Here is a 56,261-nt window from a genome sequence, read left to right on the forward strand (position 1 = left end):
TTAATTAGGTAAAGGTTTTTTAAAATGACTGAAACAAATTTAACGGGATACGGAGCAGAAAGTATAAAAGTCTTAGAAGGTCTTTCAGCTGTACGTAAAAGACCTGCGATGTATATTGGTTCAACCGGTCCAATGGGTTTACACCATCTCGTATATGAAGTAGTTGACAATTCAATTGATGAAGCTCTTGCTGGTTATTGTGATGAGGTTGTCATCACAATTCATCTCGATGGATCGGTCACGGTGGAAGATAATGGTCGGGGTATTCCAGTCGATATGCATCCAACCCAGAAAAAAACCGCCGCTGAGGTAGTTATGACTGTACTTCATGCCGGGGGAAAGTTTGATAATGACACTTATAAAGTATCGGGTGGACTTCATGGCGTTGGTGTATCCGTTGTAAACGCTCTTTCTGAAAAACTCGATCTTGAAATTCGTCGAAACAATAGAATTTACAGACAAAGTTATCTAAGAGGGGTTCCCAGTGCCCCTTTGTCTGAGCACGGGGAAACAAAAAAAAGAGGAACTAAAATTACATTCTGGCCAGATGGTGAAATTTTCGAAACAACGGATTTTTCATTCGAAATACTCTCACAGCGTTTGAGGGAACTGGCTTTTCTTAATGCCGGCGTGAAAATAAACATCAGTGATGAAAGAAACGAAAAGAGTCATGAGTTTCATTATGAAGGAGGTATAGCCTCGTTTGTCGAATATCTGAATAGGGCCAAGACCCCGCTTCATCCGACGCCTATTTATTTTCACGGCCAAAAAGAGGGTGTCGATCTCGAGGTGGCTATCCAGTACAACGACGGCTACGATGAAAAAATATTTACATTTGCCAATAATATCAATACCCATGAAGGGGGTACCCATCTTATAGGGTTTAAAGCTGCCTTGACCCGTACAATGAATTCCTACGCTACGGCCAACAACCTGCTTAAAAATATCAAAACTGCCATTTCCGGTGACGATTTACGGGAAGGGATGGCAGCCGTTATTTCTGTTAAACTTTCCAATCCTCAGTTTGAGGGACAGACCAAAACCAAACTCGGTAATTCCGAGATTAAAGGTTTTGTCGAAACCATGATGAATGACAAACTAGCGATTTTCCTTGAAGAAAATCCTCAGATCGCCAAAAAAATATTGGAAAAGGGTATTGAGGCTGCCCGGGCCAGGGAGGCGGCCAGAAAAGCCAGAGACCTGACTCGACGCAAGGGTGCTCTAGACGGTTTGGCGCTGCCAGGCAAACTGGCTGACTGTCAGGAAAAAGATCCGGCACTCTGTGAAATTTATCTTGTCGAGGGCGACAGTGCCGGTGGGAGTGCCAAACAAGGTCGTGATCGTCGCTTTCAGGCCATTTTGCCGCTGAAAGGAAAAATTCTTAACGTCGAAAAATCCCGGTTTGATAAAATGCTCACCTCCAATGAGATCCGTACGTTGATTACGGCCATGGGAACGGGTATCGGCAAGGAGGATTTTGACATTTCCAAAATGCGTTATCATCGCATTATCATCATGACCGATGCGGACGTCGACGGTTCCCACATCAGAACCTTGCTTTTAACCTTCTTTTTCAGGCAGATGCCAGCCATGATTGAGAAGGGTTACCTTTATATTGCTCAGCCTCCTCTTTTTAAGGTGAAGAGGGGTAAAAAAGAAATTTACCTCAAGGATGAAATGTCTCTCCAGGAATACCTTCTCGATGAAGGAACCGAAGGGATGACAATTCAGATGGAAAAGAGTGGAAAAGCTATTAGGGGTAAACAGATTATCCCGACCCTTAAAAACATTATCGACTACAATACACTCTTTGAAAAAATGGTCCGAAAAGGGGTCAATAGGGAACTGCTGCGTATTTTTGTCCATGGAAAAGTGCAAAATGGGTTCTCCGATATGGAAGATCTTTCTCCGTTGGCCGACAGGTTAAAGACCTTGGAGCCACGTGCGGATTTTGAACCCATTAACGATCCGCCCCGGATACTGTTCACTCTCGGTAGTATCAGAGCCCGGATAGATCAGAACATTCTTGAAATTCTCTCCTCCCACGAGTATACGCTGCTCCTGCAGGCGTATCGGAAAATCGAGGACATTTGCCGGGACGAAAAAGCTTTTGTCTCTTCGGAAGGCAAAGAGGAGGCCAAAATAGACACCGTCCAGGATCTGCTGACCTTCTTTATGGATCGCGCTAAAAAAGGACAATACATTCAGCGCTATAAAGGCTTGGGAGAAATGAACCCCGAACAATTGTGGGAGACGACCATGGATCCCGATAAACGGGTTCTGCTTCAGGTGAAAGTTGAAGACGCCGTGGAAGCGGATGAAATATTTACCGTTCTGATGGGGGACCAGGTAGAGCCAAGAAGAGAATTCATCGAAAATAACGCTTTGAATGTATCGAACCTCGACATCTGATCCTTGGTGCACTAGGGTCTTTCCGGAGGAAAAATGTTATCTGAACAGAATAAAGTCACCATAAACATAGAAGATGAAATGCGTAAGTCCTATATGGACTACGCGATGAGCGTCATTATCGGCCGGGCGCTGCCCGATGTTCGCGATGGTCTAAAGCCCGTTCACAGGCGTGTTCTTTTCGCCATGAACGACCTGGGTAATGACTACAACAAACCCTATAAGAAATCGGCTCGTGTGGTCGGGGATGTCATCGGTAAATATCACCCTCATGGGGATACGGCTGTTTATGACACAATTGTCCGCCTCGCCCAGGATTTTTCCATGCGGCACCCGCTGGTCGACGGTCAGGGGAATTTCGGCTCAATCGATGGCGACTCGGCGGCCGCCATGCGCTACACCGAGATCCGCATGGACCGTCTGGCCCATGAACTCCTGGCGGATATCGATAAGGAAACGGTCGATTTTGGTCCTAACTACGATGATTCGCTGGTTGAGCCATTGGTTCTGCCAGCCAAGTTCCCCAATCTTCTGGTGAACGGCTCCGAGGGTATTGCGGTTGGCATGGCCACCAAAATTCCACCTCACAATCTGGGTGAAGTTATAGACGGCCTGGTAGCGATTATCGACGATCCCCGTCTCGATACGGATGACCTCATGCGTCATATTCCGGGTCCTGATTTTCCAACGGCCGGTTTTATTTTCGGGCTGGAGGGTATCCGTGAGGCCTATCGCACGGGGCGCGGCATTATCAAAATGCGCGCCAGGGCGCTGGTGGAAAAGGACAAGCGGACGGGAAGAGAAGCGATCATCGTTACCGAAATCCCCTATCAGGTCAACAAGGCCAGACTGATCGAAAAAATCGCCGAATTGGTCAAGGATAAAAAACTGGAGGGGATTTCCGACCTGCGCGACGAGTCTGACCGCGATGGCATGCGCATCGTCATCGAGCTGAAGAAAGACGTGATTCCCACCATCATTCTGAATCAGCTCTACAAGATGACCGCCATGCAGTCTTCCTTTGGTATCATCATGCTGGCCATCGTCGGTGGCCAGCCCCGCATTCTGGCCTTGCGGGATGTTCTGGATTACTTCCTCGATCACCGCAAAGAGGTCGTCACCCGTCGTTGCATTTTTGAGCTCAAAAAAGCCGAGGCCAGAGCCCATATTTTGGAAGGTTTCAAGATCGCCCTCGATAATCTTGACGAGGTGATCGAGATCATCAAGACCTCGATGAATTCACCGGAAGCCAAAGAGAGGCTGATGGCACGGTTTGGTTTTTCGGATATCCAGGCCCAAGCCATCCTTGATATGCGCCTGCATCGCCTGACCGGCCTGGAGCGAGAAAAGATTCTGGAAGAGTACCGCAATATTCTGGCCCTGATCGCCCGACTCAAAGAGATCCTGGCCAGTGAGGTGGAGATTTTCAAGATTATTCGGGAAGAACTTCTGGAACTCAAAGAGAAATTCGCCAACCCACGAAGAACCGAGATTGTGCCGATGACCGGCGACCTCTCCCTGGAAGACCTGATCGTCGAAGAGGACATGGTTGTCACCGTCACCCACTCAGGCTATATCAAGCGAAATGCGGTTTCTCTCTACCGGGCTCAGCGCCGCGGGGGCAAGGGGAAAACCGGCATTAAACCAAAGGATGAGGATTTTGTCGAACGGCTGTTTATCGCCTCGACCCACTCCTATGTCCTGGTCTTTACCGATCAGGGGAAGGTGTACTGGCTCAAGGTCCATGAAATTCCGCAGGGCGGCAGAGCCTCTCGCGGCAAGGCGATCGTCAACCTTTTGCAGCTTTCGCCGGAAGAGCAGGTGACGTCCATTCTGCCCGTCAAGGAATTTACCGAAGGCAAATACATCATCACCGCAACGCGGCACGGCATCGTGAAGAAAACGGACCTGATGTCCTACTCCAATCCGCGTTCGGGCGGCATTATCGCCTTGACCATCGATGAAGGGGACCGTCTGGTTTCGACCCGTCTGACCGATGGGAGCATGGATATTCTTCTGGCCAGCCGTAACGGTAAAGCCATACGTTTCCCCGAGTCCGGCGTACGTTCCATGGGGCGCTCGGCTCGCGGTGTCCGTGGCATGATGCTCGAAGAGGACGATCATATCATCGGCATGGAGGTGGTGACGGACACAACTGCTTCTACTCTGGTGACCGTGACGGAAAATGGATATGGGAAGAGGACCGATCTGGACGAATACCGTATTCAGAGCCGCGGCGGCAAAGGGATTATTACCATCAAAACGTCTCAGCGAAACGGGAAGGTGGTGGATATTAAACTGGTGACGGATGATGTGGATCTTATGTTCATCACCGACCGAGGCAAGGTCCTGCGGACCAGTGTTGCCGCCCTGTCGGTGATTGGACGCAACACGCAAGGGGTTCGTCTGATGGTACTTGAACCTGAAGAAAGGATCGTCGCTGTCGCCAAACTTGCGGAGAAGGACGAGGAAAATGGAGATACAGAAGCTGAAGAAGCAGCTTTTGAAGGAGGAGATCAGGAGGCAGAGGAGGAACTCTAGGTTCTCTCCTCGCCTGATCTCGGGTGTTTTTCTCTTCCTCACTCTTCTGATTGCCGCAGGCTGGTACTATGTCGGACTGGATGGCAGGCAGGAGCGGCTTTTTGATAAAGCTGAGGAATTTTTTCAGAGTGGCCAGTATGAAAAAGCGGTGCATTCATTCCATCGCCTTTATGAAAAACACCCGGAAAACGAAAAGGCGGCGGAGGCCCTTTATCGGTCCGGGGATATCCTCAATCTTTATCTGAATAAATACCATGAAGCGATACTGGCCTTTCTACTGGTAGCGCGGGACTACGATGACCAGACCTGGGCTCAAAAAGCCCAGTTTCAGGTGGCGGATATATACAAAAACCGGCTCAGGGATTATCCGAAGGCCATCGTGGCCTACCAGAAACTACTCGATCGCGGCGTCGCGGATTCCGACCGTATCCAGTATGAAATAGGAGATGCCTACTTTCGTCTCAACAATTATGAACAGGCTCGTATCGAGTTTGAAGGTCTTGTAAAAAGCTATCCGGAAAGTAATCTTGTTCCTGAGGTGAAGTACCGGATAGCCTTGGCCCAGTCGCTGGAGGGGCAGCTTAAAAAGGCGGAAAAAACTTTCAGGGAGGTCATCGAAGCCTACCCGGGTGACCCTTTTGCGTTGGAAGCACGTTTCGGTTTGGCGACCGTTCTCGAAGAACAGGAACGACTGCGTGAGTCGCTGATCGAGCTTCAGAAGCTAAAAGGCGTCTACCCCAAGGAAGATGCCCTCACGAAAAGAATCAATCAGGTCGAGGAGCGCATCCGCAAGAAGAAAAAAGCCATTTGAACGGGGAAAAACCATGAAAATTGGAGTCATTGGAGCGGGAAGCTGGGGAACGACCCTGGCGAATCTCCTGGCCAAAAAAGGGTACGCCGTATCTCTCTGGGCTTACGAAAAAGATCTGGTAGAAAGGATGCAGAAAACGCGGATCAACGATCTGTACCTTCCCGACTTTTCCTTATCCTCGAATTTGAGTTTCTCCGCGGAGCTAGTCGAGGTATCCGCGGGCAAAGACCTTCTTCTGCTGGTGCCGCCATCGCAGGTCATGCGACGTGTCATGCAGGAGGCCGCCAAGGTTATTGATCCCGAAACCCTGATTGTATCGGCTTCCAAGGGAATCGAAAACGACACACTCCAAATTATGTCGGAAGTATTGGCCGAGGTGCTTCCGGCGACCTCCAGAACGGCCTATCTTTCCGGCCCATCTTTTGCCAAGGAAGTCGCGGCGGAAATGCCGACCGCTGTCACCGTCGCCGCCGAAAATCCAGCCATCGCCAAAAAAGTGCAGGAAATTTTCAGTACGGACTATTTCAGGGTCTATACCAACGCGGATGTCGTCGGGGTGGAACTGGGGGGGGCGCTGAAAAACGTCATGGCCTTGGCCGCCGGCGTTTCCGATGGTCTGGGGTTCGGTTACAATACCAGAGCCGCGTTGATCACGCGTGGGTTGGCTGAAATGAACCGGCTTGGCGCCGCCATGGGCGCCGATCCAGCTACCTTTGCCGGTCTGGCTGGCATGGGAGATCTCGTCCTGACCTGCACGGGGGATCTGTCGCGAAACCGCTCAGTGGGTTACGCCCTTGGCCAGGGTCGTACCCTTCAGGACATCCTGCAGGAGATGACCATGGTCGCCGAAGGGGTTAAAACGACCCTTTCAACCTATCAACTGGCCCAAAAGCTTCAGGTTGAAGCTCCCATAACCGAGCAGATGTACCTGATCCTGTATGAAAACAAGAACCCCAGACAGGCAGTCATCGACCTGATGCAGAGAGAACTCAAATCCGAAGCCTATTGAAGGGAAGGGATGACCGATGAAAAGTCTTCTTGTAAGCCTGCTCACGCTGCTTCTCGCCGCCACAACGGGTGTGGCAGCGCCTCTGGTACTGATCGAGACAAATCGTGGTTCAATCAAGGTGGAACTCGCACCCGACCAGGCTCCGGCCACCGTGAAGAATTTTCTCGGCTACGTGGAAAGTGGGTTCTATAACGGAACCATTTTTCATCGGGTCATCCCCGGCTTCATGATTCAGGGGGGAGGCTTTGACGAGGGTCTAGAACAGAAGGTCACCAGGTCGCCCATTAAAAACGAAGCAGACAATGGTCTGTCGAACCTTCGGGGAACGATTGCCATGGCCAGAACCCAGGTCGTCGACAGTGCCACCAGTCAGTTTTTCATCAATCTCAAGGACAATGCCTTTCTGGATCATCGCGGTAAGATGCCGTCAACCTATGGGTACGCCGTATTTGGCAAAGTGACGGAGGGGATGGAGGTGGTGGATGCGATCGCCGCCGAAAAGACCACGGCGACGGGGGCCAGGTTTCAGAATCTCCCGGTAAAAACGGTGAAAATTCTGTCGATCAACAAGATATCCGCAGACTGAGAGCTTGATCCGGCCTTGCTCGTCCCGGTGTAGCTCAGGGAAATAGGCGCAGGAAGTCCATGACCACTGTACGGATCATGACGTACAACATCCGGAAAGCCACGGGAACCGATGGCCGCCAAGATCCGGGAAGAATTGCCGAGGTCATAGCCGAGGCGGCACCGGATATTGTGGCTCTGCAGGATCTCGACCGGGACGAGAACAGGGATCAGCTGAAATATCTTTCTTCCCGCCTCGGCATGGAAGCCTATGGTGACCTTCGTTGCAGCAGTTGCGCCTTTTTATCCTACTATCCGCTAAAAGGGGTTTCCGCCTACGGGCTGGGAGAGGGCGGTTGCTGTACCAAGGCCGATGCCACACTTTCCGGCAAGAGGCTCCACCTTTTTAATGTCCAGCTGTCTGCCGACTCGGTCCGCCGCCGATTTCAGGTAGCGGGGCTGTTGGGCCCGGATCTTCTTGGAGGCTGCCATCTTTGCTGCCCCACGCTTATTCTCGGCGATTTCGCTGACTTCTGGCTGGGGGCTGGAAATATGGCCCTTAACCTCGAGCTGCAAAGGGCCAGACGACCATGGTGGAACTCAACCTATCCTTCACGGCTGCCGCTTTTTGGTCGGGACCGTGCGTACCTGCGCGGCGATCTGCGCGTACTCGAGTCGGTCGTCTCACGCACCCCCCTGGCCAGACAGGCCTCCTCCCATCTTCCCATGACCTACACGCTGCAGGTCGTGGATCCTCGGCAATATCTTCATCTCAAGAAATTGAAAAGAAACGGCATGGAAGTCGCCCCCGGGTAGAAGCTGGCGGCACTCCGGCTTCCAAAAAGGCATGGCTGGCTGGAGCACTCTGAAAAGCGAGTAAACCGCGAGGTCTTTCGTACGATGTCGAAGAAAAGGAAAAATGCTGAGGTACTGGCCACCCTGGCGATCCTTGAAAATTTATATCCCGAGGCCCATTGCGCCCTTAATTATCGGAACCCCTGGGAACTTCTGGTGGCGACCATTCTGTCGGCCCAGTGCACGGATGTAAGGGTTAATGAGGTCACCCGGACTCTTTTCCAGAGATTTCCAGAGATGAAAGACTTTGCTGCCGCTGATCTGTGTGACCTGGAAGAGGCGGTGCGGTCTACCGGATTTTTCCGGAACAAAGCCAAAGGAATTCAGGGTTCCGCCCAAGTATTGCTGGAAAAGCATGGGGGCGTTGTGCCTCGGACCCTGGATGAGCTGGTGGCCTTGCCCGGCGTAGGAAGAAAAACGGCCAACGTGGTGCTGGGAAATGCCTTCAACATCCCAGGCATGGTGGTCGATACCCATGTGGGTCGGGTCTCGCGGCGTCTTGGCTGGACAACCGCCACAACACCGGAGGCCGTTGAGCGGGAGCTGTGTGAGCTGTTGCCCCCGGAAAAATGGGCTAAGACCAGTCATATCCTTATTTTTCATGGCAGGCGATTCTGTAAGGCACCCACGGCACTATGTTCCACCTGTCCCCTGTTGGATCGGTGCCCGCGACATGGTGTGACGCGATCCCGCTGATGCCCCTTCTGTCGCTTTAGACCAAAAAAGGGCTGCCTTGCGGGCAGCCCTTTTCGCGTTTCCTCTACCGCGGCAATTTTAGCGGAGGTCCTCGAGGTCCAGCTTGAAGAAATCCTGGGCGGAGGGTTTCTTTTCGTCGAGTGCGTAGCGTGTCGGGGCTGTGCCGGGCGCAAAGGCCTCGATGGTAACATTGACGCTGTCTTCGACGGCCAGCAAACCTGTTTTAGGGTCGATAGCCCGGAATTCAATCGCGTCGGGAACGGGAAAGTCTTGTGGTGGATAGTCCGTCACCGCCTGCTTCATGAATTCAACCCAGGCAGGAGCCGCAGCGCGGGAGCCGGTCTCATTCTTGCCCAGTGGCTTTTCCTGGTCGTAGCCAACCCAAGAGACGGCAACCAGTTGGGGGACATAGCCGACAAACCAGGCATCTTTAAGGTTGTTGGTCGTGCCGGTTTTGCCGGCGACCGGACGGCCCAGCGCTTTGGCCCGGAAACCGGTGCCGTTTTGGACCACACTTTCCATCATGTTGGTAATCAGGTAAGCCGTTTCGGGAGAAATAACCCGTTCGGGGGACTGCTGAATAAGGCGCTGATCCTCATTAGGCCCACCAGGAAAATCAGCGGGATCGATGGATTCCAGGACATAGCCATCACGGTCGACCACTTTAGTAATGTAGGTGGGGCGGACTCTGACGCCGCCATTGGCCAAAACGGTATAGGCACTGGCCAGTTCAAAGGGGGTCAGGGCGGATGATCCCAAGGCCAGCGTCAGGTCACGGGTGATGGGAGAGGTGATGCCGAGCTTGCTCACGTAGTTGCTGGCGTAGCGAATGCCGATGTCCTCGAGGATTTTGATGGTGATGACGTTATAGGAATGGGTCAAGGCATCCCTGACACGGACGGCACCGTAAAATTTTTCACTGTAATTTTTGGGGCGCCAAGACGTCTCTTCCCCGGATTCGGCTGTTTCCTTGTAGATGATGGGGGTGTCGTAGACGATGGTGGCCGGAGTGTACCCCTTGTCCAGCGCGGCGGCATAAATAAGGGGCTTGATAGCCGAACCGGGCAGTCGTTTGGCCTGCAGGACCCGATTGAACTGGCTCTGGTAAAAATCGTAGCCGCCGACCATGGCCTTGACATAGCCGTTATGCGGATCCATGGCTACGATGGCGCCCTGGGTTTCCGGGGTCTGTTGCAGCGAAAAACGCGGCGTGCCGTCCACACGGGATTCGAGTCGAAGTTCAAGCAAAGAGCCCTTGGGAAGTTTGGTGCGGGAGCCGTCTTGATTGCCTGTTGCTGGTGTGTCCCGGCTGACGACCTGTATGGGACCGGCCCAATCGGCGGATTTGAGCTCAACAAAGCCTTCTTCGCCGCCGATCCGAACCAGCAGGGCATCCTGGCTTGAACCGGTCAGAACACCTTCGGTGTAGTCGCCGACTTTGAGTGGATGTTCGGAAAATCGGCCAGCCTGCTCGCTGAGAAAACTATCCTCCTCACTCTCAGCCAGAACACGCTGGGGCCCACGGTAGCCTCTTCTCTTGTCATGAGCGCGCAGATTTTCCCGCACGGCGGTCTGGGCAGCTTGCTGCATGCGAAGATTCATAGTGGTATGAACCTTCAAGCCGGCGGTATAGAGAACATCCTTGCCGTAGGTCTCCTCCAGGTAGCGGCGAACCTGTTCGGTAAAGTAGGCGGCATCGGCAATAAAAGAGTTGACCCGGGGCTTGATGGTGATGGCTTCACTCTGCGCCGCCTCCGCCTCTTCGGGGGTAATATACCCTTCTTCGATCATACGCTTGAGAACATATTTCTGCCGCTCTTTGGCCCGGTCGAAGTTTCGATAGGGGGAGTAGCGGCTGGGAGCCTGCGGCAGACCCGCCAGCAGGCTGCACTCAGCCAGGGTCAGATCCTCGACATTTTTGTCAAAATAGTTTTCCGCCGCCGCCTGTACGCCATAGGCGCCGTGTCCCAGGTAAATCTGGTTGAGATAGAGATAGAGGATTTCCTCTTTGGAGAGCTTTTTTTCCATACGCCAGGCTAGAATCGCCTCTTTGAATTTGCGCTCGAACTTCTTTTCCGGGGTGAGCAGCAGACTCTTGGCCACCTGTTGGGTAATGGTACTGCCCCCTTGAACGATGCCGCCCGCTTTGAGGTTTTTGAGCGCGGCTCGCAGGATGGACATAAGGTCAATGCCCTGATGTTCGAAGAAATGGCTGTCTTCGGCAGAGACAAAGGCTTCGATCAGGCGTTGCGGCAGGAGGTCAACGGGGACGATAATGCGTCTCTCCTTGAAAAACTCCGCGATGGTTTCACCGCCCTCACTATAAACCGAACTGACGATGGGGGGCTGGTAATCAGAGAGGGTGTCCACTTTGGGCAGAGAGCCCGATACGTACAGATAGGCTCCGGCCACAGCCAGGATGCCGCCAAGAAAGAGGCCGCCGGTCCCGTAGAGAAGCCAAAGGAAAAAGCGTCGAATTGTCATGATGTTAATGGTGCCTCCTTAGATGACCAAAGAGAGATTTATAGCACAGGAGCCGGATAGCCGGCAAACCTTTTGCCGTTTGCCTGACAGACCGGGTGTGTTATAGTTTCGAGGTTCTCAAGAACTTCGGAGGCCCCATGAAAATAAAGAGACATCTTCTGCTTCTGCTCCTGGTGGCGCTGACTGCCAGCGGCTGCAACATGTTCCGCTCCTGGAAATCCATTCCGCCACCGGGCGGCTGTTCCGAGTGCCACACGACCGAGATCTCGGCGGACTGGCAGGTCGCCTATCAGCCGGTCATGCTCAATGATGAGACGGATCGCTTTTCATGGCAGACGCCGGAATCGATGGAGCGTCCGAAAGATTCCCCCCTCGATCAGAAAAAGATCACCGAGCAGCGCTGTTTCCGGTGTCACAAGGGACCCAACAAAGCCCATACGGAATATAAAGGGCGCTATCACCACTAGGGACAAGGGTTCTGGTTTTTCGAGGACTCCCGCCTCGCCGGCAGGAGTCCTTTTCTCGTAGCTGTGAGCTAACACGTTGGTGGAGAGAATTTGATGTTTCGCCGAACCAAGATCGTCGCAACGGTAGGACCTTCCTGCGAGACGGAAGAAGGTCTTTTGGCGCTGATGGAAGCGGGGGCTGATGTGTTCCGCTTGAATTTTTCCCACGGCGGACATGCCGAAAAGGCCGTCATTATCAAGAGAATCCGCAAACTGTCCAAACGCCGGCAGCGGGCCGTGGCTATCCTAGGAGACCTGCAGGGACCGAAAATCCGCACCGGTCTGCTTCAGGGCGGTGCCATAGAGCTGATCTCCGGCCGCGAAGTCGTGCTGACCACGCGAAGCGTCGAGGGTGCCGACGGCGTTATCCCAACGGAATACCAGGGCCTGCCCGGGGATGTGGCGGCCGGTGACCGCATCCTGTTGGACGATGGCTTGCTTGAGCTGGCCGTGCTGCAGAAAGACGAAACCGATGTGCGCTGCCGCGTGGTCGTGGGCGGCACCCTCAAGAATCGCAAGGGCATCAATCTGCCGGGTGTGGCGGTTTCGACGCCGGCTTTGACGGGAAAAGACCGGGAGGATCTGGCCTTCTGCCTTCGCGAAGGGGTCGACTATCTGGCCCTCTCCTTTGTGCGCAAGGCCAGTGATGTGCTGGACCTCAAAGACCTGCTGTACCGGGACAAGGTGACGCTGCCCATTATCGCCAAAATCGAGAAACCCGAGGCGGTCGCCGACTTTGATGCGATTCTGGAGGCGGCCGACGGCATCATGGTGGCCCGGGGGGATCTCGGCGTAGAGATGAGTCCCGAAAAAGTGCCTCTCATCCAGAAGCAGATCATCCGCAAGTGCAACCAGGCCGGCAAGCCGGTCATCACCGCCACCCAGATGCTGGAGAGCATGGTCAGCAACCCCCGCCCGACCCGGGCAGAGACTTCCGATGTGGCCAATGCCATTCTTGATGGCACCGACGCCATCATGCTGTCGGCAGAGACCGCCTCCGGTCGCTATCCTGTCGAGGCCGTCGCTCTCATGGTCCGGGTCGCCAAGGATGTGGAGGGCGATCCGGAACTGAAGGATCAGGTCTTTCACCCGCTTGACGAAATTCTTGGGTACCGCCGCCTGCCGGAAGCCATCGGCCAGGCTGCCGTTCGTGTGGCCGAGACCATCGGCGCCGGCGCCATTCTCGCGTTTACGCAGACGGGAAGTACCGCCGCCCTGGTCGCCAAGTACCGGCCCAATCTGCCCATTTACGCGGTAACGCCTTCGCCCCAGGTACGTCGTCGTTTGGCCCTCTATGCCGGGGTGCGTTCCATTCGGGTCGACATCGAGGGGGATACGGAAGCTCAGATCCGCTCGGTGGAGCAGGCCGTGCTGACCTCGGGCGTCATGCAGGTGGGCGATGTCGTCGTCATCACCATGGGCAGCCCGGTGTCGGCGCCGGGAACGACCAATCTCCTCAAGGTGCACCGGCTGGGCACGGGGCCCTTCTACGAGGTCCATTAAGCAGGGCGTGCCCTGCCTTTTACTTCAGTCACAGACGGGATAGTTTTTCATGAAAAAGAAAGCCGTGGTTCTTTACAGCGGGGGGCTGGATTCCACCACCTGCCTGGCGATTGCCCGGGCGGAAGGGTTCGCTCCCTACGCCATCAGCTTTGCCTATGGCCAGCGACATAGCGTCGAGTTGAGCAAAGCCATGAAATACGCCAAAGAGGCCGGGGCTGAAGACCATCATCTGGTCGAGTTCGATCTGCGCCGCATTGGCGGCAGCGCCCTTACGGCCGATATGGAGGTGCCCAAGGAAGGGGTGGAGGAGGGGAGCATTCCCGTCACCTATGTGCCAGCGCGCAACACCATCTTTCTCTCCTTTGCCCTGGGGTGGGCCGAAGTTCTCGGCGCCTTCGACATCTACATCGGTGTCAACTCCCTCGATTATTCGGGTTATCCCGACTGCCGCCCGGAATATATCGCCGCTTTTGAGACCCTGGCCAATCTCGCTACCCGGGAAGGCGTGGAGGGGCGGGGCCGTTACCGGATTCACGCCCCGCTGATGACCCTGACCAAGGGGGAAATCATTCGGCGCGGCCTGGAACTGGGCGTTGACTACGGGCTGACCCACTCCTGCTATGATCCCACGCCGGAGGGCCTCTCCTGCGGCGCCTGCGACTCCTGCCGGCTGCGCCTGAAGGGGTTTGCCGAAGTCGGGGTAAAAGACCCCATCGACTACGTCCGCCAGCAAGGATGATGACCCAGTCTGGCGCCTGAGAAATGACGCCATATCGATAAGGACAAAGTGAAGAAACGATGAAGGACAGCAACAAAAAACCAAACGGTGCAGCGCCGGAGTCCATGCCAGACATGCAGAAGGAGAGAGACACGCGCAACATTGCCATCGACAAGGTGGGGGTGAAGGATATCCGCTATCCTATCGTGGTGCTGGATAAAAGCCGCGAAAGCCAGCATACCGTGGCGCGGATCAACATGTATGTCGACCTGCCGCATCACTTCAAGGGAACCCACATGAGCCGTTTTGTGGAGATTCTCAACCAGTATCGCGGTGAGATCAGTATCGAGAGTCTCGACACCATTCTGCAGGACATGAAGGATCGCCTCGACGCCTCCTGCGCCCACATGGAACTGGAATTTCCCTATTTCATCGAAAAGGAGGCCCCGGCCTCCGGCGCCAAAGGGTTGATGGAATATCAGTGCCAGATGATCGGCACCCTCGGCCATGAGGCCGACTTTATTCTCGGCGCCACCGTGCCGGTTACCTCTCTCTGTCCCTGCTCCCGTGAGATCAGTGCCCGTGGCGCTCACAACCAGCGCAGCGCTATCCATGTGCAGATCCGCTACCGGGGCCATGTCTGGCTGGAAGACCTTATTGCCTGGGTGGAGGCCTGCGGCAGCGCGCCTGTCTACGCCCTGCTCAAGCGCGAAGACGAAAAGGCCGTCACCGAGCAGGCCTATGACAACCCCATGTTTGTCGAGGACATCGTGCGGGCCGTCACCCAAAAGCTCAAGGCGGTCGACGAGATTCTCTGGTTCCGGGTCGAATGCGAAAACTTTGAGTCGATCCACAATCATTCCGCCTATGCCCTCGTCGAGTGGACCCGCTGAGTCCCCGACTTGTGGATAAGCCTGTGGAAAGTGTGAATAAGGAAGGCATTCCCGGTGGGGCATTTCCCCTAGACCCCTTGAGGCATCATCTGGGCATATTCGCCAAGGAACCGATTTCGGGCCAGGTAAAGACGCGGCTGAGCCCACCTTTGACCGCGGCGGAGGCCGCTCGATTCTATGAGGTCTGCCTGCAGGAAACGGTAGAGCGCCTGCGCCAAACGGGTGTGGCCCTTACCCTCTTCTATGCTGGTTCTGAAGACTATTTCCGCCGCACTTTTCCCGATATTCCGCTCCAACCCCAAGAAGGAAACGACCTCGGCGAGCGCCTGGACGGAGCTCTGCGCTTCCTGTTCAGGCAGGGGGCGGCCGGAGCCGCTCTGGTCGGTTCGGACAGCCCGGATATTCCACTGGCCCCGGTGAAGGAGGCGTTTCAGCTCCTGGAGGAAGTGACTGCCCTCACCATTCCCGCCCGGGATGGCGGCTATGTCCTCGTGGGCGAGCGGGGCCATCATCCCGGCCTCTTCCGGGATATTCCCTGGAGTACGGCCCAGGTCCTGTCGGAAACGCGGCGCCGGGTCGCTGAATTGAGCCTGAACTATCGGGAGCTGGCCCCTTGGGATGATGTCGATGACCTTCCCTCGCTGGGGCGACTGCTCGAACGTTCTCCCACGAGCGAGGCGGCCTGTTTCGTGCGAACTCATCTGGGGAAATATCTGAGTTTAATTGAAGGGTTAAAAAGTCAAAGGGGTTGATTTTGCGGGTTTTTCCAGCCGATAGACATTGACAGGCGCCGGAGGATGACCGATAATTCACCCCTTGTACGGACGCGCACCACCTAAAAGGAGGCCTTATTTTGGATCTCATCCTGAACGCCGGACCGGTCGTCAAACTGGTCATGTTAATACTGGCCTATTTTTCTATCGTCAGTTGGGCCATCATTTTTTTCAAGTTTCGTGAAATCCATCGGGCCACTAAGGATTCCTCAGGTTTTCTCGATTTTTTCTGGAGCAAGAAACGTCTGGACGTCATCGGTCAGGGACTCAAGGATTTCCGCCATTCCCCCCTGACCGTCCTCTTCCGCGAAGCCTATCAGGAGCTGCTCAAAGATCAGCGCCGCCGGGATCCCGACGAAGAGCCGGCCTTCTCCGCCGACCTCGGGCGGGCTGAGAGTGTGGCCCGCGCCCTGCGTAGGGCCACCACCCAGGAGACGCAGCGCCTGGAAAAGTTCCTCACCTTTCTGGCCACCACCGGTTCGACGGCCCCTTTTATCGGCCTGTTCGGCACCGTCTGGGGCATCATGGATTCCTTCCGTGGCATCGGTCAGACCGGCAGCGCCTCCTTGGCCGTCGTCGCGCCGGGGATATCCGAAGCCCTGGTGGCCACGGCCATCGGCCTGGTGGCGGCCATCCCCGCCGTGGTGGGCTACAACCATTTTGTCAACAAAGTCAATGTGCTCACGGGCGAGATGGATAATTTCAGTCAGGAATTCCTCAACATCGTCGAGCGCATGGGACGGAGAGGCTGAAGATGGAAGTCGGTCGGCGTGACAGCAGCAGTCGCAGAGCCCTGTCCCAGATCAACGTCACCCCCTTTGTCGATGTCATGCTGGTGCTGCTCATCATCTTCATGGTGACGGCGCCGATGATGGATCAGGGCGTCGAGGTCAACCTGCCGGAGGTCGCCGAGGCTCCGACCCTGGAGGCGGCCAACGAGCCGCTCATCCTCACCGTTGACAAGAAGGGCGTCATTTCCATCGGGCGTTCCCGGGTGGACAATGCGGACAAGCTCGTCCCCGTCCTGGAGCAGATGCTCAGCACGCGCAAGGAGAAGGAAGTTTTTCTGCAGGCGGACCGGGATGTCCCCTACGGCAAGGTCGTGCAGGTCCTGGCGGCCGTTCGCAAGGCCGGCGTCAGCAAGATGGGGATGGTGTCGCAGCCCCCGGAGCCCTGAAATGAGGCTGCGGATGCGGGCACGGATAACCTGATATGAAGACAGTCAAGCAGACAGCTCCGAGCGGGCCTCGATCCACGCCGGCTTCCGGCCTGGGACGCATGCTGGTCTTCTCGCTGGCGGCCCACCTGGCCGTGGTCCTGTCCTTTACCGTCGGCCTCATTCCCCTGCGGCAGACGCCGCCACGGGAAGTCTATCATGTCGACCTGGTGAATCTGCCGGTGAAAGACCCGCAAGCCGGACGGCCCGACGCCCGGCCGACGGAAACCACAAAACCGGCGGCGCCCCAGCCGGCCCCACCGCCGGCTCAGCCCAAGCCGGCGCCGCCCGCCCCCAAGGTCGAAGCGAAACCTGCGCCTAAACCCGCTCCCAAGCCAGCCCCGAAACCGGCAGTTCCTGTCAAGCCGGCGGCAAAGCCAGCCGAGAAAAAGGCCGCCGCCCCGGCGGCGCAGTCAGACCCCCTGCAGGCTATCGAGGAGATGCGGCGGCGGCAGGAGCTGGAAGAGCTGAAACAGAAGCTGGCCCGGCTGAGCCAGAGCGACACCCGCAGCCCGTCGACCAGCCAGGCCCCCGTAGGTATGCCCACCGGTAAGGGGACCGAAGCAGGGGTCTCCTATGACGCCTGGATTCACGATTACCTCAAAGCGGCCTGGAGTCTGTCCAAATACCAGGTGGGGCGTCTTGATCTCGAGGCGAAGGTGCGTCTGCAGTTCGACGCCCGCGGGAATCTGCGTAATTACGAGTTCACCAAGGAATCGGGGGACAGCCGTTTTGACGACTCGGTCCGTCGGGCCATCCTGCAGCTTAAGGAGTTACCGAATGAACCAGGGCGCCCCCTCGACCTGAACGTGACATTCAACCTCAAAGATCTGCTGGAGTAATCCATGATACGTACCTGTTGGCTGCTGCTGTTACTGCTGTTGTCCTCAAGCCTGCCTGCCGCCGCCCAGATCGTCATAAGCGCCCCGGGCAAGCAGGCCATTCCCTTGGCGGTGACCGAATTTCTGCCCTTGCCGGGCCAGAGCGCCCGCCCGGAGGTGGCTCGCGAGCTGGACGAGTTGCTGCGAGGCGATTTTGACCTCTCTGGCCTCTTCGCCCTGCTGCCGCGGGAATCGTACCTCAGCGATGCCTCCCGAATGACCCTGAACAGCGCCGAAGTGAACTTTGAGCAGTGGCGCCTGCTCGGCGCCCAGTCCCTCGTCAAGGGCGGTTATGCCGTGCAGGGGGACGAATTGGTCATCGAGGCCCGGTTGTTCGATGTGGGCAGTCGCCGCATGCTGACCGGGCGGCGCTATCAGGGCAAGCTGGCCGATCTGCGCCGCATGGGGCATACCTTTGCCGATCAGGTGCTCAAAGGACTCACCGGGGAGCTGGGTCCTTTCAATACCCGCATCGCTTTTGTCGGTTCGCACAGCGGTCACAAAGAACTGTATCTGATGGATGTAGACGGTCGCAACGTCAAGCGCATCACCGACCATCGCTCCATCGTCCTCAATCCCGATTTTTCCCCTATCGGCAAGGAAATTCTGTTCACCTCCTACAAGGGTGGCAACCCCGATCTCTACCGTAAGGAGATCTATTCCGGGCGCGAAGCGCGTTTTTCCTATCGGCGGGGTCTGAATATCTCCGGCCGCTATCGGTCAGACGGCAAGGAGGTCGCCGCCACCCTGTCGCGGGACGGCAACGCCGAAATATACCTTCTGGGCATGAACAGCGCCATTCACAAACGACTGACCAACAGCTGGGGAATCGATGTCGACCCCACCTGGAGTCCCCGTGGCGACGAGATCGCCTTCGTCTCCGACCGGCTGGGCAATCCGCATATTTTTATTGTCGATGTCATCAAGGGCGAAGTCAGACGACTGACTCGGGACGGGAAATACAATGCCACCCCGGCCTGGAGCCCCAAGGGGGACCGCCTTGTCTTCAGCCGTCTGGAAGGGGGCGTTTTTGACATCTTCACCATTCGCCCCGATGGCAGCGATGAGCGCCGCCTGACCTTCGGGCCCGGCAGCAAGGAACATCCCCGCTGGAGCCCCGACGGACGATTTATCGTCTATTCCTCCGACGAAAAGGGCGAAAAAGCCATTTACATCATGCGGGCTGACGGCAGCGGCTCCCGTCAGATATCGCCGTCAGGGGGGGAAAGCCGGCATCCGGCCTGGTCCTCTTCCTGGTAAATAGGTTGTTTTTTCTCCGCGGTTACGTATATGATTTCCATGCTTTTTGCATCGCAAGCCGTCCATATTCGAAGTTCTCTATAATGCTGTATTTCTGAAAGGAGTCTAGGATCATGAACGTACGTCAGTTTGGAAAAGGGATTTTTCTGGGGATATTGGTAGCGCTGCTGGCGACCGGCTGCGCCAAAAAACCGGCTCCGAGTGACACTTTGGAGTCGGATCAGGCAGGCTTCACCCAGGAGACCGTTCCGTCCGATGGCGGCGGCTTCCAGGAGCAGTCTTTCGACGAACAGGCCTTTACTGAGTCACCCGGGCTGGTCGACGCCGACGTGATCACTGGCCTTGAGCGGGTCTTCTTTGAGTTCGACCAATACACGCTGAACGAGCAGTCCCGGGAAGTGCTGGCCAACAACGCCCAGTACCTGAAAAACAACCCTGGCGTCAAAGTGGTCATTGAGGGGCACTGCGACGAGCGAGGTTCCGACGAGTACAACCTGGCTTTGGGTGAGCGCCGGGCGGCCGCGGCCAAAAACTATGTCGTTTCTCTCGGCGTGGCAGAAGATCGCATGACGATCATCTCCTATGGCGAGGAAATTCCTCTTGACCCCCGTACCTCAGAAGAGGCCTGGGCCAAGAACCGGCGAGCTGAATTCAAGGCCGTTCGCTGATAGTCGCTGTTAAGGGGCTGTGCTGCAGAAGCACAGCCCCCGTTTTGCCGCTGAAGGAGAAGAATGGTGAAAGGGTGGAAAGTAATCGTGCTGATGGGGTTGCTGGCGGTCATGACGGCTGGCTGCATACCGACCCAGCGAGACCTGCGCATGGAACGGGATCTCGAGGAGATGAAGCGCCGGCTGGCCTCCTTTGAACGCAATGCGGCCCTGCAGCGTCAGGCCGCGCCGGGCGAAAGGCGCCTGGACGAGGTCGGCCGCCAGGTCGCTGATCTCCAGGCGGCGGTGGATACCTTGCGCGTGGATGTCCAGGCTGTCAGTGGCCGTTTGGAAGACCTCAACCGCCAGCGTGAGGAAACCCGTCAGGAAATGGCCCTGATCCGCGATGATCTGAGCCTGAAGGTTTCTTCCCTCGAAGACAGGATGGCTGGCCTGACAGCAGGAGCGATCCCGGCAGCCGGCAATGCCGTGCCGGCCTCGTCCCCCGAAGCGCTTTACGAGGAAGGTCTGGCGCTGATTCGCCAGCAGGGCAACTTTGTTGAAGGGCGAAAAAAGATGAGTGATTTCGTGCAGGATCATGCAGCTCATCCGCTCGCCGTCAACGCCATGTACTGGATCGGCGAGGCCTACTATGGCGAGAAGAAGTTCGAAAACGCCATTTTGCAGTTTCAGGACGTGATTCAAAAATATCCGGACAACCCCAAGGCGCCGGCCGCCATGTTGAAGCAGGGCCTGGCCTTTCACGCCCTGGGCGACGTCAAGAACGCCAAGGTTATCATGCAGAAGGTGATGGAGACCTACCCCAAGTCGGCGGAAGCCGAGAAAGCCCGCGAACGCCTGGCCACCTGGTAGCCAGGAGCCCATCATCTCGACAGTTCAGACAGCAAAGGCGGCCGCAGGCCGCCTTTGCTGTTTTAAGCGAAAGATATCTGAATGAGCTATTTGACAATCAGCCAGGAGCCGTCCGGCTGCCGGCAGGCCGTGCCGTAGGCCAACTGCTGCTGCCCGCCGATGATGACCGTTTGCTGGTATTCCCGGCAATACTGGTTTTCGGCGGCCTGATAAGTGCGTACGGGGGTGAAGGTGCCCGAGTTGCCGCTGTCGGGGTTGATCCAGTTGGTCGTCTGATTGGTCCGGGTGTATTCCAGGGCATACTGGGCGTTTTGTTCCATGGCCAGGCGGTCGGCACGGTCGAGGGAACGTCCGATCTCCTGCCCGAGCAGAGCGCCGGCCAAAGTCCCGACCGCGACGGCGACCAGACGGCCCCGCCCCGAACCAACCTGGGCGCCGAGCAGAGCGCCGCCGGTGGCGCCCAGGAGCGTACCGGTCTCTTCTTTGGGGCCAGCAGTCGGCGCACAGCTGGTCAGCAGCATGATGAACAGGGTCAGCAGGGCTAAGGCTTTTTTCATCGCAGTGTTCCCCTCAAAAAGATGAATTTGGTCATCCCGGCATAAAATAGGTAAATTCGAGTATAGCGGTGCTCCGCAGGCTGTCAAGGCGAGGACCTGGAAAGCGTTTGATCGGTTTTATCCGGACGGAGGATTGCCCCTGCCGAGGAAGGTGGTAGCCTTAGGGAGTAGGAAAGGTATTTAAGCCGGGGAGGTGGAGCATGAATAAATCTGAAAACGCCTGTTTAACTTTTGACGGGGCCTGCGACGCCGCCATCGACGTGGAGGGCCGCATATACCAGCATTTTCTGCAGGCGATTCGCCTGGTCAGGGATGAGGCGGCCGTAGCCATACTGCGAGACGCGGCGATCGACCGCTTGCAGATCAAACACAAGCTGGAAGGGGCGGCGCTCAAGGGGGAAATCGACCAGCAGTCCGTACAGGGCCGTGTACCGACCATGGAACTGTTGCTGAACTGTTGTGATCCCAGTCAGATCGACGCCAAGGCCGATAATCGCAAGGCGTTGGCCTTCGCCATCCAGTTGTCCAAGGACGCGCTTAAATTCTACCGCGACATGGCGGAAGAGTGCAGCGGCGCCCCGATGTCCGAGCTCTTCACGGTCCTGGGCGACGATCAGACCCGCATCCTGCAGCAACTTGAGTACACCTATGAAGAGCACTTTCTGCCCGAGAATTGAGGCGGAATCCATCCCTCTGTTCTGACTCGCTAGGCGCTGCTCATCAGAGAGGAGATGCGTGTCATGTCCGATGAAAACAGGAGAGCCCCGATAAGGTCAGGGCGGATGGCCTTCTACCTGTTCCTTGCTGCCGTGGCCCTGGGCCTGGCCATTTACGTTCTGGCCAGGGAGCCGGATCCCGGCTTCCCGATCAATATGATTCATCTGCTGTTCAGGGATTGAGTTCCGGTCCAAGTCCTCGTCAGTCGGGCGGTCTTCGACGGGGCGGTTTCCTTTTTCCGTTTTATGGGATAAAAAAGGGGGGATATTCCGGCCTCGCTGACTGGTCGGGTGCTTTTTCCCCTTTTTATCGACGGACCCGAGACGATCATGGAACATCCCTCCGCCACGGACCAGCAACGCCGGCGCCTGGTGCCGCTGCTGTGCTTTATCGTTTTTTTCTCCGTTCTGAACGGCACCATGTTCAATGTAGCGGTTCCCGACATCGCCGCCGAGTTCAGCCTCTCCCCCGGCGAGGTCAGCTGGGTGATCACCATCTATATCGTCGCCTTCGCCCTGGCGGCCGTCACCTACGGCAAACTGGCCGATCTTTTCCCCGTACGCAACCTCATTACCATCGGCCTCCTTTTTTTCAACGTCGGCGCCCTGATGGGCACCGTCGCCGACTGGTATCCCCTGTTGATCGGCGCCCGCTTTATTCAGGCGGTCGGCGGCGGCTCCATCCCGGCCATGGGCATGCTGGTGGCGACGCGCTACTTTCCGCCGGAGATGCGGGGGCGGGTGCTGGGGGCCGTTGCCTCCACCGTCGCCTTTGCCTCGGGCGTGGGCCCGCTGGTTGGCGGCCTGCTGGCCGGGAGTTTCGACTGGCGTACCCTTTTCCTCCTCTCGCACATGACCCTGGCGGCTATCCCCCTGTTTTGGCGATTTCTGACGGCCGAAGCCGGGTCTCGCGGGGAGTTCGACCGCCTCGGCGCCGGCTATCTGGCTACGGCCGTGGTGCTGCTGTTGCTCTTTGTGGCCCAGGGGGAAGCCTGGGCGTTGCCCTTGGGGGCGCTGGCCCTGCTGGTCTTTGTCCGCCACATCCGCCGCCATCCGGCGCCCTTTGTGCCGGTCTCTCTTTTTGTCAATTCCCGTTACAGCCTGGGATTGTTGACTGTCTTTCTGGCCGTGGGGACGGTCTTCGGCATGTTTTTTCTCATCCCCCTGCTTCTGCGGCAGATCCATCAGCTCGACACCCTCAAGATCGGTCTGGCCCTGTTCCCCGGTGCTATGGCGGCTGCCATTCTGGGTAACATCGGCGGTCGCCTGGCGGATCGGGTCGGTAGCACGGTGGTGGTGCGCAGCGGTCTGGTTCTGCTCAGTGTCGGGTTTCTGTCGTTGGCCGCGATGGCCGGCCATTCGGCCTATGCTGTCGCCCTCGTGCTGATGGTCTGTTATGTCGGTTTTTCGCTCATTCACGCGGCTTTGGCCAAGACTATATCCCTGACCCTCCCGCACGCGCAGACCGGCATTGGCATGGGTTTCTACAATCTCGTCTTCTTTACTGCCGGCGCTTTCGGTGCCGCCGTGGCCGCCCGGTTGCTGGAAATGGCCCCCGGCCTCGGTGCGCAAGCCTTGTCGGCGACTCCTTATCGGCTGGTCTTTCTGTTGTCGGCAGGTACCGATTTGCTGGCCCTGGCCCTTTTTTACTATCGCTTCAGGAGGAGTGAGGAGACAAGCCCTTGAGGAGGAGAGGATGTCCGTTTACCTGAAAAGAGCCTATGAGCCGCTCCAGGCGCAGGATGGCTATCGCGTGCTGGTCGATGGCCTGTGGCCGCGGGGCCTGTCCAAGGACGCACTGCAGGTACAAGAATGGTTGAAGGAGATCGCGCCCAGCCGTGAGCTGCGGCGGTGGTTCGGGCATGATCCGGACCGGTGGGAAGAATTCAGGCGCCGCTACTTCGAGGAACTGGAGGCGAAGGGGGAGGCGCTGACAGAACTGCAGGAGCGGGCCAGGCAGGGGACCCTGACTCTGGTCTACGCCGCCCGCGACGAGGAGCACAACAACGCCGTGGCGCTGCGGGACTACCTGCTCCGTCGGAAGTGAGGGGCAGGCCCGCCAACAGACGAGCCTGCCCTCAAGGGGGGTGGCCTAGTGCTGATGAGCGCTCGGCGCCGCGGGCTGGCCGTGATGGGGTGCCTCATGCACGGCTTTGGCGATGCCCTCGATATAATGTACGTAGGTAACATAGGCCTCGACGAACTCGCGTCCGGCCGCCACGCTACTGTCGGCCTGCTGCCGGGCCTCATGGGCAAGCTGGAAATAGTCACGCACACCTTCTTCCGCGTGGGCGGCAATGGCTTTGGCCAGGTCGTCGACGGAGCCCTGCTGCAGGGCCCGATCAGCGCGGGCTACAACCGGAGCGATGGCGCCGGCAGGCTTGAGGCCGGTGTAGGGTGCCCCTTCGCCGGCCCGGTGAATACGCACCAGGGTTTCAAAGAAGTAGTGATCGGCCAACTCTTGGGCGGCTGGGGAGAGCTGCCGCACGGCGACAGTCTGGGCGAAGGCGTCGCGTATGGCCTCTTCATCGGCGGCTCTTACCCACTTAAGAACGGGGGCCACGTCCTGCCTTTCCAGGGCAGCCCTGGCCTCGACCACCACCGGCCCGTCGAGGGCATCGCAGTGGGCGGCGGCCAGCCCCGGCAGCAGCAAGCCCACCACCAGCAGGAAAAAAGTTGCCCGTCTCAACAGCGCCTGTCGTCCCATTTCTTTCATCGCAAACTCCTTTCAATCTTGAATCCCGACAGCCTCATGCCGCCGGCAACAGTTTGGCCGCTTTGGGGAAGAGGATATTATTCTCCAGATGCACGTGCTTGTGGAGGTCATCCTCAAATTCCTTGAGCAGGCGATAGGTAACCGCGAAGGTGTTGCAGACATCGGCAGGGATTGTGTAGTCGCCAGCCAGACGACGGATTTCGTGGGTCGCCTCGCCAATGGCCTCATGGTCGCGATGGAGGGTTTCCAGAGTCCGTCGCAAGAGACTGGCATCTTCCATAGACGGTGCGGTGCCGGCCTGGTGGGCGGCTTCGATGCGCTTGATGGCGGGAAAGAAGACCTCTTCCTCTTCGCGCAGGTGCTCTACCATGTCGGCAGCGATGCCGTCGAAAAGGGTGGCGATGCGAATCACCTCGGGGTGGTGTTCGCCATGGACCTCGGCGATCTTGTGGGCGTAGGCGGCGATCTGACCCAGATGGTCGTTGAGCCAGGAATGGTGGGTATTGACGATATAATCGGCCAAAAAGGCCAGATCCCAGGCGGTGTAGTTTTCGTGCCCGCCAGTCGCCGTTTCTTTGGCTGCCTTGAGTTCACGAAGGAGGTCGTCGGGGTCAAGGCCCTTGTCGCGGGCGGCGTTGCCCAGGGTCACCTGACCGCCGCAGCAGAAGTCGATACCGTGTTTCTCAAAGATGGCCGCGTTTCGGTAATCCTCAGCGACCAGGTCGCCCACGGTCTGTTCCAAATGGTTTGGTTTCGGTGTTGTGGTCTTGGTTGTCATAGGTCACCTCTACTTTCTGAAAAAACGCCAGAGTGCGTGTTCGTGAAAAAAGGCGCTGTTGAGAAAAATTTAACACAAAGACCCGGGCCAAAAATTGACCCGGGTCAAAGAGGAGCAGGTTTCTTTATCGTTTTGCCAGGAAATGGGCTAGTCGTCGCCGTCCCGGGTCGGTGTTGGATTCTTGTCCAGGCCGCGACCGCGCCAGAGGAAGAAGATGACGGGGTAGACCAGCATCTCCAGAACCAGGGAGGTGACCGAGCCGCCGACCATGGGGGCGGCGATACGCTTCATGACGTCGGCGCCGGCGCCGGTGCTCCACATGATGGGGAAGAGGCCGGCGATGATGGTGACCACGGTCATCACCTTGGGGCGGATCCGTTTGACGGCGCCGTGGTGGATGGCCTGCTTGAGGTCGCCTACGGTGAGCATGCGGCCTTCCTCCGTCCATTTTTTGTGGGCGAGGTCGAGATAGAGGAGCATGACCACGCCCGTTTCGGCGTCGAGGCCGGCGAGGGCGATGAGGCCGACCCAGACGCCGATGGACATATTGTAGTCGAGCAGATAGAGCAGCCAGAAGGCGCCGACCAGCGAAAAGGGGACGGCCATGAAGACGATCGCCGTTTTAACGGCCGAATGGGTGCTCATGTAGATGATGACGAAGATGATCAGCAGGGTCAGCGGGATAATAACCAGCAGGCGGGCCCGGGTCGACTCGATGTACTCGTACTGACCGCTCCAGACGATGTTGTAGCCAGGGGGCAGACTGATGTTGTCAGCCACGGCCTTTTGGGCATTCTCCACGTAGGTGCCGAGATCGATACCCTTGATATCGACATAGACCCAGGCCGTGCGCCTGGAGTTCTCCGTTTTGATGCTGTCGGGGTCATTGCGCACGGTGATGGTCGCCAGTTGCTCCAGGGGGATGTGGGCCCCCGTCGGCGAAGGAACGAGGAGCTGCCTGAGGGCGGGAATATCGCTGCGGAAGTCCCGGTCGTACCGTAGGCTGATGGGGTAGCGCTCCAGCCCTTCGACGGTCTGGGTGATAGTCATGCCGCCCAGAGCCGACTGGATGACGGTCTGGATGTCCCCCACCTGGATACCGTAGCGGGCCGCGGCGAGGCGGTCGATGTCGAAATCGAGAAAGAAGCCGCCGACGGTGCGTTCGGAGATGGCCGAAAGGGTGCCCTTGAGGGGGCGCACCACCGCTTCGACTTCCTCGCCCAGACGATTCAACACTTCCAGGTCGGGCCCCATGATCTTGATGCCGACGGGAGTCTTGATGCCGGTGGAGAGCATGTCGATGCGGGTCTTGATGGGCATGGTCCAGGCGTTGGTCAGGCCGGGAAACTGTACGGCGTTGTTGAGCTGCTCCGTCAGCTCGGCCACGGAGATCTTGCGTTTTTCCGGCAGCAGCCAGCGCAGGGGAATCTTGAGGGGCTCGCTCCATTGCGGCCAATTGCTGTAAAAGCGGTGGTCAGGGACGTCGCGCCAGTCCGCTTCGTCCTTGAGCATGATGGTCGTCTCAATCATCATCATGGGCGCCGGATCGGTAGCGGTCTCCGCCCGGCCGATCTTGCCGAAGACCGTCTCTACTTCCGGGAACTGGCGGATGATGCGGTCGGTCTGCTGCAAGAGTTCCTTGGCCTTAGTCACCGACAAGCCCGGCAGGGTGGTGGGCATGTAGAGCAGGTCCCCCTCGTAAAGGGGAGGCATGAACTCCGTCCCCATCTTGGTCAGGGGGTAGCTGATGGAAACGACCAGCAGCAGGGCCACCAGCAGCGTCGTCTTGCGCCAGCGCAGCACCAGGTCGACCACGGGGTGGTAGAGGGCGATAAGCAGGCGGTTGATGGGGTTGCGCTCTTCCGAACGGATCTTGCCGCGGATGAGCCAGAGCATGAGGACGGGGACAATGGTGATGGAGAGGAGCGCCGCCGCCGCCATGGAGTAGGTCTTGGTAAAGGCCAGGGGCTTGAACATGCGGCCCGCCTGCTCTTGCAGGGTGAAGACCGGTGCGAAGGAGACGGTGATGACCAGCAGGGCGAAGAAGATGGTGGGGCCAACCTCCTTGGCTGCCTCGATGATCGCCTCCCGCCGCGACCGTCCCCCTTTCTCCAAATGCTTGTGGGCGTTCTCCACCATGATGATGGCCGAGTCGACCATGGTGCCGATGGCGATGGCGATCCCGCCCAGGCTCATGATGTTCACGTTGATCCCCTGGGCGTACATGATGATGAAAGCCATGAGAATGGCCACGGGCAGGGCCAGGATGACCACGATGGCGCTTGGCAGATGAAAGAGGAAGAGGATGATGACCAGGCCGACGACCAGGCTCTCCTCCAGCAGCTTCTCCTTGAGGTTGGAGGTCGCCCGCTGGATCAGCCCGGAACGGTCGTAAACGGGGATGACCTCCACCCCTTCGGGCAGGCCGGCCTTGAGCTCTTCCAACTTGCGTTTGACGTTGTCGATGGTCTTGAGGGCGTTCTCGCCGTAGCGCATGACGATAATGCCGCCGACGGTCTCCCCTTCGCCGTCGAGGTCGGCGACGCCTCGCCGCATCTCGGGGCCGAGACGCACGTCGGCGATATCTCGCAGCAGCACGGGCGTACCGCGCTCCGTCGTCATGATGACGACGTTCTGCAAGTCCTGCAGGTTCTGGATATAGCCGCGGCTGCGGATCATGAACTCCGTCTCGGCCATTTCGATAGCGCCGCCGCCGACATCGAGATTGCTGTTCTTGATGGCCATCTCGACCATGGGCAGCGTGATATCGAAGGCGCGCAGGCGATTGGGATCGACGGCCACCTGATACTGTTTGACGAAGCCGCCGAGGCTGGCAACCTCGGCCACGCCTTCCACCGAGGTCAGCTCATAGCGCAGGAACCAGTCCTGGATGGAGCGCAGCTCCTGCAGGTTGTGGCGATCGCTGACCAGGGCGTATTCGTAGACCCAGCCGACCCCGGTGGCATCGGGACCCAAAGTTGGTGTCACCCCCTCGGGGAGCCGTCCGGAGACGTAGTTGAGATATTCAAGGACGCGGGAACGAGCCCAATAGATGTCGGTGCCGTCCTCAAAGATGATGTAGACGAAGGAATAGCCGAAGAAGGAATAGCCGCGCACGACCTTGGCCCCGGGAACGGCCAGCATCTGGGTGGTCAACGGGTAGGTGACCTGGTCCTCCACCACCTGCGGGGCCTGGCCGGGATAGTCGGTAAAGATGATCACCTGCACATCCGAGAGGTCCGGAATGGCGTCGATGGGGATGTTGCGCAGGGAGTAAATCCCGCCGACGACAAGGAAGACGGTGGCCAGAACCACCACGAAGGTATTGCGTATCGACCATTCGATTATTTTTTCAAGCATCGCTCTATCCTGACAGCGTTGAAAGTGAGGGGTGAGGCCTGGGGGAATATGTACCCCAGGCCTGGCCGCACAGAGGTTGCTGGTTCGCTAGAACAGGTCCTCCAGGTCTTCCTCAGGGTGCTCGGTGGGCKGCGCCGCCGGGCTGGCGGGGGCCTTGGGGGCCATCATCTTCTGGATGGCCTCGCGCAGCTTGCTCTCCGAGTCGAGCATGAACTGGGCCGAGGTGACGACCTGCTCTCCCTGCTGGAGGCCGGTGAGAATCTGCACCTGGCCGTCTTCCCCCTGGATTCCCGTCTGCACCTCGCGCGGCTCGAAGCGGCCCTCGCCGAGGGCGACGAAGACATGCTGCCGGGTGCCGGAGGTGAGGATGGCATCGACGGGGATGAGGAGGACGTCCTTGGAGGCCTGGGTGTGCAGGCGCACGTTGACAAACATTTCCGGCTTCAGCTCCAGGCCGGGGTTGGGCAGCTCGATGCGTACCTGTACGGTGCGGCTCTTGGGATCGACGGTGGGGTAGATGTAGGCAATCTGGCCAGTCAGCGTGCGGTTACCGGCGTGAGGGACCTCCACCGTGACCGTCTGCCCCTCTTTCACCCAGGGGAGCTGGTACTCGTAGAGGTCGGCCAATACCCAGATGCGGCTCAAGTCGGTTAGCTGCATCAGCTCCATCCCCGGCTTCAGGCTCATCCCTTCGACGGCTTTCTTGTCGCTGACAATGCCGCTGACCGGCGCATACAGCGTCAGGGTCTTACGGATCTCGCCGCTCATTTCCAGCTGCTCGATCTGGCGGGCACTGATGTCCCAGTAGCTTAGCCGCTGACGGGCGGCGCGCAGCAGGCGGTCGCCGCCAGCGCCGAGGTCGGCGACAGGGCTTTTTGCCAGCTCGGCCTGGTGGCGTAGGGCCAGCAGGTACTCCTGCTGGGCGGCGACCAGCTCGGGGCTGTAAATCTCGAGGAGCGGCTGTCCCTTTTGTACCAGCTGTCCCGTCTGGTTGACGTACAGGCGTTCGATCCAGCCACCAATCTTGCTGTTGACGGCGTACTGGGACGATTCCTCATAGCTGATGCGGCCGACGGTGCGCACCTCGCGGTGCAGGTCGCCGCGGGTGACGGTGGCGGTGCGCACCCCCATGTTCTGGGTGGTGACGGGGTCGATGGAGATGGCGCTGCCGCCGGCGCCGTCCTCATAGACGGGAACGAGATCGTGCCCCATATAGTCTTGGCCGGGCTCGTCGCGGACATAGGTTGGATCCATGGGCGAGGCCCAGTGGATGATCTTGGCCGGGCCGCTCGCAGCTTGCGAGCCGCCGCCCGTGCCGGGCTTGAGGGGGGTCAGATCCATGGCGCAGATGGGGCAAATGCCCGGCTCATCCTGGATGATGAAGGGGTGCATGCCACAGGTGTACTGCACCTTTTCCCCGGCGGCCGTCTCCGTCGTCGTCTCGTGGTCATGGTCGTCGTGGCCGCCGGAGCGCCCCCAGAAATAGCCGCCGCCGAGAGCGACGATCAGCAGCAGGGCGATCAGGGGAGACTTCATATTTCTTTTGCTCATGTCAGAACCTCTTCTAAGGGCGCTTATTTTGTTAAATCCGTACCGACCAGGGCTTCGAGCTGGGCCAGGTTCAGGCGGTAGTCGGCCATGGTCTGATAAAGTTGACGTTCATCGTTGAACAGGGTGGTCAGGCTGTTGAGCATCCGGGAAAAATCGACCTGGTTGTTGCTGTAGGCGATCTGGGCTGATTCAAAGGCGTGGGTCGATTGGGGGAGAATGCCGCCACGGTAGAGGTCCAGCAGACGGCCGGCACGATCGAGCTTGGCGAGCAGGTCGGCAATGCCCCCGTCGATGGCGTTGCGCAAGTCATGCAGTTCGGCCTGAGCCGTGGCCTTCTGGGCCTGGGCCTCGGCTACCCGAGCCTGTCGGCGCTCGCGCCAGACGGGCAGATTGAAGGAGACGGCGGCGCTGTACATGTCGTCTCCCTCGCCGCCCATGGCGGGTTCGCGCTGCATGTATTCGAGGGAAAGGGTGAAGTCGGGGTAGAAAGCCTTTTGGGCCAGAGCCTCCTCCGCCTTGCCCTTGTCGATCTGCGCGGTCAGACCGGCGAGAAGAGGCCGCTTTTCCTCGGCCAATCGTCGGAGTTCGTCGGCTCCATAGGGCACGGGCGGGGTGTCGAGGTCGGCGATGGGTCCGATGGGGGTGTCGGCGGGGCGGGCGAGGAGGCGGTTGAGGTTCGCCTGCAGGCTGCGACGCTGCTGGTCGAGGCCAATCTGCGCTTCCAGCAGACGGGAGCGCTCCACCTGGGCCCGAAGCACATCCTGCTGGCGCCCTTCACCGACGCCGTAGCGGGTTTCGGCGGCCCGAATCACCGTCTCCATCACCTGGAGATTGCGGGTCAGGATATCCTGAGCCTTGTCGACCAGAAAGAGGCGGGCATAGACTTCTTTCACCAGAGCGGCCAGGGCCAGCTTGCGCTCCTCATGGCGAGCCTGGGCAGAGACTGCTTCCAGACTGGCGGCTTCCCGGGCCAGCGCGCGTTTGCCAAAGAAGGGGAGTTTTTGGCTGAGGCCGATCACCTTGGAGGTCATGCCATCCTGATCAAAGGCGAAGGGATCGTTCACCAGGCCGTTGTTGATCCCCAGCATCAGCATGGGGTCATCAAAGCTGCCGGCCTGCTGGGCTTTTGCTAAAAAGGTCTGCCACTGGGCCTCGGAGGCTTCGATGGAAGGGTTGCGGCTGACCGCCTCCTGCACCAGGGCAGGCAGATCAGGCGCCGGTGGGTCGGTGCCCCAGGCCCTTGTCCCCAACAGGAGCAAAAAGAGAACCATTCCGGTCAAAAGCTGTCGATTCACCCATGTCGCCATCGCTGTTCCTCAATTTCGTAACGGGAACCCTCTGTCGGTTCCGAAAAAGTTCACTGGTTCACCTTCCTCCTCCCAAGGAGCAAGCACTATGCCCAGCCGCTCCTCCCCGACGAACAGGGCATTCGCACTGCCTTTTATAAATCGAATTGTTTTTATATTAGGCGAGGTTGGCCGAATGTCCATGCCCCTTAGGGCGGAGCGAACGTTGGGAAGAGCGGATATGGGAGGGAAAAGATCCTTCGACGGCAGCAGGCAAGAGGGCGATTTTGTAGAATAATTCACGTGGCCCGTAGAATATTCTACAGCTGTCGACCGGGGCAGAGAGGCTGGTTGGTGCTTAATCGGTAGGGGGTGTCGCCGGCGAATTGAACTCGCGTACGAAGATTTCCCAGAAGGCCACGAACAGGGCGGCAATCAGCGGGCCGACGACGAAGCCGTTCATACCGAAGACCGCAAAGCCGCCCAGGGTCGACAACAGGACGATATAGTCGGGCAGTTTGGTGTCACGCCCCACCAGAATCGGGCGCAGGATGTTGTCCACCAGACCGATAACCCCTACGCCGAAAGCGGTGAGAATGAGGCCCTGCACCCAATCGCCGATGGCGAAGAGGTAAATGGCGACCGGAGCCCAGATGAGGCCAGCGCCCACTACGGGGATGAGAGAGAGGAGGGTCATCACCACGCCCCAGAGCAGGGCGCCGGGAATGCCGAGAATGGCGAAGATAATACCCCCCAGACTACCCTGTACCACGGCGACAACGAGGTTGCCTTTGACGGTGGCCCGGGCCACTTCGGCAAATTTTGCGAAAAGAAGACGCTCCCGTTCATCCCCCAGAGGAAGGGCGCGCACCAGCATTTCGACCAACTGCTGCCCATCCCGCAGCAGGAAAAAAGCGACATAGAGCATGAGGCCGAGGCTGACGAAAAACTGCAGGGTATCCTGGCCAAACTGTACGGCGTTCTGGGCGAGAAAGCGACTGGCCGCCAGCGCTGCCCCCGACAACTGTTCCTGCAGGGGGTTCAGGTCGAGATTCAGGCGTTCGAGAAAATTCTGAATAACGGGAAAGGCCTCCCGAATACGTTGAATATATTGGGCGAAATCCAGGTCGCCGTTCTGCAGGCGCTGGTACAGACTGGCGCCCTCCTGCAGAAATGAGCCAAAGACGAAGAGGGTCGGGACAATGCCGATGAGGACTCCGGCAGTCAAAGTCGCCAGCGCGGCCAGATTGCTTCGCTCTCCCCAGGCGGCCAGCAGGCGCCGGTAGAGGGGATAGAAAATCAGGCCGATGATACAAGCCCAGAAGATCGCCCCGAAAAAAGGCTTGAGCAGCACGAGAAACAGAATCGTCACCAGCCCCAGCATCAAAAGAAAGGTCAACTTTTCGAGCCAGGGCAACTCCTTGGGCTGATTGTCTTTTTGGTCAGGCATCTGGCGCATCTCTTTCGTTGCGTGGAATAAGGGCAAGGAACGGCTGAAAGTTTATCATAGTTTCTTGCTGGACGTTAAAGCTCTTTCGTTTCACATCCCCTCCCGCCGGGTAGCCACTCCTGTCTTCGGGAAGATTGCTAAAAGGTAATCTTCCGGTCATGTTTCGACAACTATTCTGTTTTACATTCACCCTGTTTGAAAAGGACGAAACCTCAGGGCCTCGCGCGTTAAGCAACTGGCTTTCAAGGGAAAGGTTGCGGGTACCCCGTGAAACTTCTATTCAGCAATCCAAGGTCAGCCCCAGCGGTGGAAAAGCTGCTGCCAGACCTGACCAAATACCTTTTGGTCAGTGTTTTTGGCACGTTGGTGCATTACGGTCTCATGGTGACCCTGATCCGGCAATTTTCTGCAGGCGTGTTGCCCGCTTCCACCGCAGGGGCGATGACAGGTGCCCTGATCATTTATCTGCTGAATTATTTCTGCACCTTCCACAGCCGGAAAAGACACCTGGAGTCCGTGTCCAGGTTTTTCCTGGTCGCTGCCCTGGGGCTGGTCATCAACGGACTCGTCTTAAAAGCGATGCTTGGCTGTCTGGGTGGACACTATCTTATCGCCCAGTGTCTTGCCACCGGCGCTGTTTTCGGATTCAGCTTCACCTTAAACCGGACCTGGACATTTTAAAGGAGCCAGAATATGAGAAAACCCTCCCTCAACAAGGCGGCAAAAACAGTTCAGAAAGAGACCCTGCTGACGGTTGTGGTGCCGGCCTACAACGAACAGGAAGTTATTCTTGAATTCCACCGCAGACTCTGCTCGGCCCTGGAAGGGGCCGACATAGACCGCGCAGAAATCCTCTATGTCAATGACGGGAGCAGCGACAATACCCTGCCCCTGTTGTTGGAGCTGATGCGAGAGGACCGGCGCGTCGAGGTCCTTGACCTGAGTCGCAACTTCGGCAAGGAAGCGGCGATGACAGCCGGGTTGGATTATGCACACGGCGATGCGGTGGTGGTGATCGACGCCGATCTGCAGGACCCACCGGAACAGATTCCCGACATGGTCAAGGAATGGCGTCAGGGCTTCGATGTGGTTTACATGCGGCGCCTCAGCCGGGAAGGGGAAACCTGGGTGAAAAAGACGACCGCCCGCGCTTTTTATGCGCTCATGGCCCGCGTTGGACGCGTCAAGGTGCCCGAGAATGTAGGTGATTTCCGTTTGCTGAGCCGGCGGGCAGTCGATGCCTTGAAGCAGCTGCCCGAACGGACCCGGTTCATGAAGGGGCTTTTTGCCTGGATCGGTTTCCCGGCGAAAGAGCTTCCCTACCACCGTGATCCCCGCTATGCAGGCGTCACCAAGTGGAACTACTGGGGGCTGTGGAATCTGGCGATCGAAGGGATAACCTCATTTACCGTGGCGCCCCTGAAAATTGCCAGCTATATCGGATTTCTGACCTCGGCGGCGGCGCTGCTTTACGGTCTGTTTGTCCTGGCCAAAGCGCTGTTTTTCGGCGATCCGGTGCCAGGCTACCCAAGCCTGATGGTCGTGATCTTGTTTCTGGGCGGTCTTCAGTTGTTGGCCATCGGCGTGGTCGGCGAGTACCTGGGGCGGATGTTTGTCGAAACCAAGCAGCGGCCCATTTACCTGGTGAACAGTCACCACCGTGCGGCCATCGGGCGGGTGGTCCTGAAACCTTTCGATTTGGCCCGCAGAAACCAAGAGGCGTTATCATGGCATTCCAATTGACATCAATTCAACGCAAGGTGCTCCGGGGGATACTCGCTGTGGCAGCGATGGTCCGCCTGCTGTCGCTGGGAAGCTATCCGTTGGCCGATACCACCGAGGCGCGCTATGGCGAAATCGCCCGGCTCATGGCACAGACGGGCGATTGGATCACCCCGCAGATTCATCAGGGTGTTCCTTTCTGGGGAAAGCCTCCCCTGTCGACCTGGCTTTCGGCCCTTTCCATCCGCGTACTGGGAGTGAACGAGTTCGCCATTCGTTTGCCGTCGTTTCTGTTGGCTCTTCTTGTTCTCGCCCTGGTTTATTTTGTCGCCGTCCGGCAGCGTGGGCGGGATTTTGCCCTGGTGGCGACTGTGGTACTGGCCCTCTCCGTTCTGTTCTTCGTCAGCAGCGGAGCGGTCATGACCGATCCCGCCCTGCTTTTAGGCACGACGCTTTCGATGATCGCTTTTTGGCGGGCCATGACAGCAAAGAAAAGCCGTGCCCTGGTCTGGGGATATCTCTTCTTTGTCGGTCTGTCCATTGGTCTCCTGGCCAAGGGCCCAGTGGCTCTGATTCTTGTCGGGCTGCCCGTCGGGGGCTGGGTTCTCTGGCAAAGACAGTGGGGCCATGTCTGGCGCCGCCTTCCCTGGTTTTCGGGTCTGGCGCTTTGTCTTGCCCTGAGCGCACCCTGGTATTATCTGGCGGAGCTAAAGACCCCGGGGTTTCTCGATTATTTTTTGATCGGCGAACACTGGAAGCGTTTTATGGTTTCAGGCTGGCAGGGTGATCTTTACGGCAATGCTCACTCCCGGCCCCTGGGGACCATCTGGCTGTACTGGCTGGTGACAGCGCTGCCGTGGTCCTTGGTTTTGCTCGCCTCCCTCTTCAGGAAAGAGTTCCGACAAAAAGCGGGCCTCATGCTCAGACGCCCCGACGGCTGGGGGGTGTATCTGATGCTGTGGTCTGTCGCCCCCATGGTTTTTTTCACCCTGGCTGGCAACATTCTGTGGACTTACGTCCTTCCAGGGCTCCCGGCCTTTGCCTTGCTTGTCGCTGAACTGATGTTGCCGGACCAGGCCGAGAACTTGGCAAGAACGATATCGCCTGAGCCTGGACTCGGAAAAATGATGGGGGTAGCGGTCACCACCACGCTGCTGTTTGTCTCGGCGTGGCTGTTGATAGCGGGCCAAATTGTGCCGGCCAAAAAATGCCAAAAGGAACTGGTGGCGGCTTACCAGGCAGTCCGGGTCGAGGAAGCGGGAGACCTGATCTATCTGTTCAAACGGCCGCACTCGGCTGAGTTTTACTCGCGGGGACAGGCGCTTTTGGCCGAACAGCCCGCAGAGGTGAATCGGTATTTCCAAAACAGCAGCAATGATTACTTCGCGATCAAAGAAGGGGACTTGAGGCGACTGCCCACCGAAGTTCGCCAGCGTGTAGCAAAGCTCGGCGAGTTCAACGGCTACTATCTTTTGAAGGAAAAATCACGTTATGATAGTGAAAAATATTCCCGGCAATACCCCGAAAGCCCTGGGGGCTTCCCGGGAGAAGCTGGAAGTTAGCATCCTGGAGAGGGAGTATGAGAGTTCTGCTCATTGAGGATGACGATCGGACCGCCGACTTTGTCGCCAAGGGGTATCAACAAGCCGGGTACGCCGTGGATCGCGCCGCTAACGGGGTAGATGGCCTGTTTATGGCCTCTCATACCCCTTACGACATCGCGGTGATCGATATTATGCTGCCCCGCTTGGACGGGTTGACGGTCATCGAAAAGCTCCGTGAACAAAAGCTTCGACTCCCCATTATCGTCGTGAGTGCGAAAAAGTCCGTCGACGACAGAATTCTGGGGCTTCAATCCGGCAGCGACGACTATCTGGTCAAACCCTTTGCCTTTTCTGAGCTGCTGGCTCGTACTCAGGCCTTGCTGCGTCGGGTCAACCAGATCGCTGAACCCATGACTCTCCAGGTCGACGACCTGTCGATGGACGTGGCCCGACGCAAGGTTTTTCGCGCCGGCCGCGAAATCGACCTGCAGCATCGGGAGTTTGCCCTGCTCGAATATCTGATGCGCAACGCAGGCCGGGTCGTTTCCAAGGCCATGATCATGGAGCACGTCTGGGATTATAATTTCGATCCCGAGACCAACGTGGTTGAGTCCCGCATCTGCCGCCTGCGCGATAAAATAGATCGTCCTTTTTCGCGACAGCTCATCCATACGGTGCGTGGCGTCGGCTACCTTCTCGAGGCCAGGGGGTAGCATGATACGCAGCCTGAGCGTCCAGCTGACCCTCCGTTTTCTGGTGCTTTTTACCTTCCTGTTTTTAACGGCCTTCTCCTTTGTCTATGTGCACCTGAGGTCAACCCTGCACGACAAGATCGATGAAAAACTTACCAGGGATGCTTTTGAAGTCGCTGAAACACTTCGGACGGAAGGTCTGGAAGAAGCGATCAAGGAAGTCCATCTTGAAGCGGAGGCCGAAGGGGTCGGCCGCGTCTTTATCCGTTTTTTTACGCCGGACCTGGCATTGATCGCGACTTCCGATTTGAAGGCATGGCCGGAGCTGAGCATCAAGCCCAGGAAACCGGTCGCGGAAACCGGGCAGCTGTTCGGTACGCTCACCCTGCCCGGCAGACATCATCAGGTCCGTATTCTGCATCAGGGTCTCGAGGGAGGCTACCTCCTTCAGATGGGTTTTCTGCTGAAGGAGGATGATCGGCTGCTCGAAGACTTCCGCAGCATTTTTGCTACCGCATTTGCCATCATGCTCCTCGGAGGTGCTCTGTCCGGGTATCTAATCTCCAAGCGGGCCATGAAGGGAGTCGAACGGATCAGGCAGACCGCCGACCGGATCGGCCAGGGAGACTTCTCTCATCGGGTGGAGCTGGGCAAGGACGGCGAAGAGATCGAGAACCTGGGGAGGGCCTTCAACCAGATGCAGGATCGAATCGAGGTTCTCATCGGCGAATTGAAGGATGTCACCAACAATATCGCCCACGATCTGCGCAGTCCGCTGACGAGGATCCGCGGTCTGGCCGAGACGACACTGACCGGGAGACAAGAGCTGGCCGAGTACCGGAATATGGCCGGGACCATCATCGAAGAGAGCGACAGGATGGTTGGCATGGTCAACACCATGCTCGAAATCGCCGAAACCGATGCCGGGCTTCGCGAGATCCCCAAAATATCCGTGAACCTAGGGGATATTGTCAGCGATGTCGGGGAGTTGTTTTCTACCGTGGCTGAGGATAAGGGCGTCGAGCTCCAGGTTGTGGTCGCATCCGCGTCTTTATGTGTTCAGGGGTATCGACCGAGGCTGCAAAGGGCCGTCGCCAATCTCCTTGACAACGCAATTAAATATACCCCGGTGGGGGGAAAGGTGACTATCCAGGCCGCGGCGGAAGGGGAGCAGATTCTCATTGCCATCGCCGATACCGGCATCGGCATTCCGGCCGAAGAGCAAAAGTCGATCTTTAACCGGTTTTACCGGCTGGACCAGAGTCGCTCCACGCCTGGGGCCGGATTGGGGCTCAGTCTGGTACAGGCGGTGGTCAGGGCACACGGCGGAATGGTACAGGTTGAAAGCGAGGTTGGACGGGGTAGCGTCTTTACCATTAGACTGCCCAGGAAGCGGATGTAAATCAGGCTTGCGTAAAGGGCAAAACGCTTGTTTTCAGAAATAGGGGACACCGCCTAAGAGGTGTACCCCCGAACGACTATGATTTCTCCGATAGCGCACTAAAACAAAGGTGATGCCCTGGTGGTGATTTGAGCCGGCGAGACTATACTGCTTGTAGATGGACTGTCTGGGTGACGCAGACCCGGGAGACCTCACCGCAATCCTCAACCAGAAAGGAGATAGATTTAATGAGTTACTATTTTAACAAAACAGTAGACACTTCTTTCGACCAAGCGATAGCCCGTGTTACTGAAGAACTGGCAAAAGAAGGATTTGGTATCCTGACCGAAATCAATGTCCAGGGAACACTGAAGAAGAAGCTTGATGTCGATTTCAGAAAATACCACATTCTCGGGGCTTGCAATCCGTCCTTCGCCTATCGGGCCCTGCAAACTGAAGCCCATATTGGCACCATGCTCCCCTGCAACGTGATCGTCCAGGAATATGAGGACGGCCGGGTCGAAGTTGCCGCGGTCGATCCTCTCGCGTCGATGCAGGCGATCGACAATACCGAACTGGTCGAGATCGCTACCAAGATTAGAAACAAGCTCCAACAGGTGATTGACAGGTTGTGAAAATACAGGAAGACGCGTAAAAGGGGCCAACCATCGGGATTAGCAGATGGCTGGGCCCCTTTTTTTTGTTTCAGCGTGGGGGGAAATAGACACCCGGGTCATTCCATCTTAATCTTCCTTAAATTTTCCAGGTTGAATCATAGGCCATCAGACCATGGGTCCAGATTTGGAATGACTCAGGTCTTCACACTCCCGATAGTCCCAACAACGCCGATGGTTGTCGGCAGTCTGTACGATCAGGTGCCCCTTTTCAACATTGCACTCCACGACTCTTCCTTCTTCTTTGCTGGGAGGATGGGTAACGAAGGTATCCCTTCCGGCTTCGGCTTCCAGGCAGTGATGTAAAAATTCCTCTTTTTTCATAACGGACTCCTTTCAGCTTATTTTGTCTTTTCATTCTACCACATGGGTATTCCTGGCGCATGATTTAGGCAAGGTTTCTTCCCGATGTCGATCCGGAAGCCATAGACCGTGCAAATCACGCTACTCCGTCTATACTTGAGAATCTCACCCTGAATGCATCAGACGTCGTGGAAGGCGAGAAAGGAGAAGCTGCCGTGCAACCGCAAATGAGGTTCAAAAACGAAATCAGCATTGTTCTTGTCGGCGAGGCTGGTCAGGGGATTCAGACCATTGAAACGGTATTGACCCGGACCCTGAAAGCTGCCGGTCTGCATGTTTTTGCCACTAAAGAATTTATGTCGCGGATCCGGGGCGGCAGCAATTCGACGACCATTCGGGCGGCGTCGAGTCCGGTACGGGCCTATGCCGAAGAGATTGACTTGTGCGTGCTGCTCGACGGCGACGCGTACTCGTGGATTCAAGAGAGGATTACGCCGGACACGCTGGTTATCGGTGACCCGGCAGTTTACGATCACCTCGACGAACTGATACCTCTGCCTCTGGCCGATCTGGCTAAACAGGTGGGTGAAAAGATCTATGCCAATGCGGTTGCCTGTGGTTTTGTCATCGGGCTGCTTGGACTAAAATCAGCGTTGCTTGAAAAGACCCTGGAAGAGCTGTTTGGCGGTAACCAGGAGGTTCTGGACAAGAATCTGCGGGCATCCAGGCTGGGCCTGGAGCAGGGAGAGGCCACCGCCAAAGAGAAAGAATGGTTTTGCGACCTCCAGACGAACCCTCAAATCGCCGGCCAGCTTTTCCTGAATGGTTCCGAAGCGGTAGGGCTCGGAGCCCTCACCGGCGGCTGCAATTTCATCGCCTCCTATCCCATGTCCCCTTCCACCGGGGTGCTGCAATTTCTGGCCAAATATGCCGAGCGGTTCGGCCTTGTGGTGGAGCAGGCCGAGGACGAGATCAGCGCCATCAATATGGGGCTCGGCAGCTGGTACGCCGGTGGCCGGGCCATGGTGAGCACCTCTGGCGGCGGTTTCGCTCTGATGGGAGAAGGGCTTAGCCTGGCCGGTGGCATCGAATCGCCCATGGTGATTCACCTGGCCCAGCGCCCCGGTCCGGCTACCGGACTGCCTACTCGTACCGAACAGGGCGATCTCGACCTGGCCCTGTATGCCGGCCACGGTGAATTCCCCAGGATGATCCTGGCACCGGGGACCCTTGAAGAAGCCTTCGAATGTGCCCGCCTGGCTTTTGATCTCGCCGACGCCAGCCAGTCGCCCGTTTTCATCCTCACTGACCAGTACCTGCTCGACAGTTCCTACAACGTTCCGGAACTGCCCCTTCCTGCCGAACCGGATGAACACCACATTGTCGAAACGTCCGCCGACTACCGCCGCTACGCCCTGACCGAAAGCGGCCTCTCTCCACGAGGCATTCCCGGGTACGGGCAGGGGCTGGTCTGTGTCGACAGCGACGAGCACGACGAGGCCGGCTTTATTACGGAAGACGCTGAGGTGCGGACCGCCATGGTCGACAAGCGGCTGCGAAAGTTCAAGGGGCTGCGGTCCGAACAAACGGTAAAGCACCACTTATTCGGACCGACAGATTATAGGCGCCTGCTGGTCGGTTGGGGCTCGACCCGGCTGGCCATCGAGGAGGCCCTGGCCCGGGTCGGCGACCCGGAGACGGCCTTTTTATACTCCCCCCAAGTCTACCCGCTCTCTGAGCAGGTCCAGGAGCACCTGCAAGGGGCACAGAGGCTGATCGTCATCGAAAGCAACGCCACGGGGCAATTCGCCCGGCTCATCCAGCGGGAAACGGGGCGCCAGGCCGATGCCTGTTGGCTGCAGTACAATGGACGACCTTTCAGCGTCGAAGCCCTGGAACACCGACTGCGTCAGGAGGTGACCTCATGACCACCAATATGTTTGTCCGAGAGGGATGCGACATCGCCTGGTGCCCCGGCTGCGGCAATTTCGGCATTCTCAAGCTGTTGACCGCTGCGATGGCGGCCCTGGAGCTGGATCAGCAGCAGACGGTGCTGGTCTCGGGAATTGGCCAGGCCGCCAAAATTCCTCAGTATATGCAGGTCCATTTTTTCAACGGTCTGCACGGACGCGCCTTGCCGGTGGCGACAGGCATCAAGGCGAGCAATCCCAACCTGACGGTGATTGCCGAAAGCGGTGACGGCGATATGTATGGCGAGGGCGGCAACCATTTTATCCACTGTATCCGTCGCAATCCCGACCTGACCAACATCGTCCACAACAATATGGTTTACGGATTGACCAAAGGACAAGCCTCCCCCACCAGCCAGCGCGGCTTTGAAACGCCGCTGCAACCGGCCGGCGTCATCCTGGAGCCGTTCAACCCGCTGGCCGTGGCCATCGCCCTCGAGGCCTCTTTTGTCGCCCGCGCCTTCGTTGGCCACAAGGAACAAACCCTCGATATTCTGCAGCAGGCCATCCGGCACCGGGGCTATGCCCTGGTCGATCTGCTGCAGCCCTGTGTATCTTTTAACAAACTCAACACCTACCAATGGTTCGACGAAAACACCGCCTATCTGGACGAAAACCATGACCCGCATGACCGCATCCAGGCCTTTGCCAGTGCTCTTGAAGAAGATCCTCTGCGGCTCGGCGTGTTCTACCGCAAGGAAAAACCCCTCTTCGAGGATCAGCTATTGGGTCACAAAAAGGAGAAAAAGCCGCTCTTCCAGCGACAGGTGAACCTGGAGGAAATCAGGAGACTGGTTCAGGAATTTAATGGATGACGGCGCCAAGAGCTGTTCCACTCCAAACGGGAGCAGCAATGAAGTCAACCTGCCGCCTACGCTGGGGAGATAAGCCATGACGGACCTTTCTTTTCAGGACAGAGCCAAGGGCGCCCTTCTGGGCGCCCTCATCGGCGACGCGATGGGGCTGGGGCCCCACTGGTACTACGATCTTGAAGCGTTGAGGCGCGATTTCGGTGAGTGGATATCGGATTACACGACGCCGAAAGCGGGCCGCTACCACGAAGGACTCAAAGCGGGGGATCTATCTCAGGCAGGGATTATCCTTACCCTGATGATGGAATCCCTGGCCGACTGCGGCACTTACGAGGAGGAGGATTTCTGCCGCCGGCTCGATGAAGAGCTTTTTCCTCTGCTCGACGGCACTCCGGCCCATGGACCGGGGGGATACACCAGCCAGTCGATCCGTGAAGCCTGGAGGAGGCGGGTGCAGCAGCTCCCTTGGGGGCAGACGGGTGGACACGCCGACACGACGGAGGCGATCGAACGAACCCTCGCCCTCGCCGTTTTCTATGCCGGCAATCCGGCGCAGCTCGCCCGGTCGGTGGCTTCCAATACTGTGTTGACGCAAACGGACGAAACCGTGGTGTCGATGACCGTGGCCTACGGGGCGGTGCTGGGTATGCTCGTACAGGGACACCGCCTCGACGCTGCCCTCTCCGAAAAACTGATGGACCTTGTCAAGGAGGGGGAGCTGCCCTTTCACGCCGTCACCAACGACAACCTGCAGCCGCCCCGGCCGGGTGACCCCGATCCGCCCCGGGCCGGGCGTTTCGCCTCCCCCGATGCGCTGCTCTCCCCCTCGTACATGGCCCGGGCCGCCGTCGATCCCGACATCCGCATCGAACCCGCCTGGAAGGTCTCCCTCGTCTATGGGATGCCCTGTGCTATCTACCACCAGCTGCCGGCAGCCTACTACCTGGCGGCACGCTTCTCCGGCGATTTCGAGTCCGCCATCCTGCATGCCGTCAACGGCGGCGGCCAAAACCAGGCCCGGGCCATGCTTACCGGGGCCTTGGTCGGTGCCCAGACCGGCTATGCCGGTATCCCCAGTCGCTTCATCGACGGGCTGACGGAGGCTGACAGGCTCTGTCGCCTGGTGCAGAGGGTAGCACACCGGGCTGAAGGCCAGGCCGGGCGGTTGTGATGTGTGAGGATGGATGAGCAGGTCAACAGGCAGAAAGGAGAAACAACCATGAAACAGTCATTTCAACGGTTTATCTTTCAGGTTTCCGTCATCGCCATCACCCTGGCGATGATCCAACTCGCCGCTGTTCCGGCCTCAGCCGGTGAATATGCCGCCCTCAAGGATGTCCGGGGCCTTAACTCTGTCTTCGACTACAGTCTGGGCTCGGCCGAGGCGGCCACCACCATCTTCCCGGCAATCAAGGGTGTTTATGAAGATAAGAATGTGCTCGCCCTGCCTGCGCGCCCTAAAACTGTCATTGTCTTTCACGGCAACGCGGTGAAGCTCATTTCCACGGCCCTCAAGGATCTTGATGAGGCCAGCCGCAAGGCCTTCGACAAAGTGGCCGAACAGATCCGCCAATTCAAAAAAGATGGTGTTACCTTGGAGGTCTGTATGTACGCCGTCAATGCCCTTGGGGTTGACCCAGACACTCTCATGCCTGAAATAGACCGGGTGGGAAACGGTTTTATCTCCGTCTTGGGGTATCAGGCCCAAGGGTACTCGGTGGTGACTATCCAGTAAACCCTCCAGTCAGAAGCTTTTTCCAGGGACCCGGGCAGCATTCCGGGCCTCTGGAAAAAGAAGCCCTTTCTTTTTAACCCCTCCGCGATTCCACCAAAATTTACATCGCCTATTGGCGAGACTGTGTCAAGTCCGCACACCCCTGTGTTCGCAACTCAACAATATTTATCCAGTCCTGGCCGCATTTCCAATCACTAAGATATGATTAGTAAAAATTAAAAACACAGAACCAGGTAAAGAATTCAGCCAGTTGTCAAATCTTGAGATATGACTAATTGAATTTGGCCACAATTTTGCTCTAAATAACGCCCAACACACCAACCGCTTACGAATGCGCAGGGTGCGCTTTCAAGGAGTCGCAGAAAGTACAGTCCCCTACAACCAACGATCCTCCGGTCCAGCAACACAACCCGTAAGGCTCCAGTCACCGGGATGTGTGGACCAACTCCGTGACGACACTACAGACGCTTGGCAAGCCGGCTTGCGACCCGGTTGTAGCACAATTGCGTCCAACAGGAGACCCCAAATGAAGAATGTGAAGCACGTCCTCTGGCTCCCTGTCCTTTTGTTGACAGGCATGCTCACCGCCTGCGGCAGCAGCGGTGGTTCCTCTGACACTGTCGGAAGCGGCCTTGCCACAGCCGTTACCACCGGAGTCGCCGTCGACCCCTATATTGTGGGCGCGCGATTCGAAGAAGTCTCATCCGATGGAACCCGTATCATCCAAAACAGCTCCACCGCCAGCGACAGCCAGGGCCGCTTCTCCTTCGCCCAGCCGATCCAGGAAGGCTCCATTATCCGTCTCAAGGCGTCGAGTCGCGGTATGCATGGCAACATCCCTTACGAGGGCATGTTGAGGCGTCGGGTTCAAAGTGGAGATACGCAGAACGCCGTCGTCTCGCCTGTTACCACTGTTCTTGCCAACGGCATGAGCGAGGATGAGCTGTTGGCTCTGCTTAACGCCAAGGGGATCAGCGGCCTCACCCCAGCCGATCTCCTGGTTGATCCGATGGCAGGACTCACAGGCGCCACGGGAGGGCTGAGCGATGCCCAGCTTGCGCCGCTTCGCGCCAATATGGCCCTTAACACCCTGATGCTCGCTCTGAATAACTTCAGCTATACCGGTGAATCGCAGAGCACCGTGGATCTGGCGGACTGTGTCGCTCTGGCCAACGAGACCCTGAGCACAGCCGCTTTTCAATCTCTGGCCAGCACCATCTCCAGCCAGGTTGGCGGCACCTTTACGTTTGACGATCTGGCGGCAGCGGCTGTTCAGGTTCAACGTACGGTCGCCACCCAGATACGTCAGGATCTCGCCGCAGGCAGTGGCTCGATTTCTGACGCACGTTTCACTCAGCTGCGCAACGGCGCGGTTACCGCTCTGCCCAATATCGCCAAAGAAATCTGCTCCACGCGGCTTGCGGACACCACGCCTCCAGCCACGGCAACCGGTGAAAGTATCTTCACCGCCCAGTGTGCCGATTGTCACTCGGTTGGCACCAGCAGCAGCACCATGAATCTGCAGGGTGACGGTTCCTTGCTGCAGGGAGAGTTTGGGAACGGTGCTTCGCACAACGGACAGACTCTGGCCGCTGATGAAATTCTCGCTCTCGCCAATTATCTGAACGGCTCCACGCCGACGGAACCGCCGCCCGCCCCGGTCACCGGGAGTGAACTTTACACCTCTGAGTGCCAGGGTTGTCATGGCAGCCTGGCGACGAGCGACATCAGTGCCCGCACGGCGAGCGGCATCTCCGCCGCAATCGCAGGCAACGCTGGTGGTATGGGTACTATTGCCCTGAGTACCGAGCAGATTGCCCTGATTGCCGACGCCCTTCAGACGGTGACCACCCCGACCAATCCCCCCACCGCGCGAACCGGCGTACAGGTCTATGACCAGGAATGCGCCGGCTGCCATAGGCTTGGCAGCTACGACGCCGCCGGCAGTATCGATCTGGCCGCAAAGGGAAGCACCATTATCACCTTGATTGAAGGTGGTCACATGGGCAAATCCCTGACTGGAGCCGAGCTTACCGCTTTGGCTGACTACGCCGACACGTTTGGCACGGCACCGCCACCGGTGGTCCCGCGCAGCGCTGAGACGATCTACAATGATTCCTGCACCGCCTGCCATATGCTGACCGGTTACGACGCCACCGGCTCCATCGACCTGGCCGGCAAGGGTGGCACGACCGTTACCAAGGTGGCCGCTGGCCACGGCGGCGCCGTCTCAACAGAAGAACTGACCGGCCTGGCGGCCTGGTTCGATACCTTCAGCCCCGCGCCGCCTCCGGCAGTAGCCCGCGACGGACAGGTGGTCTACGATCAGACCTGTGCCGCCTGCCATAAACTCTACGGTTATGACGCCGTCGGCAACATCGACCTGGCGGGCACGGGTAGCTCCACTTTGACCAAGCTGGCCAACGGCCATGGTGGCACTGTTTCCTCCGAGGAACAGCAGAATGTCGCCAATTGGCTCGACACCTGGAGCCCGGCTCCTCCTCCGGTCGTTGATCGCAACGGGCAAACCGTGTACAGCGAAAACTGCTCAGGGTGTCATAAAGTCTATGGTTTCGACAGCGCCGGCAACGTCGATCTGGCCAGCCAGGGCAGCCTTACCGTTACCAAGGTGCTGAGTGGTCACGGCGGCACTGTCACCTCTGGCGAACTGACCAATCTGGCCGACTGGCTTGACACCTTCAGCCCCGCCCCACCCCCCGTGGTGGCTCGTGGCGGCCAGGAAATCTATGACACCGATTGCGCCGCCTGCCATAAGGTCAACGGGTACGACGCTTCCGGCACGGCCACGGATATCGCCGGCAACGGCAGCGGAGCTGTGACCAAGATCAACAGCGGCCATAACGCCATCAATCTGGGCGCGGAAGAACTGAACAACCTTTCCGCCTGGCTCGACACCTTCCAGGCCGGCGACCCCTATGCGGGTTCTTGTAACGCCTGCCATGGCCAGCCCCCGACCCTTGGCGCCCATGAGGTCCATACGGCCCTGGCCAAAGTTGGTACCGACTGCGCTACGTGCCATGATGGCGCCTCGCACAATGGTGTGATCGATCAGGCCTTCCCGTCTACCTGGGCCGCCAAAACCGGCAGCGCCAGCAGCAACGGCAGTACCTGCTCCAACGTCCGCTGCCACGGAGGACAGACCACGCCTGACTGGACCACCGGCACGCTCAACAGCAGCACGCAGTGCAAGAGCTGCCACACCTACGGGACGAGCCAGTACAACGGCTACTATTCCGGTAAGCACAAAAAGCATGCCGTTGACAAGCGCTACGACTGCCTTGTCTGCCACGACGCCAGCAAACTGGCCAGCGGCGGTCACTTCAGTGATCTGAGCACTCTGTCCTTCGAGCAGAATCCGGCAACCACCATCAAGAGTTCCATGAGCTACACAAACGGAACCTGCCGCACCGCCGGTTGTCATGGTAGCGAAGACTGGTAAGACCCCCTTTCGGGTATAACCAAAAAAGGGTCGGTCCTTCAGGACCGACCCTTTTTAATGGTAATAACACCGATTCCCTTTCTTTTTTTACCAGGGAAGCTCTACCCCGCGGTAGTCATAGAAGCACCCGTTATTTTCGGGAGCCATATCCAGCAACACCCGCGTCAGACCAGCGGCGCTTTCCTCTACGCTTAACGGGGCCTCTTCCCCTCCCATGCGGGTGCGAACCCAACCGGGATGGAAAACCACTGATAGAATGCCCCTTGCCGAAAGATCAGCCGCCAACCCCCTCACGATCATATGCAGTGCTGCCTTGGAGGAGCGATAGGCGTAAAATCCCCCGGAGGTATTATCCTTCAGGCTTCCCATAAGGGTGCCCATGCACGCCAGAATCTTCCTGTCACTTGCGGCCACCTGTTCCACGAAAGCTTCGGCCATCTTCAGAGGCGCCAGTGCGTTGGTGCGGAAGACCTCAAGGTACTCATCGACGTTCGTATCACCAAAGTTCTGGGCCTGTGGTCCTTTGACGCCGGCATTATTGAAGAGAATATCGAGGGGTTCGTTTCTAAGTTCTCCGGCCACTCGGGAGATCTGCGCTTCATCCGTTACATCGAGGCGAAGGATATGCACGTTATTTTTCCCTGACGCCAGGCGGTTCAACTCATCGGCGCTTTCCGGGGTCCTGCAACAGGCGAAGATCTTCCAATTATGCCCGAGGAAGGATCGGGTCAGTTCCAGGCCAATACCGCGGTTGGCTCCGGTAATCAGTATCGATGGCATAAGATTCTCCTTTCCTTTCCGGCACCAGGGTCGTGCCGCGTTAATGTGTCGATGTATTTACTCAAACACATTGGCACCTTTTGGCAACCGGATGTGTTTCGAAATCTTTAGACGTTGCAAGTCTCCTCAAACGGCAGCAAATAGACTCGGAGAGAAAATAGCCTGGGAGAAAACATAAACCCCCTCGGAAATCCGAGGGGGCTCATGAACGGGCTTAGTGTGAGGGATTAAGGATGCAATAGCTCCCTGCAACTTTTCAGGTACAGCAGTGGCTCTTTGCCCAGTCCCGGGCTGCTCAATATCCACAGCAACAGGGGAGGGAAGAGCCGAGTGGTTACTGCTTGCCCATACCATGCTGATGCATGTCATGGCCACTTTCCTCGCTCGACTGTTGCTGCTTCATTTTTTTCATCTGCCGCTTTTTGCGGATCATCATGGTGTCTTTGTACATATCTTCATAAGCGGCCTTCATGGCGAGCTCGAAATCGACAATCGTACCGCCGTGGGTTTTTACGAACTGTTCCGCCGCCGCCTTGTCGGCAAAGGCCCACTTGGCGCGGGAAGTCATGACCCCGGGCTTGTCCCCGCCGATCACCCAGGTGGCGGTTTCGGCATCGATCAGCTCCTGCGTGTTGAAATCCCCCACTTTGATGGCCGCGGGAACTTTGTCGATGCTGTGGGCGAATTCGAGGGCTGCGCAGTGCAGGCTGCAGGTGCCGACGCTCGACTGATCGGAGTATTCGATCAGCATCCGGCTGTGGGCGAATGCGACCCGGTGCATTCCGCAATAGCTGCAGGAGGGGTGGGCTTGCTGGTCGGCCTGTTCGGTCGCAAAGGCCAGGCTGGCAATCAGCAACAGGAGGCTTAAAGAAATGGAAAGAAGCTTTTTCATTGGGACCTCGTTTTGGAAAGGGTTTGTTGTGGCGGTGTTTTCGAGTAAAAAAGTATAGACAAAAAGAAGAGAAAAACCACTCGTAAGGCCAATCTTTTCAATTCCTGATACGTCTCCCCGGTTAGAGTTGAGCGAGGATGAAGTCTTTATAGATGGTATCTCCCTCGTTGGAGGGCCGCGTGCACGAAGGCAGGCGTCCCGATCAGCAAGACCGGATAGATAGAGAAAAAGCTGCAGGTTTCGAGGGTCACGGCGCCAATTGGCCCAGCTTTCCCGTCGTTTCGGTTCGCAGGGGCATATGGCCGTCTTTTCGCAGCCAGTAATCACGCTGCAACCGGAACGGGGCAAGCAGGCTATTGCCTAGATGGTTGTCCTGCGGTTCCGCGTATCCAGGAATGCCGATGTTGATCGCCTCCTGAGGGACATTGAGGCGCACGGTATGGTGCAGCCGGTCCCAGCAGGAGAAAACGCTCGAATAATTCGCGTTGGTTTCCTCTTTAATCTGAGAGTGATGGATGCCGTGCATGCGCGGGGTGACGATGAGTCGGACAAGTATCCGTTCAACACGGATCGGTAGACGCAGGTTGCTGTGATGAAAAAGAGTGCCGAGCTGAAAGATAACCTCATAAACCAGGTAGGTTGCAAGGGAGGGACCGATCAGTCCGAGCTGAACCATCCGAAATGTGCTGGAGAAGGCCAGTTCGCCGAAATGAAAGCGGAAGGTGGTCGACATGTCCAGGTCGGGGTCAAAATGATGCACATTGTGAAGGCGCCATAACAGTGGAAGTCGATGATTGGCACGGTGCCACCAGTAGAAGGTGAGATCCATGAGCAAAAAGGCGGCAATCGGCCTCAGCGCGTCTGGAATAACTTCCAGCCGGGTCAGCCCAAATCCGTTGATACTGGTCCAGCCGAGGGTTCCCTCGGCGACAGGCCTCACGATCAGCGACACGGTGGCAAAGGCGATGATCCCGTAGGTCAGATTGACCGTGAGACGTCCCGCCAGCGCCCGTTTTGCCTGACGTAGCGGGAAAGCCCGCTCCAGCAAGAAAAGTGCGATGATGCAAATCCCAATTACCGCAATACTTAATAGAGGTGCCCACATAAAAATTTCTTTCCCCAAAGGCAGATTAATGAACCAAAGGGCTGCCGTAGTCCCTCGTATTGGCCGTGCCAGACAAAAAGGGTATCGAGAGAATAAGATATTACAACGAGATAGATCAGGTCGGTACTATTCAGATCGGGCCGCCGGTTTATAGCCATAATATGGGTACAAGTGTCAGAGGCGTATTCCTTACTTATTCGAGGACTTGGGTGAGGGCGATGTTTCGTGACGGAGCCGTGGATTCATTTGTTCGCGGGGACGATCTTACCGCGTTTCTTGTTTTCATGTTGTCTTGTGAATGAAACGTTACATCGGTTTCCGATCCAGCCCCCGGTACTGCACCGCTTCGGCCAGATGCGGCTGGCGGATGTTTTCTTCACCGGCCAAATCAGCGATGGTGCGTGCCACTTTAAGGATGCGGGCGTAGGAGCGGGCCGACAGGCCAAGGCGATCGGTGACCATCTCCAGGAGCTGGTGGCCCTGCTCGTCGACTTGGCAGAACTTGCGGATGTGGCGAGCCTGCATCTGGGCATTGGCGTGCAGGCCGAAGCGGGCCAGGCGCTCGCGTTGCAGGCGGCGGGCGGCGTTGACCCGGTCGCGTATGGAGGACGACGGCTCGGCCTCGGTCGGGTCGGCCAGATCCTTGTGAGCCACCCGGGGGACTTCGACGTGCAGGTCGATGCGATCAAGCAGAGGGCCGGAGAGGCGGCTGCGATAACGTTGGATCATGACGGGGGTGCAGGAGCATTCCCGCAATGAGTCGCCATAAAAGCCGCAGTTGCAGGGATTCATGGCGGCCACCAGCATGAAGGTCGCCGGAAAACTCAGTGTAGTGGCGGCGCGAGCGATGGTGACGTGACCGTCCTCCAGAGGCTGACGCAGCATTTCGAGCACGTTCTTCTTGAATTCGGGCAGTTCATCGAGAAAGAGGATGCCATTGTTGGCCAGGGAAACCTCCCCCGGGCGGGGAATGGCGCCACCGCCGATGAGGCCGGCATCGGAGATGGTGTGGTGGGGGCTGCGAAAGGGCCGTACGTTGAGGAGAGCGTTTTCTTTGGGCAGCAGGCCGATGATGGAGTGGATCTTGGTCGTTTCCAGTGCTTCCTCAAAGGTCAGGGGCGGCAGAATGGTCGGCAGGCGGCGGGCCAGCATGGTCTTGCCGCTGCCGGGAGGACCGATCATCAGGAGATTGTGCCCCCCGGCGGCGGCCACCTCCAGAGCCCTTTTGACATGATCCTGTCCGCGCACCTCGGAGAAGTCGTCGCAGCCGGCGGGTAGGGCGGCCAGATCCGTTTCGTGATCGGCCTGGTGGGGTGATAGGGCCCTTTCGCCATTGATGAACTCGACCACTTCGGCCAGGTCGCGCACGCCATAGACCGGCAAAGCGTCGACAATGGCGCCCTCGGCGGCGTTCTCCCAGGGCACGATAAGCCCCTGTGTCTGCCAGTGGCGGGCGGCGACAGCGAGGGGGAGGGTGCCGCGGACGGGCTTGACCAGACCGTCGAGACTGAGTTCGCCGATCAGGACGTATTTGCGGAGGTTTTCATTGTTAACGATGCCGACGGCGGCCAGAATGCCGATGGCCATGGGCAGATCGTAGGCCGTACCCTCTTTTTTCATGTCGGCCGGCGCCAGATTAATGGTAATGCGACGGGTGGGGAAATCGTACCCCGCATTTTTGATCGCCGACTTGACGCGATCCTTGCTCTCCCGAACCGCCCCTTCCGGCAGACCGACCGTGGCGAATTGGGGCAACCCCTGGGCGATATCCACTTCTACATCCACAGGAAACGCTTCAATGCCGTTGAGCGCTCCCGATAGTACCTTGGCCAGCATGCTCCCTCCCTAAAATGAACCCGTTAAAATTAAAGAGCGCTTAATCTAAACAGAAAAGCCCCGGATCGCAAGCGATAATGCTGCGAGCCGGGGCCTGGGTTCGAAAAGAGAGGAAAAGGTGCTACTGGCGATCCATGATGTATTTCTCCGCCATAATCGCGGCAACAGCGCCGTCCCCGACGGCGGTGGCGATCTGCTTGAGGATCTTCTTGCGCACGTCGCCGGCGGCAAAGACCCCCTCCATGGAGGTGCGGCATTCGCCGTCGGTGAGGATGTAGCCTTCTGCGTCGAGGGTGAGGGTGTCCGCGAGAAAGTGGGCCTTGGGGGTGACGCCGATAGCGACGAACAGGCCCGAAACTTCGAGCAGGCGCTTTTCGCCATTGGTCGTATCAGTCAGTTCGATGCCGGTCAGGCCGGAGGTATCCCCTTGCGTGCCGGTGACCTGGGCGTTCCAGAGAATCTCGATCTTGTCGTTGTTTTTCAGTCGATCCTGCAGGATGGAGGTGGCCCGCAGCTGGTCGCGCCGATGGATGAGATACACCTTCTTGGCAAAGCGGGTGAGAAAGAGGGCTTCTTCGGCGGCCGTGTCGCCGCCGCCGGCAATGGCGACAACCTGGTCGCGGAAAAAAGCCCCATCGCAAGTGGCGCAGTAGGAAACGCCACGCCCGGTGAATTCCTGCTCGCCGGGAATGTCGAGTTTTTTCGGTTCGGCCCCGGTGGTGATGATGACGGTGCGGGCGAGGACGGGTTGGTCATCCACGGTGATGCGACGCACTTCGCCGAGATCTTCCAGGCCCTGTACTTCGCCGTACTGAACTTCGAGGCCGAATTCCTGACAGTGCTCCTGAAAGCGCATCATGAGGTCGGGGCCATCGATGCCGCCGGGAAAGCCGGGATAGTTTTCGACCTTGGTGGTCGTCATGACTTGCCCGCCCATGATCATGCGTTCGACGAGAAGGGTATTGAGTTTGGCGCGGGAGGTATAGAGCCCGGCGGTCAGGCCGGCAGGGCCGCCGCCAATAATCAGGGTATCGTAAATTTTTTCGGTCATGGATCTCTCTCCTGGGAAAATTTGGTCGCCAAGATAACACAGTCGGAGAAAAAAGTGAAAGGCCTCTTAGTTTTGGTGGCGCGAGAGGGCCATCAAGGAGGCCCTTGATTTCCCCCGGGCCTCTGGCTAGTATGGAGACGTTTTGCACGGGGAAAAACGTGGGCTTGCAGGTACGGCGAAAGGTTTCGGATGTTATGAAAAAAATGACGGGGTTTTTGGTCTGGTCACTGGTCTTTCTGCTGGTGCTGCTGGCTGCCGATCAGCTGCTGGTGCATGCGAAGCTTGAAGGCAAAGGGCTGACGGCCGTCCAGACCTTCTACCTCGATTTTCGCAGTCGCCTCTTTGCCCTTGTGGACGGCCAACCGGCCCCGAGTGTTGAATCCCTCATCGAGCAGGCTGAGACCCCCCCCACCAAACCTGCCGGCCCCCCAGCGGCCGAAAAGTCCCCCCGCTTTCTCTACGTAGACCGGGATGGCGAACTGCATTTCGCCGGGAGTCTGCAGGAGGTGCCGGCCGAGTTCCGCCAGGAGGCCCAGGCGCTGTCCGAATGATGCCGGTCCCTGGCCGGATTCCCAGGGCGGACTGCCTAGGGAAGATGGCCGTAGATTTCAGGGCGGCGGTCGTGATAGCAGCGGATCTGGGAGCGATATTCCACCAGTTCGCTAAAATCAAAGGTCGCCGCCAGTTCGGTGTTTTCCTCCCCCCCTTCGGCCAGAACCTCCCCCCGGGCCGAAAGCAGCAGGCTCATGCCGAAAAAGTCGAGCTTTCCCTGAATACCGCAGCAGTTGGCCGCGACGACGAAAAGCTGGTTCTCGATGGCGCGGGCCCGTAGCAGGGTGCGCCAGTGCTCCTGGCGCGGCTTGGGCCATTCCGCCGGCAGGCAGATGATCTCAGCCCCTTCCAGAGCCATCTTGCGGAAGAGCTCAGGAAAACGCAGATCGTAGCAGATGGCCACCCCCAGGCGACCAACAGAAGTCGATATGACCAGAGAATGGTCCCCTGACGACAGGAACCGATCTTCACCCATGGTGGAGAAGAGATGCAGTTTGCGGTAGGTGCCGGCGACCTTCCCCTGATCGATGACGTAGGCCGTATTGTACAGCTCCTTCCCCTCTTTTTCCGCCAGACTCCCCACGAGGACCATGCCCGACTCGGCGCTTTGCCGGCAAAGTGCCTGCACCACTTCAGGTGTTCTTTCGGCCAGTTGACCGAGGCGCTTGTAGTCGTATCCCGTGCTCCACATCTCCGGCAGGACCGCCAGCTGCACGCCCTGGGAGGCCAGTTTTTTCAGCGAGGCGAGGGCTTGGGACAGATTGGTGTCAATGTCGCCGAGAGCAATATTGAACTGGGCGGCTCCGGCCGTAATCTTACGGGTCTGTGACATCATGGGAAAATCCTGTCTGCAATGGCTAAACCGGTGGTTGGCAAAGGTTTTGTGGCGACGTTTCGGGGCGCAGTATAGCCCATCGTCGGGCCATTCGGCAAGAGCCCCGATCGTTCAAAACGTCTTTTGATAATAAAATCCACCTTTGAATGCTGTCCGAATAGTCTCTCGGTTTCGCTACGGGCGAACTGGCCAGGGGCAGGCTGAAACTCGAACTTAACAGCCAAGGTGAAGAGCAAAAAAGGGAGCCATATATGAAAAATTTGTTGCGTATCTGCCGTGGATTCTGTTAAAAGACACGATAAAACATCGTTTGTTTTTGAGTTGGTAGCCAGTGAATAAGTGTAAACGATGGCCCGTTCCTAGTTTTCTTGACCCCCGCCGGGAAGCATGTTAAGGATTTATTCGGGTTCGGATAAAAAAGAAGGTTTTAAGAAACCATCCTTTCGCTCTGCAGGGATGATTTTCGTGCATTTTTGACGTCCACCTTTTTCGCTGGATGATTTGACATGGCCAAGGTTGCCACTTTTTTTATCATGCTCGCTTTCTGGGTCCTTCTTTCGGGAATGTTCGACGCTTTTCACTTCTCGCTCGGGGTGATCTGCTGTCTGCTGGTGGCCCAGTTCAGCCACAGGCTGCTTTTTCCGGACGGCATCGGGGGCCGCTGGCTTCGCGATGTTTTCGGGATGCTCCTCTATCTGCCCTGGCTCTTCTGGCAGGTGGTCGTCGCCAATTTTCAGGTGGCCTACATCGTTCTTCATCCCCGCATGATGGAAATGATCGATCCACAGCTAATCCGCTTCAACACCCATCTCAAACGCCCCTTTTCCAAGGTGACCTTTGCCCAGTCCATCACCCTGACGCCGGGGACCATTACCGTAAATGTTCACGAAGACGAGTTCACGGTTTACGCTCTGACCCGCAGCGGAGCCGAGTCTCTGCCGGGGGAAATGGAGCAGCGTGTGGCCAAGGCGCTGGAGGATAAAGCATGATTACGCACATTGTCATGGCGGGGGCCATTTTTATCATTATGCTCATGGCCCTGTGTCTGATTCGGGTCGTTGGGGGCCCCACGGTGCTCGATCGTATTCTCGGAGGCAGTGTCATCGGCACCAAGACCACGGTCCTGCTGCTCCTCATCGGCATGATGTACGGCAATGTCGGCATGTTCGTCGATATCGCCCTGGCCTACGCCCTGCTGAATTTTATTGCTACCCTCGGGGCGACCAAGTACTTTTTGCGGCGCCAAACGGTCCACCTTGACGGCGAGTCCTGAGCGGGAAAGGAAAGAAGTGATCTATGAGCATTGTTTCGGCAGTTCTGATTGTGGGAGGTCTCTTCTTTTTCGGCGTGGGGGTCGTCGGCATTCTGCGCCTTCCCGACTTCTACACCCGGCTGCACGGGGCCAGCAAATGCGACACCCTGGGCGCTTTTCTGATCCTCTCCGGCTTGGCTCTCCATGTGCTCACCGTTTTTGACCTGGCCAATGTATTGGTCAGTCTGAAAATCATGGCCATCGCGATTTTTATTTCTATTGCCAATCCGACCGCGACCCATGCCATCACCGAGGGCGCATTGATCGCCGGCGTCGAACCCTGGCGCAAGGGAAAGGGGGCAAAATGATCTGGCAAGTCGATCTGCTGATCCTGGTGCTGGTCGTTATTTGCGCTCTTGCGACCATAACGATCAAGGATCTTCTCGGCGCTTCGGTTATTTTTGGCGTCTACAGTTTCATGATGTGTCTGCTGTGGGCTGAAATGGGTGCGGTCGACGTGGCCTTTACCGAGGCGACTGTTGGCGCCGGCGTCAGCACGATTCTGTTTATTGCCGCTATTTTACGGACGACCCGGAGGAGTAAAGATTGAAA

55 protein-coding genes (2 of these 55 cut by a window edge) are annotated in these 56,261 nt (G+C 57.7%); 40 read left to right on the plus strand and 15 right to left on the minus strand.

Features of this window, described 5'->3' with window-relative positions:
* From MJO47_RS03645 to nth, 8 genes are all read left to right on the plus strand, one after another.
* A protein-coding gene (locus tag MJO47_RS03645) for a DNA replication/repair protein RecF (RefSeq protein ID WP_253959760.1) crosses the window boundary here: on the plus strand, positions 1-8 show its 3' portion. Its footprint begins 1,117 nt before the window's first position; only the last 8 of its 1,125 coding nucleotides appear in the window; its start codon lies beyond the left edge, outside the window; the stop codon is at positions 6-8.
* 16 nt (positions 9-24) lie between these two features.
* The gene (gene gyrB, locus MJO47_RS03650; RefSeq protein WP_253959761.1) at positions 25-2,412 is read left to right on the plus strand and encodes a DNA topoisomerase (ATP-hydrolyzing) subunit B; all 2,388 of its coding nucleotides are present in this window, start codon (positions 25-27) and stop codon (positions 2,410-2,412) included.
* A gap of 33 nt (positions 2,413-2,445) precedes the next feature.
* Positions 2,446-4,950 carry a DNA gyrase subunit A gene (gene gyrA, locus MJO47_RS03655; protein ID WP_253959762.1) on the plus strand — a complete coding sequence of 835 codons (2,505 nt, stop codon included), beginning with the start codon at positions 2,446-2,448 and terminating at the stop codon, positions 4,948-4,950.
* Positions 4,883-5,761: an outer membrane protein assembly factor BamD gene (locus MJO47_RS03660; RefSeq protein ID WP_253959763.1), complete on the plus strand. Its 879-nt coding sequence runs from the start codon at positions 4,883-4,885 to the stop codon at positions 5,759-5,761. The genes gyrA and MJO47_RS03660 overlap by 68 nt, the downstream gene beginning before the upstream one ends.
* A 13-nt stretch (positions 5,762-5,774) precedes the next feature.
* On the plus strand, positions 5,775-6,770 hold the full coding sequence (locus tag MJO47_RS03665) for an NAD(P)H-dependent glycerol-3-phosphate dehydrogenase (RefSeq protein ID WP_253959764.1): 996 nt from the start codon (positions 5,775-5,777) through the stop codon (positions 6,768-6,770).
* A 16-nt stretch (positions 6,771-6,786) separates the two neighbouring features.
* Positions 6,787-7,356 (plus strand): peptidylprolyl isomerase, encoded by a 570-nt coding sequence (locus MJO47_RS03670; protein ID WP_253959765.1) that lies wholly within the window; start codon positions 6,787-6,789, stop codon positions 7,354-7,356.
* Between the two features lie 59 nt (positions 7,357-7,415).
* Positions 7,416-8,150 carry an endonuclease/exonuclease/phosphatase family protein gene (locus tag MJO47_RS03675; RefSeq protein WP_253959766.1) on the plus strand — a complete coding sequence of 245 codons (735 nt, stop codon included), beginning with the start codon at positions 7,416-7,418 and terminating at the stop codon, positions 8,148-8,150.
* An 84-nt stretch (positions 8,151-8,234) separates the two neighbouring features.
* A complete protein-coding gene (nth, locus tag MJO47_RS03680; RefSeq protein ID WP_253959767.1) occupies positions 8,235-8,885 on the plus strand; it encodes an endonuclease III in 651 nt (216 codons plus the stop codon).
* Positions 8,886-8,963: 78 nt separating this feature from the next.
* Here the strand turns inward: nth and MJO47_RS03685 are convergent, their stop codons facing one another.
* Positions 8,964-11,369: a penicillin-binding protein 1A gene (locus MJO47_RS03685; protein ID WP_253959768.1), complete on the minus strand. Its 2,406-nt coding sequence runs from the start codon at positions 11,367-11,369 to the stop codon at positions 8,964-8,966.
* A 137-nt stretch (positions 11,370-11,506) separates the two neighbouring features.
* Here MJO47_RS03685 and MJO47_RS03690 point away from each other — a divergent pair, with 137 nt between their 5' ends.
* The 11 genes from MJO47_RS03690 (at position 11,507) to ybgF (ending at position 20,639) form a co-directional block, all read left to right on the plus strand.
* The gene (locus tag MJO47_RS03690) at positions 11,507-11,836 is read left to right on the plus strand and encodes a cytochrome C (RefSeq protein ID WP_253959769.1); all 330 of its coding nucleotides are present in this window, start codon (positions 11,507-11,509) and stop codon (positions 11,834-11,836) included.
* Positions 11,837-11,929: 93 nt separating this feature from the next.
* The gene (pyk, locus tag MJO47_RS03695) at positions 11,930-13,378 is read left to right on the plus strand and encodes a pyruvate kinase (protein WP_253959770.1); all 1,449 of its coding nucleotides are present in this window, start codon (positions 11,930-11,932) and stop codon (positions 13,376-13,378) included.
* A 49-nt stretch (positions 13,379-13,427) separates the two neighbouring features.
* Positions 13,428-14,117, plus strand: a complete 690-nt coding sequence (queC, locus tag MJO47_RS03700) for a 7-cyano-7-deazaguanine synthase QueC (protein WP_253959771.1) — start codon at positions 13,428-13,430, stop codon at positions 14,115-14,117.
* Between the two features lie 104 nt (positions 14,118-14,221).
* Positions 14,222-14,989: a GTP cyclohydrolase FolE2 gene (gene folE2, locus MJO47_RS03705; protein ID WP_253959772.1), complete on the plus strand. Its 768-nt coding sequence runs from the start codon at positions 14,222-14,224 to the stop codon at positions 14,987-14,989.
* Positions 14,990-15,012: 23 nt separating this feature from the next.
* Complete coding sequence (locus tag MJO47_RS03710; RefSeq protein ID WP_253959773.1) at positions 15,013-15,741, plus strand: TIGR04282 family arsenosugar biosynthesis glycosyltransferase; 729 nt, start codon at positions 15,013-15,015, stop codon at positions 15,739-15,741.
* A 101-nt stretch (positions 15,742-15,842) separates the two neighbouring features.
* The gene (gene tolQ, locus MJO47_RS03715) at positions 15,843-16,514 is read left to right on the plus strand and encodes a protein TolQ (RefSeq protein WP_155874620.1); all 672 of its coding nucleotides are present in this window, start codon (positions 15,843-15,845) and stop codon (positions 16,512-16,514) included.
* 2 nt (positions 16,515-16,516) lie between these two features.
* Entirely contained in the window at positions 16,517-16,939 is a 423-nt protein-coding gene (gene tolR / locus MJO47_RS03720) for a protein TolR (protein ID WP_253959774.1), read from the plus strand.
* A 35-nt stretch (positions 16,940-16,974) separates the two neighbouring features.
* On the plus strand, positions 16,975-17,820 hold the full coding sequence (locus tag MJO47_RS03725) for a TonB C-terminal domain-containing protein (RefSeq protein WP_253959775.1): 846 nt from the start codon (positions 16,975-16,977) through the stop codon (positions 17,818-17,820).
* 3 nt (positions 17,821-17,823) lie between these two features.
* A complete protein-coding gene (gene tolB, locus MJO47_RS03730) occupies positions 17,824-19,119 on the plus strand; it encodes a Tol-Pal system beta propeller repeat protein TolB (RefSeq protein ID WP_253959776.1) in 1,296 nt (431 codons plus the stop codon).
* Between the two features lie 113 nt (positions 19,120-19,232).
* Positions 19,233-19,787: a peptidoglycan-associated lipoprotein Pal gene (gene pal / locus MJO47_RS03735; RefSeq protein WP_253959777.1), complete on the plus strand. Its 555-nt coding sequence runs from the start codon at positions 19,233-19,235 to the stop codon at positions 19,785-19,787.
* A 63-nt stretch (positions 19,788-19,850) separates the two neighbouring features.
* Positions 19,851-20,639, plus strand: coding sequence for a tol-pal system protein YbgF (gene ybgF / locus MJO47_RS03740; RefSeq protein ID WP_253959778.1), 789 nt, complete (start codon positions 19,851-19,853; stop codon positions 20,637-20,639).
* A gap of 86 nt (positions 20,640-20,725) precedes the next feature.
* On the opposite strand, the gene MJO47_RS03745 is transcribed toward ybgF, so the two are convergent.
* On the minus strand, positions 20,726-21,196 hold the full coding sequence (locus MJO47_RS03745; protein ID WP_253959779.1) for an RT0821/Lpp0805 family surface protein: 471 nt from the start codon (positions 21,194-21,196) through the stop codon (positions 20,726-20,728).
* A gap of 200 nt (positions 21,197-21,396) precedes the next feature.
* On the opposite strand from MJO47_RS03745, the gene MJO47_RS03750 reads away from it, so the two are divergent.
* From MJO47_RS03750 to MJO47_RS03765, 4 genes are all read left to right on the plus strand, one after another.
* Positions 21,397-21,873 (plus strand): hypothetical protein, encoded by a 477-nt coding sequence (locus tag MJO47_RS03750; protein ID WP_253959780.1) that lies wholly within the window; start codon positions 21,397-21,399, stop codon positions 21,871-21,873.
* Between the two features lie 63 nt (positions 21,874-21,936).
* Complete coding sequence (locus MJO47_RS03755) at positions 21,937-22,095, plus strand: hypothetical protein (RefSeq protein WP_253959781.1); 159 nt, start codon at positions 21,937-21,939, stop codon at positions 22,093-22,095.
* A 147-nt stretch (positions 22,096-22,242) separates the two neighbouring features.
* Positions 22,243-23,598, plus strand: coding sequence for an MFS transporter (locus tag MJO47_RS03760; RefSeq protein WP_253959782.1), 1,356 nt, complete (start codon positions 22,243-22,245; stop codon positions 23,596-23,598).
* A 10-nt stretch (positions 23,599-23,608) separates the two neighbouring features.
* A complete protein-coding gene (locus MJO47_RS03765; protein WP_253959783.1) occupies positions 23,609-23,959 on the plus strand; it encodes a DUF488 domain-containing protein in 351 nt (116 codons plus the stop codon).
* Positions 23,960-24,004: 45 nt separating this feature from the next.
* On the opposite strand, the gene MJO47_RS03770 is transcribed toward MJO47_RS03765, so the two are convergent.
* From MJO47_RS03770 to MJO47_RS03795, 6 genes are all read right to left on the minus strand, one after another.
* Positions 24,005-24,628, minus strand: a complete 624-nt coding sequence (locus MJO47_RS03770; protein ID WP_253959784.1) for a DUF6448 family protein — start codon at positions 24,626-24,628, stop codon at positions 24,005-24,007.
* A 34-nt stretch (positions 24,629-24,662) separates the two neighbouring features.
* A complete protein-coding gene (gene ric / locus MJO47_RS03775; protein WP_253959785.1) occupies positions 24,663-25,406 on the minus strand; it encodes an iron-sulfur cluster repair di-iron protein in 744 nt (247 codons plus the stop codon).
* Positions 25,407-25,553: 147 nt separating this feature from the next.
* Positions 25,554-28,766 (minus strand): efflux RND transporter permease subunit, encoded by a 3,213-nt coding sequence (locus MJO47_RS03780; RefSeq protein ID WP_253959786.1) that lies wholly within the window; start codon positions 28,764-28,766, stop codon positions 25,554-25,556.
* An 87-nt stretch (positions 28,767-28,853) separates the two neighbouring features.
* Positions 28,854-30,317: an efflux RND transporter periplasmic adaptor subunit gene (locus MJO47_RS03785; RefSeq protein WP_253959787.1), complete on the minus strand. Its 1,464-nt coding sequence runs from the start codon at positions 30,315-30,317 to the stop codon at positions 28,854-28,856.
* A gap of 23 nt (positions 30,318-30,340) precedes the next feature.
* Complete coding sequence (locus MJO47_RS03790) at positions 30,341-31,624, minus strand: TolC family protein (protein ID WP_253959788.1); 1,284 nt, start codon at positions 31,622-31,624, stop codon at positions 30,341-30,343.
* A gap of 337 nt (positions 31,625-31,961) precedes the next feature.
* Positions 31,962-33,053: an AI-2E family transporter gene (locus tag MJO47_RS03795; RefSeq protein WP_253959789.1), complete on the minus strand. Its 1,092-nt coding sequence runs from the start codon at positions 33,051-33,053 to the stop codon at positions 31,962-31,964.
* A 267-nt stretch (positions 33,054-33,320) separates the two neighbouring features.
* Between MJO47_RS03795 and MJO47_RS03800 the strand changes: the two genes are divergently transcribed.
* The 6 genes from MJO47_RS03800 to MJO47_RS03825 all read left to right on the plus strand — a co-directional run bounded on the left by MJO47_RS03800 (position 33,321) and on the right by MJO47_RS03825 (position 39,027).
* Positions 33,321-33,734 carry a GtrA family protein gene (locus tag MJO47_RS03800; protein ID WP_253959790.1) on the plus strand — a complete coding sequence of 138 codons (414 nt, stop codon included), beginning with the start codon at positions 33,321-33,323 and terminating at the stop codon, positions 33,732-33,734.
* A 12-nt stretch (positions 33,735-33,746) separates the two neighbouring features.
* Positions 33,747-34,796 carry a glycosyltransferase family 2 protein gene (locus MJO47_RS03805; protein ID WP_253959791.1) on the plus strand — a complete coding sequence of 350 codons (1,050 nt, stop codon included), beginning with the start codon at positions 33,747-33,749 and terminating at the stop codon, positions 34,794-34,796.
* Complete coding sequence (locus tag MJO47_RS03810) at positions 34,781-36,337, plus strand: glycosyltransferase family 39 protein (protein WP_253959792.1); 1,557 nt, start codon at positions 34,781-34,783, stop codon at positions 36,335-36,337. Before MJO47_RS03805 ends, MJO47_RS03810 begins: the two co-directional genes overlap by 16 nt.
* Positions 36,338-36,354: 17 nt before the next feature.
* Positions 36,355-37,032: a response regulator transcription factor gene (locus MJO47_RS03815; protein ID WP_155874638.1), complete on the plus strand. Its 678-nt coding sequence runs from the start codon at positions 36,355-36,357 to the stop codon at positions 37,030-37,032.
* Position 37,033: 1 nt separating this feature from the next.
* Positions 37,034-38,413, plus strand: a complete 1,380-nt coding sequence (locus tag MJO47_RS03820; protein WP_253959793.1) for a cell wall metabolism sensor histidine kinase WalK — start codon at positions 37,034-37,036, stop codon at positions 38,411-38,413.
* A gap of 227 nt (positions 38,414-38,640) precedes the next feature.
* Positions 38,641-39,027 (plus strand): DUF302 domain-containing protein, encoded by a 387-nt coding sequence (locus MJO47_RS03825; RefSeq protein ID WP_253959794.1) that lies wholly within the window; start codon positions 38,641-38,643, stop codon positions 39,025-39,027.
* A gap of 147 nt (positions 39,028-39,174) precedes the next feature.
* On the opposite strand, the gene MJO47_RS03830 is transcribed toward MJO47_RS03825, so the two are convergent.
* Positions 39,175-39,390 carry a hypothetical protein gene (locus tag MJO47_RS03830; RefSeq protein ID WP_253959795.1) on the minus strand — a complete coding sequence of 72 codons (216 nt, stop codon included), beginning with the start codon at positions 39,388-39,390 and terminating at the stop codon, positions 39,175-39,177.
* Between the two features lie 206 nt (positions 39,391-39,596).
* On the opposite strand from MJO47_RS03830, the gene MJO47_RS03835 reads away from it, so the two are divergent.
* The 5 genes from MJO47_RS03835 (at position 39,597) to MJO47_RS03855 (ending at position 47,346) form a co-directional block, all read left to right on the plus strand.
* Entirely contained in the window at positions 39,597-41,297 is a 1,701-nt protein-coding gene (locus MJO47_RS03835) for a 2-oxoacid:acceptor oxidoreductase subunit alpha (protein ID WP_256502379.1), read from the plus strand.
* Complete coding sequence (locus MJO47_RS03840) at positions 41,294-42,154, plus strand: thiamine pyrophosphate-dependent enzyme (protein ID WP_253959797.1); 861 nt, start codon at positions 41,294-41,296, stop codon at positions 42,152-42,154. Before MJO47_RS03835 ends, MJO47_RS03840 begins: the two co-directional genes overlap by 4 nt.
* Before the next feature lie 76 nt (positions 42,155-42,230).
* On the plus strand, positions 42,231-43,322 hold the full coding sequence (locus MJO47_RS03845; protein ID WP_253959798.1) for an ADP-ribosylglycohydrolase family protein: 1,092 nt from the start codon (positions 42,231-42,233) through the stop codon (positions 43,320-43,322).
* A 48-nt stretch (positions 43,323-43,370) separates the two neighbouring features.
* Entirely contained in the window at positions 43,371-43,886 is a 516-nt protein-coding gene (locus MJO47_RS03850; protein ID WP_253959799.1) for a DsrE family protein, read from the plus strand.
* 526 nt (positions 43,887-44,412) lie between these two features.
* Positions 44,413-47,346, plus strand: a complete 2,934-nt coding sequence (locus tag MJO47_RS03855; protein ID WP_253959800.1) for a CxxxxCH/CxxCH domain-containing protein — start codon at positions 44,413-44,415, stop codon at positions 47,344-47,346.
* Positions 47,347-47,433: 87 nt separating this feature from the next.
* Here MJO47_RS03855 and MJO47_RS03860 read toward each other — a convergent pair whose 3' ends face one another.
* The 5 genes from MJO47_RS03860 to trxB form a co-directional block, all read right to left on the minus strand.
* Positions 47,434-48,126 carry an SDR family oxidoreductase gene (locus MJO47_RS03860; protein WP_253959801.1) on the minus strand — a complete coding sequence of 231 codons (693 nt, stop codon included), beginning with the start codon at positions 48,124-48,126 and terminating at the stop codon, positions 47,434-47,436.
* Between the two features lie 334 nt (positions 48,127-48,460).
* A complete protein-coding gene (locus tag MJO47_RS03865; protein WP_253959802.1) occupies positions 48,461-49,018 on the minus strand; it encodes a nitrous oxide reductase accessory protein NosL in 558 nt (185 codons plus the stop codon).
* 247 nt (positions 49,019-49,265) lie between these two features.
* Positions 49,266-50,123 carry a sterol desaturase family protein gene (locus tag MJO47_RS03870; protein WP_253959803.1) on the minus strand — a complete coding sequence of 286 codons (858 nt, stop codon included), beginning with the start codon at positions 50,121-50,123 and terminating at the stop codon, positions 49,266-49,268.
* 306 nt (positions 50,124-50,429) lie between these two features.
* A complete protein-coding gene (locus tag MJO47_RS03875; protein ID WP_253959804.1) occupies positions 50,430-51,959 on the minus strand; it encodes a YifB family Mg chelatase-like AAA ATPase in 1,530 nt (509 codons plus the stop codon).
* A gap of 121 nt (positions 51,960-52,080) precedes the next feature.
* The gene (gene trxB / locus MJO47_RS03880; RefSeq protein WP_253959805.1) at positions 52,081-53,010 is read right to left on the minus strand and encodes a thioredoxin-disulfide reductase; all 930 of its coding nucleotides are present in this window, start codon (positions 53,008-53,010) and stop codon (positions 52,081-52,083) included.
* Between the two features lie 194 nt (positions 53,011-53,204).
* Between trxB and MJO47_RS03885 the strand changes: the two genes are divergently transcribed.
* Positions 53,205-53,561 (plus strand): hypothetical protein, encoded by a 357-nt coding sequence (locus MJO47_RS03885; protein ID WP_253959806.1) that lies wholly within the window; start codon positions 53,205-53,207, stop codon positions 53,559-53,561.
* 35 nt (positions 53,562-53,596) lie between these two features.
* Here MJO47_RS03885 and MJO47_RS03890 read toward each other — a convergent pair whose 3' ends face one another.
* Positions 53,597-54,394: a carbon-nitrogen family hydrolase gene (locus MJO47_RS03890; RefSeq protein ID WP_253960536.1), complete on the minus strand. Its 798-nt coding sequence runs from the start codon at positions 54,392-54,394 to the stop codon at positions 53,597-53,599.
* 509 nt (positions 54,395-54,903) lie between these two features.
* Between MJO47_RS03890 and MJO47_RS03895 the strand changes: the two genes are divergently transcribed.
* The 5 genes in view from MJO47_RS03895 to mbhE are tightly spaced (at most 23 nt apart) and all read left to right on the plus strand, a layout consistent with a single transcriptional unit that may run on beyond the window.
* Positions 54,904-55,386, plus strand: coding sequence for a Na+/H+ antiporter subunit E (locus MJO47_RS03895; RefSeq protein WP_253959807.1), 483 nt, complete (start codon positions 54,904-54,906; stop codon positions 55,384-55,386).
* Complete coding sequence (locus MJO47_RS03900; RefSeq protein ID WP_253959808.1) at positions 55,383-55,670, plus strand: monovalent cation/H+ antiporter complex subunit F; 288 nt, start codon at positions 55,383-55,385, stop codon at positions 55,668-55,670. Before MJO47_RS03895 ends, MJO47_RS03900 begins: the two co-directional genes overlap by 4 nt.
* Positions 55,671-55,693: 23 nt before the next feature.
* Positions 55,694-56,017, plus strand: a complete 324-nt coding sequence (mnhG, locus tag MJO47_RS03905; RefSeq protein ID WP_253959809.1) for a monovalent cation/H(+) antiporter subunit G — start codon at positions 55,694-55,696, stop codon at positions 56,015-56,017.
* The gene (locus MJO47_RS03910; RefSeq protein ID WP_253959810.1) at positions 56,014-56,259 is read left to right on the plus strand and encodes a hydrogenase subunit MbhD domain-containing protein; all 246 of its coding nucleotides are present in this window, start codon (positions 56,014-56,016) and stop codon (positions 56,257-56,259) included. Before mnhG ends, MJO47_RS03910 begins: the two co-directional genes overlap by 4 nt.
* Positions 56,256-56,261: the beginning of a hydrogen gas-evolving membrane-bound hydrogenase subunit E gene (gene mbhE, locus MJO47_RS03915; protein WP_253959811.1), read on the plus strand. 267 nt of this gene lie beyond the right edge of the window; the window shows 6 of its 273 coding nt (coding positions 1-6); the start codon lies at positions 56,256-56,258; its stop codon lies beyond the right edge, outside the window. Before MJO47_RS03910 ends, mbhE begins: the two co-directional genes overlap by 4 nt.

Origin of the sequence: Desulfuromonas sp. KJ2020, assembly GCF_024197615.1 — a bacterium.
In the GTDB taxonomy this organism is placed as follows: domain Bacteria; phylum Desulfobacterota; class Desulfuromonadia; order Desulfuromonadales; family SZUA-540; genus SZUA-540.

Excerpts from the sequence above, each read along its gene's own strand:
- gyrB (WP_253959761.1), top strand. The coding sequence starts at position 25 with ATGACTGAAACAAATTTAACGGGATACGGAGCAGAAAGTATAAAAGTC.
- gyrA (WP_253959762.1), top strand. The coding sequence starts at position 2,446 with ATGTTATCTGAACAGAATAAAGTCACCATAAACATAGAAGATGAAATG.
- MJO47_RS03660 (WP_253959763.1), top strand. The coding sequence starts at position 4,883 with ATGGAGATACAGAAGCTGAAGAAGCAGCTTTTGAAGGAGGAGATCAGG.
- MJO47_RS03665 (WP_253959764.1), top strand. The coding sequence starts at position 5,775 with ATGAAAATTGGAGTCATTGGAGCGGGAAGCTGGGGAACGACCCTGGCG.
- MJO47_RS03670 (WP_253959765.1), top strand. The coding sequence starts at position 6,787 with ATGAAAAGTCTTCTTGTAAGCCTGCTCACGCTGCTTCTCGCCGCCACA.
- MJO47_RS03675 (WP_253959766.1), top strand. The coding sequence starts at position 7,416 with ATGACCACTGTACGGATCATGACGTACAACATCCGGAAAGCCACGGGA.
- nth (WP_253959767.1), top strand. The coding sequence starts at position 8,235 with ATGTCGAAGAAAAGGAAAAATGCTGAGGTACTGGCCACCCTGGCGATC.
- MJO47_RS03685 (WP_253959768.1), bottom strand. The coding sequence starts at position 11,369 with ATGACAATTCGACGCTTTTTCCTTTGGCTTCTCTACGGGACCGGCGGC.
- MJO47_RS03690 (WP_253959769.1), top strand. The coding sequence starts at position 11,507 with ATGAAAATAAAGAGACATCTTCTGCTTCTGCTCCTGGTGGCGCTGACT.
- pyk (WP_253959770.1), top strand. The coding sequence starts at position 11,930 with ATGTTTCGCCGAACCAAGATCGTCGCAACGGTAGGACCTTCCTGCGAG.
- queC (WP_253959771.1), top strand. The coding sequence starts at position 13,428 with ATGAAAAAGAAAGCCGTGGTTCTTTACAGCGGGGGGCTGGATTCCACC.
- folE2 (WP_253959772.1), top strand. The coding sequence starts at position 14,222 with ATGCCAGACATGCAGAAGGAGAGAGACACGCGCAACATTGCCATCGAC.
- tolR (WP_253959774.1), top strand. The coding sequence starts at position 16,517 with ATGGAAGTCGGTCGGCGTGACAGCAGCAGTCGCAGAGCCCTGTCCCAG.
- MJO47_RS03725 (WP_253959775.1), top strand. The coding sequence starts at position 16,975 with ATGAAGACAGTCAAGCAGACAGCTCCGAGCGGGCCTCGATCCACGCCG.
- tolB (WP_253959776.1), top strand. The coding sequence starts at position 17,824 with ATGATACGTACCTGTTGGCTGCTGCTGTTACTGCTGTTGTCCTCAAGC.
- pal (WP_253959777.1), top strand. The coding sequence starts at position 19,233 with ATGAACGTACGTCAGTTTGGAAAAGGGATTTTTCTGGGGATATTGGTA.
- ybgF (WP_253959778.1), top strand. The coding sequence starts at position 19,851 with ATGGTGAAAGGGTGGAAAGTAATCGTGCTGATGGGGTTGCTGGCGGTC.
- MJO47_RS03745 (WP_253959779.1), bottom strand. The coding sequence starts at position 21,196 with ATGAAAAAAGCCTTAGCCCTGCTGACCCTGTTCATCATGCTGCTGACC.
- MJO47_RS03750 (WP_253959780.1), top strand. The coding sequence starts at position 21,397 with ATGAATAAATCTGAAAACGCCTGTTTAACTTTTGACGGGGCCTGCGAC.
- MJO47_RS03755 (WP_253959781.1), top strand. The coding sequence starts at position 21,937 with ATGTCCGATGAAAACAGGAGAGCCCCGATAAGGTCAGGGCGGATGGCC.
- MJO47_RS03760 (WP_253959782.1), top strand. The coding sequence starts at position 22,243 with ATGGAACATCCCTCCGCCACGGACCAGCAACGCCGGCGCCTGGTGCCG.
- MJO47_RS03765 (WP_253959783.1), top strand. The coding sequence starts at position 23,609 with ATGTCCGTTTACCTGAAAAGAGCCTATGAGCCGCTCCAGGCGCAGGAT.
- MJO47_RS03770 (WP_253959784.1), bottom strand. The coding sequence starts at position 24,628 with ATGAAAGAAATGGGACGACAGGCGCTGTTGAGACGGGCAACTTTTTTC.
- ric (WP_253959785.1), bottom strand. The coding sequence starts at position 25,406 with ATGACAACCAAGACCACAACACCGAAACCAAACCATTTGGAACAGACC.
- MJO47_RS03780 (WP_253959786.1), bottom strand. The coding sequence starts at position 28,766 with ATGCTTGAAAAAATAATCGAATGGTCGATACGCAATACCTTCGTGGTG.
- MJO47_RS03790 (WP_253959788.1), bottom strand. The coding sequence starts at position 31,624 with ATGGCGACATGGGTGAATCGACAGCTTTTGACCGGAATGGTTCTCTTT.
- MJO47_RS03795 (WP_253959789.1), bottom strand. The coding sequence starts at position 33,053 with ATGCCTGACCAAAAAGACAATCAGCCCAAGGAGTTGCCCTGGCTCGAA.
- MJO47_RS03805 (WP_253959791.1), top strand. The coding sequence starts at position 33,747 with ATGAGAAAACCCTCCCTCAACAAGGCGGCAAAAACAGTTCAGAAAGAG.
- MJO47_RS03810 (WP_253959792.1), top strand. The coding sequence starts at position 34,781 with ATGGCATTCCAATTGACATCAATTCAACGCAAGGTGCTCCGGGGGATA.
- MJO47_RS03815 (WP_155874638.1), top strand. The coding sequence starts at position 36,355 with ATGAGAGTTCTGCTCATTGAGGATGACGATCGGACCGCCGACTTTGTC.
- MJO47_RS03820 (WP_253959793.1), top strand. The coding sequence starts at position 37,034 with ATGATACGCAGCCTGAGCGTCCAGCTGACCCTCCGTTTTCTGGTGCTT.
- MJO47_RS03825 (WP_253959794.1), top strand. The coding sequence starts at position 38,641 with ATGAGTTACTATTTTAACAAAACAGTAGACACTTCTTTCGACCAAGCG.
- MJO47_RS03830 (WP_253959795.1), bottom strand. The coding sequence starts at position 39,390 with ATGAAAAAAGAGGAATTTTTACATCACTGCCTGGAAGCCGAAGCCGGA.
- MJO47_RS03835 (WP_256502379.1), top strand. The coding sequence starts at position 39,597 with ATGAGGTTCAAAAACGAAATCAGCATTGTTCTTGTCGGCGAGGCTGGT.
- MJO47_RS03840 (WP_253959797.1), top strand. The coding sequence starts at position 41,294 with ATGACCACCAATATGTTTGTCCGAGAGGGATGCGACATCGCCTGGTGC.
- MJO47_RS03845 (WP_253959798.1), top strand. The coding sequence starts at position 42,231 with ATGACGGACCTTTCTTTTCAGGACAGAGCCAAGGGCGCCCTTCTGGGC.
- MJO47_RS03850 (WP_253959799.1), top strand. The coding sequence starts at position 43,371 with ATGAAACAGTCATTTCAACGGTTTATCTTTCAGGTTTCCGTCATCGCC.
- MJO47_RS03855 (WP_253959800.1), top strand. The coding sequence starts at position 44,413 with ATGAAGAATGTGAAGCACGTCCTCTGGCTCCCTGTCCTTTTGTTGACA.
- MJO47_RS03860 (WP_253959801.1), bottom strand. The coding sequence starts at position 48,126 with ATGCCATCGATACTGATTACCGGAGCCAACCGCGGTATTGGCCTGGAA.
- MJO47_RS03865 (WP_253959802.1), bottom strand. The coding sequence starts at position 49,018 with ATGAAAAAGCTTCTTTCCATTTCTTTAAGCCTCCTGTTGCTGATTGCC.
- MJO47_RS03870 (WP_253959803.1), bottom strand. The coding sequence starts at position 50,123 with ATGTGGGCACCTCTATTAAGTATTGCGGTAATTGGGATTTGCATCATC.
- MJO47_RS03875 (WP_253959804.1), bottom strand. The coding sequence starts at position 51,959 with ATGCTGGCCAAGGTACTATCGGGAGCGCTCAACGGCATTGAAGCGTTT.
- trxB (WP_253959805.1), bottom strand. The coding sequence starts at position 53,010 with ATGACCGAAAAAATTTACGATACCCTGATTATTGGCGGCGGCCCTGCC.
- MJO47_RS03885 (WP_253959806.1), top strand. The coding sequence starts at position 53,205 with ATGAAAAAAATGACGGGGTTTTTGGTCTGGTCACTGGTCTTTCTGCTG.
- MJO47_RS03890 (WP_253960536.1), bottom strand. The coding sequence starts at position 54,394 with ATGTCACAGACCCGTAAGATTACGGCCGGAGCCGCCCAGTTCAATATT.
- MJO47_RS03895 (WP_253959807.1), top strand. The coding sequence starts at position 54,904 with ATGGCCAAGGTTGCCACTTTTTTTATCATGCTCGCTTTCTGGGTCCTT.
- MJO47_RS03900 (WP_253959808.1), top strand. The coding sequence starts at position 55,383 with ATGATTACGCACATTGTCATGGCGGGGGCCATTTTTATCATTATGCTC.
- mnhG (WP_253959809.1), top strand. The coding sequence starts at position 55,694 with ATGAGCATTGTTTCGGCAGTTCTGATTGTGGGAGGTCTCTTCTTTTTC.
- MJO47_RS03910 (WP_253959810.1), top strand. The coding sequence starts at position 56,014 with ATGATCTGGCAAGTCGATCTGCTGATCCTGGTGCTGGTCGTTATTTGC.